This is a genomic window from Streptomyces echinatus, from assembly GCF_014203595.1.
GTDB lineage: Bacteria > Actinomycetota > Actinomycetes > Streptomycetales > Streptomycetaceae > Streptomyces > Streptomyces echinatus.
In genome coordinates, this window is record NZ_JACHJK010000015.1 from 224108 (window position 1) to 271098 (window position 46991).

At 71.8% G+C, this 46991-nt stretch carries 38 protein-coding genes, 1 tRNA gene and 3 pseudogenes; 20 read left to right on the forward strand and 22 right to left on the reverse strand.

The genetic code is table 11. The annotated features are described in order from the left end of the window. Positions 1–220 precede the first annotated feature (220 nt). Positions 221–1006, reverse strand: a complete 786-nt coding sequence (locus tag FHS34_RS33730) for a nucleotidyltransferase family protein (protein WP_184972596.1) — start codon at positions 1004–1006, stop codon at positions 221–223. Between the two features lie 415 nt (positions 1007–1421). Here FHS34_RS33730 and FHS34_RS33735 point away from each other — a divergent pair, with 415 nt between their 5' ends. After that, positions 1422–1883, forward strand: coding sequence for a GNAT family N-acetyltransferase (locus FHS34_RS33735; protein WP_184972598.1), 462 nt, complete (start codon positions 1422–1424; stop codon positions 1881–1883). A 22-nt stretch (positions 1884–1905) separates the two neighbouring features. On the opposite strand, the pseudogene FHS34_RS42030 reads toward FHS34_RS33735, so the two are convergent. Then, positions 1906–2196 (reverse strand): annotated as a pseudogene (locus tag FHS34_RS42030) (aspartate/glutamate racemase family protein); the annotation flags it as partial. Positions 2197–2264: 68 nt separating this feature from the next. On the opposite strand from FHS34_RS42030, the pseudogene FHS34_RS33745 reads away from it, so the two are divergent. Beyond that, positions 2265–2464 (forward strand): annotated as a pseudogene (locus FHS34_RS33745) (FCD domain-containing protein); the annotation flags it as partial. A 13-nt stretch (positions 2465–2477) separates the two neighbouring features. On the opposite strand, the gene FHS34_RS33750 reads toward FHS34_RS33745, so the two are convergent. Then, positions 2478–3173 carry a uracil-DNA glycosylase gene (locus FHS34_RS33750; RefSeq protein WP_184972600.1) on the reverse strand — a complete coding sequence of 232 codons (696 nt, stop codon included), beginning with the start codon at positions 3171–3173 and terminating at the stop codon, positions 2478–2480. Positions 3174–3496: 323 nt separating this feature from the next. Here FHS34_RS33750 and FHS34_RS33755 point away from each other — a divergent pair, with 323 nt between their 5' ends. Next, entirely contained in the window at positions 3497–4333 is an 837-nt protein-coding gene (locus FHS34_RS33755; RefSeq protein WP_184972602.1) for an Hsp15 family ribosome-associated heat shock protein, read from the forward strand. Between the two features lie 73 nt (positions 4334–4406). Here FHS34_RS33755 and FHS34_RS33760 read toward each other — a convergent pair whose 3' ends face one another. The 3 genes from FHS34_RS33760 to FHS34_RS33770 form a co-directional block, all read right to left on the reverse strand. Beyond that, positions 4407–4880: a DoxX family protein gene (locus FHS34_RS33760; RefSeq protein WP_184972604.1), complete on the reverse strand. Its 474-nt coding sequence runs from the start codon at positions 4878–4880 to the stop codon at positions 4407–4409. Between the two features lie 317 nt (positions 4881–5197). Then, complete coding sequence (locus FHS34_RS33765) at positions 5198–5878, reverse strand: class I SAM-dependent methyltransferase (RefSeq protein WP_184972606.1); 681 nt, start codon at positions 5876–5878, stop codon at positions 5198–5200. Between the two features lie 74 nt (positions 5879–5952). Continuing rightward, on the reverse strand, positions 5953–6864 hold the full coding sequence (locus tag FHS34_RS33770) for an acyltransferase domain-containing protein (RefSeq protein ID WP_184972608.1): 912 nt from the start codon (positions 6862–6864) through the stop codon (positions 5953–5955). A 342-nt stretch (positions 6865–7206) separates the two neighbouring features. On the opposite strand from FHS34_RS33770, the gene FHS34_RS33775 reads away from it, so the two are divergent. Continuing rightward, a complete protein-coding gene (locus FHS34_RS33775; protein ID WP_184972610.1) occupies positions 7207–7545 on the forward strand; it encodes a DUF6343 family protein in 339 nt (112 codons plus the stop codon). Positions 7546–7578: 33 nt separating this feature from the next. Here FHS34_RS33775 and FHS34_RS33780 read toward each other — a convergent pair whose 3' ends face one another. The 3 genes from FHS34_RS33780 to FHS34_RS33790 form a co-directional block, all read right to left on the reverse strand. Then, positions 7579–7959, reverse strand: coding sequence for a tetratricopeptide repeat protein (locus FHS34_RS33780; protein WP_184972612.1), 381 nt, complete (start codon positions 7957–7959; stop codon positions 7579–7581). 49 nt (positions 7960–8008) lie between these two features. Beyond that, positions 8009–8626, reverse strand: a complete 618-nt coding sequence (gene coaE / locus FHS34_RS33785; protein ID WP_184972614.1) for a dephospho-CoA kinase — start codon at positions 8624–8626, stop codon at positions 8009–8011. Positions 8627–8770: 144 nt separating this feature from the next. Continuing rightward, complete coding sequence (locus FHS34_RS33790) at positions 8771–9709, reverse strand: PAC2 family protein (protein ID WP_184972617.1); 939 nt, start codon at positions 9707–9709, stop codon at positions 8771–8773. Positions 9710–9926: 217 nt separating this feature from the next. On the opposite strand from FHS34_RS33790, the gene FHS34_RS33795 reads away from it, so the two are divergent. Next, a complete protein-coding gene (locus FHS34_RS33795) occupies positions 9927–10889 on the forward strand; it encodes a right-handed parallel beta-helix repeat-containing protein (RefSeq protein ID WP_184972619.1) in 963 nt (320 codons plus the stop codon). A gap of 188 nt (positions 10890–11077) precedes the next feature. On the opposite strand, the gene rpsA is transcribed toward FHS34_RS33795, so the two are convergent. Then, positions 11078–12571: a 30S ribosomal protein S1 gene (gene rpsA, locus FHS34_RS33800; protein WP_184972621.1), complete on the reverse strand. Its 1494-nt coding sequence runs from the start codon at positions 12569–12571 to the stop codon at positions 11078–11080. A 365-nt stretch (positions 12572–12936) separates the two neighbouring features. On the opposite strand from rpsA, the gene FHS34_RS33805 reads away from it, so the two are divergent. Together FHS34_RS33805 and FHS34_RS33810 are read left to right on the forward strand one after the other, a co-directional pair. After that, the gene (locus FHS34_RS33805) at positions 12937–13773 is read left to right on the forward strand and encodes a class I SAM-dependent methyltransferase (RefSeq protein ID WP_184972703.1); all 837 of its coding nucleotides are present in this window, start codon (positions 12937–12939) and stop codon (positions 13771–13773) included. A 170-nt stretch (positions 13774–13943) separates the two neighbouring features. After that, positions 13944–16763 carry an ATP-dependent RNA helicase gene (locus FHS34_RS33810; RefSeq protein ID WP_184972624.1) on the forward strand — a complete coding sequence of 940 codons (2820 nt, stop codon included), beginning with the start codon at positions 13944–13946 and terminating at the stop codon, positions 16761–16763. On the opposite strand, the gene pgfA is transcribed toward FHS34_RS33810, so the two are convergent. The 3 genes from pgfA to FHS34_RS33825 form a co-directional block, all read right to left on the reverse strand. Continuing rightward, the gene (pgfA, locus tag FHS34_RS33815) at positions 16753–17745 is read right to left on the reverse strand and encodes a cell envelope lipid trafficking protein PgfA (RefSeq protein ID WP_184972626.1); all 993 of its coding nucleotides are present in this window, start codon (positions 17743–17745) and stop codon (positions 16753–16755) included. The genes FHS34_RS33810 and pgfA overlap by 11 nt on opposite strands. Positions 17746–17773: 28 nt before the next feature. Beyond that, positions 17774–17908, reverse strand: a complete 135-nt coding sequence (locus FHS34_RS33820) for an SPW_0924 family protein (RefSeq protein WP_184972628.1) — start codon at positions 17906–17908, stop codon at positions 17774–17776. 238 nt (positions 17909–18146) lie between these two features. Then, positions 18147–19943, reverse strand: coding sequence for a lytic transglycosylase domain-containing protein (locus FHS34_RS33825; protein ID WP_184972630.1), 1797 nt, complete (start codon positions 19941–19943; stop codon positions 18147–18149). Between the two features lie 318 nt (positions 19944–20261). On the opposite strand from FHS34_RS33825, the gene FHS34_RS33830 reads away from it, so the two are divergent. Then, entirely contained in the window at positions 20262–21140 is an 879-nt protein-coding gene (locus tag FHS34_RS33830; RefSeq protein WP_184972632.1) for a DUF4184 family protein, read from the forward strand. Here the strand turns inward: FHS34_RS33830 and FHS34_RS33835 are convergent. Together FHS34_RS33835 and polA are read right to left on the reverse strand one after the other, a co-directional pair. After that, positions 21040–21459: a hypothetical protein gene (locus FHS34_RS33835; protein WP_184972634.1), complete on the reverse strand. Its 420-nt coding sequence runs from the start codon at positions 21457–21459 to the stop codon at positions 21040–21042. The genes FHS34_RS33830 and FHS34_RS33835 overlap by 101 nt on opposite strands. Positions 21460–21881: 422 nt before the next feature. Then, positions 21882–24608, reverse strand: a complete 2727-nt coding sequence (gene polA / locus FHS34_RS33840) for a DNA polymerase I (RefSeq protein WP_184972636.1) — start codon at positions 24606–24608, stop codon at positions 21882–21884. A gap of 206 nt (positions 24609–24814) precedes the next feature. Between polA and FHS34_RS33845 the strand changes: the two genes are divergently transcribed. The 9 genes from FHS34_RS33845 to FHS34_RS33885 all read left to right on the forward strand — a co-directional run bounded on the left by FHS34_RS33845 (position 24815) and on the right by FHS34_RS33885 (position 34972). Then, a complete protein-coding gene (locus FHS34_RS33845) occupies positions 24815–27127 on the forward strand; it encodes an FdhF/YdeP family oxidoreductase (RefSeq protein WP_184972638.1) in 2313 nt (770 codons plus the stop codon). A gap of 47 nt (positions 27128–27174) precedes the next feature. After that, on the forward strand, positions 27175–27666 hold the full coding sequence (locus FHS34_RS33850) for a hotdog fold thioesterase (protein WP_184972640.1): 492 nt from the start codon (positions 27175–27177) through the stop codon (positions 27664–27666). A gap of 109 nt (positions 27667–27775) precedes the next feature. Further along, on the forward strand, positions 27776–28213 hold the full coding sequence (locus FHS34_RS33855; RefSeq protein WP_372478627.1) for a hypothetical protein: 438 nt from the start codon (positions 27776–27778) through the stop codon (positions 28211–28213). Next, complete coding sequence (locus tag FHS34_RS33860; protein ID WP_184972642.1) at positions 28210–28845, forward strand: Tat pathway signal sequence domain protein; 636 nt, start codon at positions 28210–28212, stop codon at positions 28843–28845. The genes FHS34_RS33855 and FHS34_RS33860 overlap by 4 nt, the downstream gene beginning before the upstream one ends. A gap of 287 nt (positions 28846–29132) precedes the next feature. Next, a complete protein-coding gene (locus FHS34_RS33865) occupies positions 29133–30365 on the forward strand; it encodes a branched-chain amino acid ABC transporter substrate-binding protein (RefSeq protein WP_184972643.1) in 1233 nt (410 codons plus the stop codon). 110 nt (positions 30366–30475) lie between these two features. Further along, positions 30476–31405, forward strand: coding sequence for a branched-chain amino acid ABC transporter permease (locus FHS34_RS33870; protein ID WP_184972645.1), 930 nt, complete (start codon positions 30476–30478; stop codon positions 31403–31405). 5 nt (positions 31406–31410) lie between these two features. After that, positions 31411–33240 (forward strand): branched-chain amino acid ABC transporter permease, encoded by a 1830-nt coding sequence (locus FHS34_RS33875; protein WP_184972647.1) that lies wholly within the window; start codon positions 31411–31413, stop codon positions 33238–33240. Between the two features lie 5 nt (positions 33241–33245). After that, a complete protein-coding gene (locus FHS34_RS33880; RefSeq protein ID WP_184972649.1) occupies positions 33246–34259 on the forward strand; it encodes an ABC transporter ATP-binding protein in 1014 nt (337 codons plus the stop codon). Then, complete coding sequence (locus tag FHS34_RS33885; protein ID WP_184972651.1) at positions 34256–34972, forward strand: ABC transporter ATP-binding protein; 717 nt, start codon at positions 34256–34258, stop codon at positions 34970–34972. The genes FHS34_RS33880 and FHS34_RS33885 overlap by 4 nt, the downstream gene beginning before the upstream one ends. Positions 34973–35042: 70 nt before the next feature. Here the strand turns inward: FHS34_RS33885 and FHS34_RS33890 are convergent, their stop codons facing one another. Further along, positions 35043–35699 carry an ANTAR domain-containing response regulator gene (locus FHS34_RS33890; RefSeq protein ID WP_184972653.1) on the reverse strand — a complete coding sequence of 219 codons (657 nt, stop codon included), beginning with the start codon at positions 35697–35699 and terminating at the stop codon, positions 35043–35045. Between the two features lie 103 nt (positions 35700–35802). Between FHS34_RS33890 and FHS34_RS33895 the strand changes: the two genes are divergently transcribed. Both FHS34_RS33895 and FHS34_RS33900 read left to right on the forward strand, forming a co-directional pair. After that, positions 35803–35875, forward strand: a tRNA-Leu gene (locus FHS34_RS33895). Positions 35876–35980: 105 nt separating this feature from the next. Beyond that, positions 35981–36739 carry a helix-turn-helix domain-containing protein gene (locus tag FHS34_RS33900; RefSeq protein WP_184972655.1) on the forward strand — a complete coding sequence of 253 codons (759 nt, stop codon included), beginning with the start codon at positions 35981–35983 and terminating at the stop codon, positions 36737–36739. Positions 36740–36754: 15 nt separating this feature from the next. Here the strand turns inward: FHS34_RS33900 and pyk are convergent, their stop codons facing one another. Next, positions 36755–38191 (reverse strand): pyruvate kinase, encoded by a 1437-nt coding sequence (pyk, locus tag FHS34_RS33905; protein WP_184972657.1) that lies wholly within the window; start codon positions 38189–38191, stop codon positions 36755–36757. 217 nt (positions 38192–38408) lie between these two features. On the opposite strand from pyk, the gene FHS34_RS33910 reads away from it, so the two are divergent. Continuing rightward, positions 38409–40214 (forward strand): bifunctional metallophosphatase/5'-nucleotidase, encoded by a 1806-nt coding sequence (locus FHS34_RS33910; protein ID WP_184972659.1) that lies wholly within the window; start codon positions 38409–38411, stop codon positions 40212–40214. Positions 40215–40307: 93 nt separating this feature from the next. Here the strand turns inward: FHS34_RS33910 and FHS34_RS33915 are convergent, their stop codons facing one another. The 5 genes and pseudogenes from FHS34_RS33915 to FHS34_RS42870 all read right to left on the reverse strand — a co-directional run. Continuing rightward, positions 40308–41717, reverse strand: coding sequence for a lysine N(6)-hydroxylase/L-ornithine N(5)-oxygenase family protein (locus FHS34_RS33915; protein ID WP_184972661.1), 1410 nt, complete (start codon positions 41715–41717; stop codon positions 40308–40310). After that, the gene (locus tag FHS34_RS33920) at positions 41714–43090 is read right to left on the reverse strand and encodes a pyridoxal phosphate-dependent decarboxylase family protein (protein ID WP_184972663.1); all 1377 of its coding nucleotides are present in this window, start codon (positions 43088–43090) and stop codon (positions 41714–41716) included. The genes FHS34_RS33915 and FHS34_RS33920 overlap by 4 nt, the downstream gene beginning before the upstream one ends. Positions 43091–43271: 181 nt before the next feature. After that, positions 43272–44096 carry an NAD(P)H-binding protein gene (locus tag FHS34_RS33925; RefSeq protein WP_184972664.1) on the reverse strand — a complete coding sequence of 275 codons (825 nt, stop codon included), beginning with the start codon at positions 44094–44096 and terminating at the stop codon, positions 43272–43274. Positions 44097–44204: 108 nt separating this feature from the next. Further along, the gene (gene pepN / locus FHS34_RS33930) at positions 44205–46697 is read right to left on the reverse strand and encodes an aminopeptidase N (protein ID WP_184972666.1); all 2493 of its coding nucleotides are present in this window, start codon (positions 46695–46697) and stop codon (positions 44205–44207) included. A 129-nt stretch (positions 46698–46826) separates the two neighbouring features. Then, positions 46827–46925 (reverse strand): annotated as a pseudogene (locus FHS34_RS42870) (chorismate mutase); the annotation flags it as partial. Positions 46926–46991 lie beyond the last annotated feature (66 nt).

Genomic DNA, 46991 nt, shown 5'->3' on the forward strand with positions numbered 1-46991 from the left:
GTGAGCCGAACCGCGCATCCGGTCGCGGACCTGTCGCGCGACGGGCGGGACGAGCACCCTGGCCTCACCACGGCCCGGCCGCGGCCCCCGAGAGGAGCCCGCGATGCTCCTGGGCACCCGTCACGGAGTCGGCGCTGCCTTCAGGGAGTCTGGGCCGTCCTCACGGAGTCTGCGCTGCCCCTGGGGAGTCTGTGCTGCCCCGGGGGAGTCTGGGCCGTCCTCACGAGGGTGAAGGGCGCTCCGGGCGCGGCACCCCGGCGATGATCTCCTCGGCTTCGGTCACGGCGCCGACGAGGGCGCCGGGCTCGGTGCGCAGGGCACCCAGCACGGCGTCGATCCCTCGCAACCCGGCCCGCTCCAGCAGTCGTTTCTCGTTCGTCACCCACTCCCCGCGGGCCGCGAGGACGGCGTGGGCGGACTGGACGGCGGCCGTGGCGACGGCGCCGGCGGTCTCGGTGAGGCGGCCGTGCGGGGCGTGATGGGCCTTGGCGTAGGCCAGGGTGGCGCGGGCGCTGCCGGACCAGCGGTCGGCGGCCGTGCGGCGCAGTTCCGGCGGATACCCGGCCGGGCGCGGGAGCTCGCCCCGCAGGACCTGATTCAGGGCCAGTTCGGCGACGACCAGGTAGCTGGGGATCCCGGCCAGGTGGAACAGCAGCGGCTCCACCCGGAAGCGGCCCTCCTCGGCCTCCGCCAGTTCGTGTTCGATGACGTCCAGGTCCCGGTAGTGCACATCGGCGCGGCGTCCGTCGATGGTGAGCCAGGCGCCGCCGTTGAAGACACCGCCGCCCCAGCCGCCGATCTCGGAGACCTCCCCCGGCCAGCCGAGGGCGCGCAGGTCGTCCGGGTCGAAGGGGCCGCGGTAGTAGACGGCCAGGTCCCAGTCGCTGTCCGGGCGGTGGGTGCCCTGGGCACGGGAACCGCCGAGGGCCACGGCCCGGACGGTGGGGAGGGCGGCCAGCCGGTCGGCGGTGGCGGCGAGGAAGTCGGCGTCGCTGGACTCGGGCATACGCCCAGCCTGCCCCGGCCGACGGAAGTCCGCTCCCGAATTTCCGGGGGGGGTCGTGGTGCTAGGCGATCGGTCCGGCGTGCCGTGCACGGCCGGGCGGTGCGGCCGCGAGCCGTTCGGTCTCCGGCGAGCGGTCCAGCGATCGCTCGGTGGTGGAGCGCGCGCCGGTAATTCGGATGCGTGCGGGGCCGAGGCGATCCGATGATCGGGAAGCAGCTCTCCGAGCGCTGCTGACCTGCTGTCCGTCAACCGTTGTGGGAGCCGCTTCCGTGATCCGGCGCGTGACCGCCCCCGGGCCTTTCCTCCCTCCCGCCCGCTCCCACGGCCCCGTCGTCGGGGCGGGCGGGAAGCCCGCGTTCGCCGCCGGGGCGATCACGGCGACGGCTGTGGTGCCGGAGCGCGGGGAGGGCGGCCGGTGACGGAAACGGTCGTGCTGCGCCGGGCGGTGGCGGCGGACGCCCATGCCGTCGCCGACGTCTGGCTGCGGTCCTTCGCCACCGCCCTGCCCACGGTCGGCCGGGCGCACTCGGACGACGAGGTGCGCGCGTACTTCCGTGACGTGGTCGTGCCGCTGCAGGAGACCTGGGTCGCCGAGGCGGCCGACCCGGGCCGGGGGGTCGTCGGCATGATGGTGCTGGACGACGACGAGCTGTCCCAGCTCTACCTCGCCCCCGACTGGCGGGGGCGTGGCCTCGGTGACCGGTTCGTCGCCCTGGCCAAGGAGCGCAGCCCCCGGGGTCTGGCTCTCTGGACCTTCCAGGTCAACGCCCCCGCGCACCGCTTCTACGAGCGGCACGGTTTCGTGGCCGCCGAGTACACGGACGGCAGCGGCAACGAGGAGCGGGAGCCGGACGTCCGGTACGTGTGGCGGCCGTGAGCCCTGGGGGCGGCCGTGAGCCCTACGTCCGGATGACCGCTGACGGGGCCGGAGGCGGAAGGCGCGGCGGAGCGGCCGGCGCCCTCGGGGGCGTACGCGGTCGGTCCGCCGGCCGCCCCCGCCTCCGCTCCTTCGGCAGCGGCTTCTCGTAGCCGCCCGCCCGGCTCGTCGTCAGGCCCAGGCCCATCAGGGACTCCGCGAGCTTCACCGCCGCCCCGACGCCGTCCACCACCGGCAGTCCGAGCCGCTCCTCCACCACCCGCTGGAGTCCCGTCATCCTGGCGCAGCCCAGCACCAGGACCTCGGACCCGGCGACCGGCTCGTCGAACGGAACTGGCCGAGCGGTTCGGCGTCTCGCGGGTGCCGGTGCGGGAGGCGGACGGCCGTCTGCGCTGGCTCACGCGGCGGAACGAGGAGTGGCCCCAGCTCCTCGCCGAACACCGCGAGCTGTACGAGGCCATCGCCTCCGGTGACCCGGACCGGGCCCGCGCCCACGCGCTCGGCCACGTCCTCGCCAACACCGCTCGACGGTACGGCACCTGTTCGGCACCGGCCCCGCCGAGGCGGCCGACGCCCCCTGAGCGGACCGGCGCGCTACGGCAGCCCGGCCGCGTCCGCCGCCGTACGCAGGACCTCGCGCAGCATGCCGGCGGTGAGCCGGCCGGTGAAGGTGTTGCGCTGGCTGACATGGAAGCAGCCGAAGAGGTCCAGGCCGTCGAGCGCGACCCGGGTGCCGTGCGCGAAGGCCGGGCGGGGCCGGGGCACGGTCCAGCCCGCCTCCGCGAACGCGGGCAGCGCGGCCTGCCAGCCGAAGCCGCCCAGCACGACCGCGGCCCGCAGCGTCGGCCGCAGCAGCGTCAGTTCCCGGACCAGCCAGGGGCGGCAGGTGTCGCGCTCCCCCGGCGTCGGCTTGTTGGCGGGCGGGGCGCAGTGCACGGGCGCCGTGACCCGCACGCCGTACAGCTCCAGACCGTCGTCGGCGCTCACGGAGGTGGGCTGCGAGGCGAGCCCCACGTCGTACAGCGCCTGGTAGAGCACGTCTCCCGAGCGGTCGCCGGTGAACATGCGCCCGGTGCGGTTGCCGCCGTGCGCGGCCGGGGCCAGTCCGATGATCATCAGCCGGGCGTCGGCCGGGCCGAACCCGGGCACCGGCCGCCCCCAGTACGTCCAGTCGGCGAACGCGGCCCGCTTCGTACGGGCCACCTCCTCGCGCCAGCCGACCAGCCGGGGACAGGCTCGGCAGTCGGCGACGCGCCGGTCCAGCCGGGCGAGGGCTCTGCGGTCGTCCATACGGCCACCGTATGCCCCGGGGCGCCGGGGTGAACGCCGCGCCTGCGCCACGAGGCCGAGGGTCGGCACGGCCGGGTTCGCCGACGGCGGCCGCAGCGCACCGCACGGAACCCGTGAGCTCCGTGCCGTTCACGATGACCGGGCCTCCACCGGCCGGCACGATGACTGGCCTCCACCGGCCGGCACGTTGACTGGCCTCCACCGGTCGGCCCGGCGACCGGCGCGGACCGGCGGACGAGGCGTAGCGGGACGTGGCCGGACGACCGCGGGCGCCGCGGAAAAAGGCTTCCGGCTGTGCCGCCCCGTGGCGTTAGGGTCGGGGCATGGCTTCCGAGGATGCGGACGAGAACGTGGACCGTGGGACCGGTGCGGGGACCGGCGGAGGGGCCGGCGCGGAAACCGGTGAAGGCACCGGCGCGGGCACCGATGCGGGGACCGGCGCGCCGGGCGGAACCGGCTCCACCCCTGCCGAGCAGCCGCTGGACCCGAAGATCGCCGCCGCGGTGGCCGCCGCCGAGGCCGCAGGGCCCGCCCAGGGCGAGACCGTCCGCGTCGACAGCTGGATCTGGGCCGTCCGCCTGATCAAGACCCGCTCCCTGGGCGCCACCGCGTGCCGGGGCGGGCATGTGCATGTGAACGGTGAGCGGGTGAAGCCCGCCTACTCCCTGCGTGTCGGCGACGAGGTACGGCTGCGGCACGAGGGCCGCGAACGCGTCGTGATCGTCAAGCGCCTGATCCGCAAGCGGGTCGGCGCACCCGTGGCCGTCCAGTGCTACCTCGACAACTCCCCGCCGCCTCCGCCCCGTGAGGCCGTCGCCCCCGCCGGTCTCCGCGATCCGGGCGCAGGCCGCCCCACCAAGCGCGACCGCCGCGAACTGGAACGCCTCCGCGGCCTCGGCGGACCGGGCGGTCTCGGCGGCTTCTCCGGCTTCGGCGGACCGGGCACCTCTGGAGGCTTCGCCGGGCTCGGCGGGCCGGGCGGCCCCGGCACCGGTGCGACGGGCGGCCGTGGCGGATCCGGCGGGGCCGGCGGCCGTGGTGGTCGCCGAGGCTCCGGCGCGGCCGGTGGGCGCGGTGGCCCGGGCGGCCACGCCGGATCGGGGGGCTCCGGCCGCTCCGGTGGCTCTGGTGGCTCGGGGGGACGCCCACGCGGGCGCTGAGCGGGCTCGGCACGGCGGCGTCCCCGCCGACGTCGGCCGGGCTCCCACTGCCCGGCCGGCGTCGGTGGTGAGGTCACCGTCGGCGCAGCAGCCGCACCAGGTCCGCGTTGTGCGTCCGACGGGCCCAGGCGATCAGGGCGAGCGGTGTGATCAGGATCAGCGGGGTCGCCGCGTTCTCGCCGTCGAACGCGGTGAGCTGGACGAGGAACGCCCCCACCATCAGCGCCCCGAGGGCGGTGGCCGCCACGGCCTGCAGCACCGGGACCAACAGCGCGATCGCCCCGGCGAGTTCGAGCGCGCCGATGGCGTACATGGCCCCGCTGCCCCAGCCGATTCGGTCGAAGGACTCCACGGCGGTCGGATGCGCCATGAGCTTGGGCAGGGCGCTGGCGATGCCGTAGAACAGGGCGAGCAGCACCTGCACGACCCGCAGGGCGACCAGGGCTCCGCGCGCCCGGCCGGCAGGGGAACCGGCGGTGCCCGCGGACGTCATGGAGGGCGTGGAGGCCGTGGAGCGGGCGCCGACGGGGGCGGTGGTCTCGGACATGCGGGTCTCCTGGCGAAGCGGTCCGGGTTGCTTTCACCGAGGCAGACCGGCCGGAAGCCGAGAACTCATCGCCGGAGAGCCACCCGATCCCGGGCCCCGGAGGAGCCCGGTCGGGCCGCCGCCACCGACCGCACTCCGTCCCGCCGGCCTGGTCGCGCCGCCCACCTATCCGATCTCGCCCTCCCACCTACCCGATCGCGCCCTCTACCCGATCGCGCCCTCCCGCCATCCCGCTCGCACCGTCCCGCCGGCCCACCGACCCGCGCTCCGTCACACCCGATCGCGTCACCCACCGACCCGCACCGACCCGCGCTCCGTCACGCCGTCGGCACTGCCCTCACCCACATCCCGTCCGGTGTCAGATAGGTGTCCGCCTCCAGTCCCGCCTCCGCCAGCACCGACTCGAACCGCTCCTTCGTCAGGGGCCTGGCCAGGAACGTCTGGGTCCACACCGCGTCCGGGAACACATACTCCGCGCGGACCGAGTTCACCCCCTTCCCGGCCGGCTCCACCGAGGCGATGCGGATGGTGAAGCCGCTCGGATCGGTCCGCTCCCTGGGCACGTCGGTGTGGTAGTCCGGGCCCTCCCGCTGGATGAGCACGCAGCCGCCCTCCGCCACATGCCGGGCGCAGGTGCGCAACATGCCCCCGCGCACCTCCTCGTCACCGGTGTGCACCAGGAACGACGCGAGCATCACGACGTCGAACTTCTCGCCCAGGTCGAGGCTTTCGATGGTGCTGCGTATCGTGCGCGCCCCGCGGATCCGGGCCAGCATGTCGGCGGACTCGTCCACGGCCGTGACCGTGAAGCCGCGCTCCAGCAGGGGATGGGTCATCCGGCCCACCCCGCTGCCCAGTTCCAGGATGTGCGCCCCGGCCGGAACCGCCGCGGCGATGATGTCCGGCTCGTCGCCCGCCGGCAGCCGTGCGTACAGCTCGACCGCGCAGCCGTCCGGGGTGACAGCCCCGGGCCCCGTGCCCTCGTGTCCCTCACGCATGTCGATCCTCATGCCCGGACAACGGCCCACCCTCGTACGCCCGTTCCCCTCCTCGCCCGGTTCACTCGTTCGAGCTATTCGGGCTGGAACGGGAACCATCCATGGCCGATGTACCAGTGGCCGCCGGCTCGCAGATGGTCCCCGACCGCCCGCTCCACGGACGTGCGGCGGGGCAGCTCGGCCACCGGCAGGTCCGGGTCTCCGAAGACGAACTGGACGGGCTCGGTGTCGGCCGGTTCGCCGTCCTCACGGGCGATACGGAACCGTTCCTGGAAGCGGACGATGTTGGAATCGGCGGGCAGGTACCGCCGCAACGTCGGGTCGAGCAGCCAGGAGTGGCAGAGCACCGCCACCGGCCGGTCCGCGGGGTGGTACCGGGCGAAGAACTCACGGGCCAGCGCCAGGGAGCGGTCGCAGGCGGACGGGGTCAGCGGACCGTGGAAGTCGGGAATGTGCAGGTCAAGGCAGGGCGTTCCGGGTGCCGCGTCCAGTCCGGCGGCCGCCAGCACCGGCGCCGTGCGCCGCCCGAGCCGTGCCCGCTCGAACTGGAGCCGTCCCAGCTGGTACAGCTCGCCGCGGAAGTGCCGGACCAGCCAGCGCCACGCCTGCACCCCGGGCCGGCCGTGCCGCCTGCGGTGCACCGCGATGTGGCGCCCGAGGTCGGCCAGCGTGCGCCGGGTGACCTCGGCCGGGATGCCGCGCGCCCGCTGGTCCGCGCGGGTGCGGGGCAGGGCCGCGAGGAAGACGAACACCGGGAGGATGTCGGCCAGTTCGGCCGGTGCCGAGGTGAGCAGGGCGTCGAGCCCGGCTGTGCGGTCCGTGTCGCCGGACTCGCGGAACACCTCCTCGACGCAGTCCGCCAGGAGCCCGAGCGTGTCGGGGTCCTGGGTCACTCCGCGCCACCGGGCGACGAGTTCGTTGATGTCCTCGTGCGGCACGGCCAGGTCGAGGAGCAGTTCGGGCAGGTCGTCGGCGTCCGGCAGCACGGGCGGTTCCCCCTTCGGCCTCGTCGGGCGGCCGGGCGCCGACGGGCGGCACCGGCCTCCTCGGGCGGCTTCTGTCTCCACGGACGCGCTCTCCATGAAGCGTCCTCCACGGACACCTCGGGTCTCCGCGGACGGCGGCCGTGCGCGTCTCACCGGGCATGACCGGCCTGGATCAGCGGTCGCGCGCCGGGCGGCGCCCGGGTCGTCCCGTCGAGCGGCGTTCCCGGCCGGCCCGTCAAGCGGCGCCCCGGCCGTCCCGTCGAGCGGCGTTCCCCGTCGTCCCGTCGAGCGTTGGTGCACGTCGTCATCGAAGAGTACGTTGCCCTCAGGAGTGATGGTCCGATGCGTACGGGCAGTGAACCGGCGACCGCGCGCAGTCCCCTGCGAGCGCGGTTCTGGCTGAGCTTGTGGGGACTGCTCTGGGCGATCTTCGGCACGGCGGCGTTCGCGCTGGCCGGGCGCCCGGGCTGGGCCGCGGCGTGCGGCGTGCTGTGGCTGGTGATCACGGTCGACATGGCCATGATCCTCCGGCACATCCGTCAGGGCCCGCACTACCAGCCGGGCCCTGACGTACCGCCGTACCCGCCGCCGGACAACGGTCCGGCGTACCCGGGGCGGCCGGGGAGCCGGCGGCGGAGCGGACCGCCGTACCCGGGGCCGCCGAGGCACCGGCATCCGTAGCCGGGCGTAAAGCGGGCGACCGCCGGCCCGCCGTCAGTCGTCGAAGCGGGCGGCCTTCAGGTACTCCGGATTGGGGTCGAGCGCGGCGGCCAGCCGGAAGTGACGCTTGGCCTGGTCGGGGCGGCCCCGGCGCTCGTAGGTGCGGGCCAGGGCGAAGTGCGCGTAGGCGTTGTCCGGCTCGCGCTCCAGCACGATGGTGAACTCCAGCTCGGCGGGCCGCAGTTGCGCCGCCGCGAAGAAGGCACGCGCGCGGAGCAGCCGCGCGGCGGTGTTCTCGGGGTGCGCGGCGATCACTCCGTCGAGCAGCTTCACCGCGCCCCGCGGGTCCCGTGCGTTGAGCAGCTGCTCGGCGGCGCGGAAGTCGATGACATGCGTTTCCGGAGTACGTCCGGTGGAACCGCTGGTCTCGGGCACGGCTGAGTCCTTCCCTTGCTCAGGTGGTTCAACGCCCCGAACGCACGGGCTATTCCGTGTCCGCGGCCGCCTGTCGCGCCCGGCGCGCGAGGTCGTCCCACACCTCGGCGACGCGCTTCTTCAGCGCGTCCAGGGGTACGTCGTTGTCGACGAGGATGTCCGCGATCTCCCGGCGCTGTTCGCGGGTCGCCTGTGCCGCCATGCGCGCGCGTGCGTCCTCCTCGGTCATCTCCCGCAGCCGTACCAGCCGGTCGAGCTGGGTCTCGGGGCTCGCGTCCACGACGATCACGACGTCGTAGAGCGGTGCGAGACCGTTCTCGGTGAGCAGGGGCACGTCATGGACCACCACGGCGTCCTCGGCCGCGGCGCACTCCAGCTCGCGGGAGCGGGCGCCCACCAACGGATGCACGATCGAGTTGAGGACGGCGAGCTTCTCGGGGTCGGCGAAGACGATCGAGCCTAGCCGGGGCCGGTCCAGGCTGCCGTCGGCGGTGAGGATGTCCGTCCCGAAGGCGTCGACCACGGCCGCGAGGCCGGGGGTGCCGGGCGCCACGACCTCGCGCGCGATGCGGTCCGCGTCGATCAGCACGGCGCCGTGCTCCACGAGCAGCCGCGACACCTCGCTCTTGCCGGCGCCGATACCGCCGGTCAGGCCCACTGTCAGCATGAGCGGAAGCTTAGGCCCTGCGGCCGGGGACCCCGCCGACGGCCCCGCGGCCGCCCGTCGACGGGGGCCGTAGGGACTTTGGTCTGGATCACGCCGGGCTCGCGGGCCGTGGTGCCCGATCCGGCGTGATCCGAACGAAAGACCCTAGTTGTCGCCCTCGCGCTCCGCCAGGAACCGCTCGAACTCCTGCCCGATCTCGTCCGCCGAGGGGATGTCGACGGGCTCGGCCAGCATGTTGCCCCGGGTCTCGGCGCCCGCGGCCGCGTCGTACTGGTGCTCAAGGCCCTGGACCAGCGCGGTCAGTTCCTCGTCGCCCTCCCGGATCTGCCGGTCGATCTCGTTCTGCGTGCGGTGCGCGTCCGTGCGCAGCGAGTGGGCCACGCCGGGCAGCACGAGACCGGTGGCGGCCGTGACGGCCTCCAGGACGGTCAGCGCGGCGTCCGGGTACGGGGAACGGGCGATGTAGTGCGGGACGTGCGCGGCGACGCCCAGGACGTCGTGCCCGGCCTCCATGAGGCGGTACTCGATCAGCGATTCCGCGCTGCCGGGCACCTGCGCCTCGTCGAAGGGGCTGCGGTGACCGGGGACGAGGTCGGTGCGGTTGCCGTGCGGGGTCAGACCCACCGGGCGGGTGTGCGGGACACCCATGGGGATGCCGTGGAAGTTCACGGACAGGCGCACGCCGAGCCGTTCCACCATCTGCTGCACCGCCGCCGCGAACCGCTCCCACTCCACGTCCGGCTCGGGGCCGGACAGCAGGAGGAACGGGGCACCGGTGGTGTCCTGGACAAGGTGGACCTCTATGGCCGGGACCTCGTAGTCGGTCCAGCGGTCCCGCTTGAAGGTCAGCAGGGGCCGGCGGGCACGGTAGTCCACGAGCCGGTCGTGGTCGAAGCGGGCCACGACCTGGTGGGGCAGCGAGTCGAGCAGCCGGTCGACGATCTGGTCGCCGGTCTCGCCCGCGTCGATGTATCCGTCGAAGTGGTAGAGCATGACAAGGCCGGCCGACTCCTGGGCGAGCGCCATGTCGACAACGGCGAGGCCCTTCGGCTCCCATGCGTACAAACCCTGCGGATCAAGCACTGTGACCGCTCCTCCTCGTGTTCGTCATCGACAACGTGCCCTGGAGCGCGGGAATTCCCGCGACACACCGCTGATCTGCGATCTCGTGCGGAACGTCTTGACGCCCCGTCACCTGGTCCCTACCTTCACGACCATCGGTGTTCATACTGACGTTCAGCGTTCATGTATGGGAAATGACTGGCCCGTGACGACCCGTCCGTACGACAGGAGAGCAGCCATGCGCATACGCACACCGCTCACCTCCCTGCTCGCCACGACCCTCGCCGCCGGCGGCCTGCTCGTGACCGCCGACGGCCCGGCCGCGGCCGCCACCACCCTCGAGGTGACGACAGCCGCCCAGCTGAAGAGCGCGCTCGGCGCCGCGGGGCCGGGCGACACGATCCACCTGGCGGACGGCACCTACACCGGGAACTTCAAGGCGACCACCCCGGCCACGGCGTCCGCCCGTATCACCCTCACCGGCTCCCCCCGTGCCGTGCTCACCGCCGGCGGCGGCTACGGGCTGCACCTGAACGGCGCCTCCTACTGGACGGTCAGCGGTGTGACGGTGACCGGCGGCCAGAAGGGCATCGTGATCGACTCGGCCCGGGGCGTCGTCGTGGACGGTGTCACGGTGCACGGCCTGGACATGGAGGGCGTGCACTTCCGCAACTCCAGCACGGACGGCGTGATCAGGAATTCGAGGATCTACGACACCGGGAACGACGGCCGTGGCATGGGCGAGGGGGTCTACGTGGGCACCGCGAACACGCTGTCCGACAAGAGCGACCGCGTTCAGATCCTGGCCAACACGATCGGACCGGACGTGGGCGGCGAGAACGTCGACATCAAGGAGGGCACGACCGGCGCGCGGATCGTCGGCAACACCTTCGACGGCAGCGGCCTGACCGGCGCGAACTACGACGACTCCTGGGTCGACGTGAAGGGCGACGACGTCCTCGTCCAGGACAACACCGGCACCCGGACCAGCAACGACGGCTACCAGACCCACACCCAGCAGTCCGGCTGGGGCTGCGGCACGGTGTTCCGGGGCAACAAGTCGACTTTGACCGGCGCCACCGGCTCGACCCAGCTGGCGATCGATGTCACCAACAGCAGCACCGGCTGCAGGACGACGGTCTACGCCGGCAACACGGTGGCGGGCGGCAAGGGGCTGACGAACATCCCGCTCACCCCCTGACGAGGGCCGCGGTGACTGCCCAGGGGCGCGGGGCTGTACCGATATGCGGCTCCGCCGCGTGGGCGCGGCCAGCCGCAGCGCGCCCGGCAGCCGAGGGACTACCGGCCGGGGTCCGAAAACACCGAGGGGCCGTACCTCGAAAGGTACGGCCCCTCAGCCTGCTATCGGCTAAGCCTCAGCGGCTGCGTTCAGCTCTGGCCGCCGGCCAGCTTCTCGCGCAGCGCGGCAAGCGCCTCGTCAGAGGCCAGGGCACCGGAGGTGTCCGCACCCTCGGAGGAGTACGAACCGCCACCCGACGCGGCCGGAGCGGCAGCCTCGCCACCCTCGGCGGCAGCGGCAGCGTCGGCCTCGCGGCTCTTGATGACCTGCTGCTGGTGCTGCTCGAAGCGCTGCTGCGCCTCCGCGTACTGGTGCTCCCACGCCTCGCGCTGGGTCTCGTAGCCCTCGAGCCAGTCGTTGGTCTCGGGGTCGAAGCCCTCGGGGTAGATGTAGTTGCCCTGGTCGTCGTACGACGCGGCCATGCCGTACAGGGTCGGGTCGAACTCGACCGTCGCCGGGTCGGCACCGAAGGCCTCGTTGGCCTGCTTCAGCGAGAGGCTGATGCGACGGCGCTCGAGGTCGATGTCGATGACCTTGACGAAGATCTCGTCGTTGACCTGGACGACCTGCTCCGGGATCTCCACGTGGCGCTCGGCCAGCTCGGAGATGTGGACCAGACCCTCGATGCCCTCGTCCACGCGGACGAACGCACCGAACGGCACCAGCTTCGTGACCTTGCCGGGCACGACCTGGCCGATCTGGTGGGTGCGGGCGAACTGCTGCCACGGGTCTTCCTGGGTCGCCTTCAGCGACAGGGAGACGCGCTCGCGGTCCATGTCCACGTCGAGAACCTCGACGGTGACCTCCTGGCCGACCTCGACAACCTCGGACGGGTGGTCGATGTGCTTCCAGGACAGCTCGGAGACGTGCACCAGACCGTCGACGCCACCCAGGTCCACGAAGGCACCGAAGTTGACGATCGAGGAGACGACGCCGGAACGGACCTGACCCTTCTGGAGGGTCGTGAGGAACGTCTGGCGGACCTCGGACTGGGTCTGCTCCAGCCAGGCGCGGCGGGACAGGACCACGTTGTTGCGGTTCTTGTCCAGCTCGATGATCTTGGCCTCGAGCTCCTTGCCCACGTAGGGCTGGAGGTCGCGGACACGGCGCATCTCGACGAGAGAAGCCGGCAGGAAGCCACGGAGGCCGATGTCGAGGATGAGACCACCCTTGACGACCTCGATGACGGTGCCGGTGACGATGCCGTCCTCTTCCTTGATCTTCTCGATGGTGCCCCAGGCGCGCTCGTACTGGGCGCGCTTCTTCGAGAGGATCAGGCGGCCTTCCTTGTCCTCCTTCTGGAGGACCAGGGCCTCGATCTCGTCGCCGACCTTGACGACCTCGTTCGGGTCGACGTCGTGCTTGATCGAGAGCTCTCGGCTCGGGATGACACCTTCGGTCTTGTAACCGATGTCGAGCAGGACCTCGTCCCGGTCGACCTTCACGATGACGCCGTCGACGATGTCGCCGTCGTTGAAGTACTTGATCGTCTCGTCGATCGCGGCGAGGAAAGCTTCCTCGTTACCGATGTCGTTGACCGCAACCTGCGGGGTGGTGGCGGTGGTCTCGGTGCTGCTCGTCATGTGGGAAAGGGCTCCGGTACGGACATTGAAGTCGTAGGTACTGCTACGCCGGAGCCCGTATCGCTCTGCAGAAGCCGGACAGCCAAGGAAGCGCCCCACCAGGAACCTGGCGATGGCGCCTCGACAACCGAGGGGACATACAACAGATGCGAGCGCAGCCTGCTACGTCTGAGGTGCGCAGGCTCGCAGCGCAACTTGTAGCATACGGGGGCAGCCGGACAGGGTCAATGCGCGAAGGCGCACACCCAGGGCGGATCGCCGCATAACCGGCAGAAGATTCACCCCGACGGGCCACACGGGCCCATGGGAGCCCTTCCCTACCCACCCCTCGGCGGGTTGGACGGAAGAGTACGACGAGGGAGCCGATCATCCAAGAGGCGGAAGCGTACGACCCGGAGCGGTCCGAGGAGACCGAGCCGGAGGCCACCCGGCGTGACGCCGGTGTCACCGAGAGCGCGCGGGCCAATCGTGGCTGGTGGGACCGCAACGCGGACGAGTACCAGGTCGAGCACGGCACGTTCCTCGGGGACGACCGCTTCGTGTGGGGCCCGGAGGGCCTGGACGAGGTGGAGGCGGAGCTGCTCGGCCCGCAGGAGGAGCTGAAGGGCAAGGAGATCCTGGAGATCGGCGCGGGCGCGGCGCAGTGCGCGCGCTGGCTGGCCGCCCAGGGCGCGCGGCCGGTGGCCCTGGACCTCTCGCACCGCCAGCTCCAGCACGCGCTGCGGATCGGCGGGGTGTTCCCGCTGGTCTGCGCGGACGCCGGCGCGCTGCCCTTCGCGGACGGCTCCTTCGACCTGGCCTGCTCCGCGTACGGGGCGCTGCCGTTCGTGGCCGACCCGCGGCTGGTCCTGCGCGAGGTGCGCCGGGTGCTGCGGCCGGGCGGGCGGTTCGTGTTCTCGCTGACGCATCCGCTGCGCTGGGCGTTCCCGGACGAGCCGGGGCCCGAGGGCCTGTCGGTCTCCTCGTCCTACTTCGACCGCACGCCCTACGTGGAGCAGGACGAGCAGGGCCACGCGGTGTACGTGGAGCACCACAGGACGCTCGGCGACCGGGTGCGGGACATCGTGGCCTCCGGGTTCCGGCTGGTGGACCTGGTGGAACCGGAGTGGCCGGCCTGGAACACCTCGGAGTGGGGCGGCTGGTCGCCCCTCCGCGGAAACCTGGTCCCCGGCACGGCGATCTTCGTCTGCGAGCGGGACTGACACCCTTGTGATCCGCCTGCGCGCGCGTGCACATGTGCACGCGCGCGCAGGCGTTTCCCCGCGGGCCGGTCGCCGTCCGCGGCGGCCTCGTCCCTGGGGGCACGCGCGCGTGGGGACCGTTCTCGTCGTCGGCGTGGGGACCGTTCTCCTCGTCGTACGACACTGGGGGCGTGATCCGTGACGACGCCCTGGACGCGCTGCCCGTGCGCTCCGCCCTGCCGGCCCTGACCGACGCCCTGGAGGAGGCCGGCACCGCCGTGCTCGTGGCGCCGCCCGGCACCGGGAAGACGACGCTGGTGCCGCTCGTGCTGGCGGGTCTGGTCGGGGGTGGACCCGAGCGGCGGGTCGTGGTGGCCGAGCCGCGGCGGATCGCGGCGCGGGCGGCGGCCCGGCGGATGGCGTGGCTGCTGGGCGAGCAGCCCGGCCGGAGCGTCGGCTTCACGGTGCGCGGCGAGCGGGCCGTGGGGCGGCACACGCGCGTGGAGGTCGTGACGACCGGTGTCCTGCTCCAGCGGCTCCAGCGCGACCAGGAGCTGGCCGGGGTGGACGTGGTCGTCCTCGACGAGTGCCACGAGCGGCATCTGGACGCCGACACGGTGGCCGCGTTCCTGTGGGACGTCCGGCAGACGCTGCGGCCGGAACTGCGGCTGGTGGCCGCGTCGGCGACCACGGACGCCGAGGGGTGGGCGGCTCTGCTCGGCGGGGCGCCGGTGGTCGAGGCGGCGGGTACGGCCCATCCGGTGGAGGTGGTGTGGGCTCCGCCGGCCCGTCCGGTGCGGCCGCCGCACGGGATGCGGGTGGATCCGGCGCTGCTGGCGCAGGTGGCGTCGGTGGTACGGCGGGCGCTGGCCGAGCGGGAGGGTGACGTGCTGTGCTTCCTGCCCGGTGTGGGCGAGATCGCGCGCGTGGCGGGCCTGCTGGGGGATCTCGGCGGTGTCGAGGTGCTCCAGGTGCACGGGCGGGCGCCGGCCGCGGTGCAGGACGCGGTGCTGACGGCCGGGCGGCGGCGGCGGGTGGTGCTGGCGACGTCCGTGGCGGAGTCGTCGCTGACCGTGCCCGGGGTGCGGGTGGTGGTCGACTCCGGGCTGGCACGGGAGCCTCGCGTGGATCATGCGCGGGGGCTGAGCGGGCTGACCACCGTGCGGGCGTCGCGGGCGGCCGGGCGGCAGCGGGCGGGGCGGGCCGGGCGTGAGGCGCCGGGGGCGGTGTACCGGTGCTGGGCGGAGGCCGAGGACGGCCGTCTGCCGGCTTATCCGGCGCCCGAGATCAAGGTGGCCGACCTGACCGCGTTCGCACTCCAGACCGCCTGCTGGGGCGATCCGGACGCCTCCGGGCTGGCGTTGCTGGATCCGCCGCCGGGCGGGGCGATGGCGGCGGCGCGGGAGGTGCTGTCGGCCGTGGGAGCGGTGGACTCCGCCGGACGGGCCACGGAGGTCGGGGTCCGGCTGGCCCGGCTGGGGGTGCATCCCCGGCTGGGGCGGGCGCTGCTGGACACCGCCGGTGAGGGGGCCGCGGTCGTCGCACTGCTCTCCGAGGAGGTGCCGCGGGAGTACGGCGACGATCTCGCCGGGGCGCTGCGGCGTGCGCGGGGTGGCGGTGACGCCTACGCGGGGCGGTGGGCCACGGAGGTGCGGCGGCTGCGGGCCGTCTCGGCGGAGTTCGCCCACCCGCCCGCCCAAGACCGTCCCCCACAGGTGAGCGCCGAAGCGGGACCGACCACCGGAACCGGGGAACGCGCCCCCTCGGAGCGCACCGAGGCGGCGGGCCGGGGCGAGGCCGCCGAGGAGCGGGACCGGGTTGGACCCGCCGAGCCGGACCGGGCTGGCCCCGCCGAGCCGGACCGGGTTGGACCTGGCGAGCGGACGGACCCCGGGGAGCAGGCGGAGGGGCGTGACCGGGAGGCGTCCACCGGGCTACCGGCCCGCACAGGGTCCGTCCAGGGGAGGGGCCGGGCCGGGTCTGCCGGGCGGCGGGGGCCGGTGGGGGCCGGCGAGGGGCGTGGTGGTGCGGAGGGTGTCGGGGGCGGGGTGGCCGGGGGCGTCGCCGCCCTCGCCTTTCCCGAGCGGGTCGCCAGGCTCGACGGCGGGTCGTATCTCATGGCGTCCGGGACGCGGGCCGAACTGTCCGACGGGTCCGCGCTGCGGAGCGCTCCCTGGATCGTCGTGGCCGTCGCCGACCGCCCCTCGGGCAGGGGCCACGCGCGCGTGCTGCTCGGAGCCGCCGTGGACGAGGAGGTGGCGCGGGCCGCCGCCCGGCCCCTGCTCGGCGAGCGGGACGAGGTGCACTGGGCCGACGGGGACGTCGTGGCCCGGCACGTCGAGCGGCTGGGCGCCATCGAGCTGGCCGTACGCCCCCTCCGGGACGCCGACCCGGCGCTGGTCCGTGACGCCCTGCTGGAAGGCCTCCGCCGGGAGGGGTTCGGGCTGCTCCGGTGGTCGCCGGAGGCCGAGGTGCTGCGGCAGCGGCTGGCGTTCCTGCGTGCCACGCTCGGGGAGCCGTGGCCGGACGTGGCGGACGACGCGCTCCACGCGCGCGTGGACGAGTGGCTGGAGCCCGAGCTGAGCAGGGCGCGGCGGCGGGCCGACCTCGCCCGGATCGACGCCGGGCAGGCGCTCGGGCGGCTGCTGCCCTGGGCGAGCGGGGAGGCCGCCCGGCTGGACGAGCTGGCGCCCGAGCGGATCGCCGTACCGAGCGGGTCCCGGATCCGGATCGACTATGGGGATCCCGGGCGGCCGGTCCTCGCCGTGAAGCTGCAGGAGATGTTCGGGCTGCGGGAGACGCCGGCCGTGGCGGGCGTGCCGCTGCTCGTGCATCTGCTCTCCCCCGCCGGGCGGCCCGCCGCCGTCACGGCCGACCTCGCCTCCTTCTGGCGGGACGGCTACCGCGCCGTACGGGCGGAACTGCGCGGCCGGTATCCCAAGCACCCGTGGCCCGAGGACCCGGCGACCGCCGAGCCCACCCGGCACACCAGCGCCCGGCTCAGGCGCTGACCGGCTCGGGCTCCTCGGTCGGGCCGGCCGCGGTGTCCCGCGGGCGGCGGGCGCGGGCCTCCAGGTACAGGGAGAGGGCGAGGAGCAGCAGGCCGAGGCCGAGGGAGCCCCAGGGGACGTAGGAAGTGAGCGTCAGGACCAAGGTGCGGTTGTGCTTCACCAGGGCGACCGTGTGGTCGATGTAGTCCTCGCGCATCTTCACGTGCCCGGCGAAGGCGGTGACCTTGGCCCGGCCGCCCAGCAGGGTGCCGCCGCGCAGCTCCTCCTTGTGGAGTTCCTCGCCGTAGACGGGGGCGCCGGTGACCGGTTCGACCCAGAACCTGCGGACCGTGGTGTACCAGCGGGTGGTGCCCGTCCTGGCGACCGTCTCCGGTGTGATGCCCTGGACCGGCATGGTCTTGGGCATGGCCACCTTGGTCCAGGGGATGGTCTGCTCGAAGTAGTAGACCGTCAGGCCGCGGAAGTCCCGGGTTCCTCGGTAGTGGATGGGGCTGGTGGTGCGGGTCTGCGCGTCGAAGTACTCGTAGTCCCGTTTCTGCGTCAGGAAGGGCCACTTGAACTCGATGCCCTCGCGTCTCACCGGGTCGCCGTCGACCGACTCTCCGGTGGCGTGCACGGGGTCCTGGCTGTGGGCGTCGAAGATGTACCGCTCGGGCACCTTGGAGACCATCTTGCCGTCGGGGCCCTGGACGTAGGACAGGCTGTCCCAGACGACGACCGGCCGCCCCGCCGTCCGCTCGATCTTCTTCGCGGCCTCCACGTCGCCCTTGAGGGTCTGCACGATGGTGACCTTGGAGACCTTCCTCGCGCGCATGGTGCCGTAGTCGAGGAGGGTGGCGTCCTTGGCCTCCAGGACCATGTCCTGGTACTCGTTCGCGGGGATGCGGGCCACGCGCGGGAAGGTGTACCAGCGCAGCAGCGGGGACAGCGCCGCGCAGAACACGGCGCAGGCGAGCAGGACCAGGCTTGCCTTGCGGCGCATTTCCGGCCTCCCTCCCGGACGGGCGCGGCTACGGGTGCGGGGGCACCGTCGTCAGCAGCGGCTTGGGGGACGTCCGTCCCGACGACGGGCCCAGCGCGCCGATCAGGAGCACCAGGGCGAGCGCGAGGGCGAGGCCGGTCGCGGCGGCGATCAGGGCGCGCATGCGGGGCCTCCCGGGGGACGGTCCGATGAACCGACTGGATTCTGATGGTTCGTCAGGTCGGGCACCGTAGCAACGGGCGGGCGAGATGAGAACAGCGGTGCACGCACGAACCAGGGCGCCCTCCCCGCCGGAGCGGGAAGGGCGCCCTGTCACGATGCGTCACCCCGCCTGAGGCGACCCGGGAGACGCCGGTCTCCGGAGTGGCTTCCGGAGTCGGTGGCTTCCGGACGCGGCTGCCTCAGGAGGCGGTCGCGGAGGCGGACGGGTCCGGGGACGGGCTTTCCGGGGCGTCGGTGGCGGCCTCGACCTTCAGCTCCACGACGAGCGTCGCACCACCCGCGGTGGTGACGCGGAGCAGGAAGGTTCCCGTGGTGTCGTCGGCGTACAGCTTCGGCAGCGTGAGCAGGCCCTCGGCGTCGGTCCGGAGGCCGGTGAGCGTGCGTACGGCCTTGCCGTCGGCGTCCTTGAAGTAGGGGCCCTTGTCGTTCTCCATGGCGTCGGTCTCGGACTTGATCAAGGTGGCGGTGGTCTCGACCTTGTCCGCGACGGCGCCCTTGTACGTCGCCTTCACCTGGACCTGGTCGGCGAACTCGCCGCCCGGGGTGCAGGTCAGCGGGGCGTCGCCGGTGCGGGCCAGAGTGTCGGCGGCGCGCGCGGTGACGGTCGCCGTGTAGTCGACGCCCTTGACCGAGCGGCCCACGACGGCCGCGGTGACCTTGAAGTCGCCGGTCTTCTCGCCGGCCTGGAGCGCCGGGGCGAGCGCGACACCCTTGGCATCGGTGGCGACCGTGGCCACGCTCTCGCCGCCGGTGAAGGTGGCGTCCGTGTCTCCGGTGATGGTGAACCGGACCCTGATCTTGGCGACGGACTTGCCGGCCTTGGTCTCCGCGCGGGTGCCGATCCGCTCGGTGAAGGCGTCGCCGGCCATCGCCGCGAGCTTCTTCGTGCCGGCGTCCTCCAGGTGGTCCACCAGGTCGGTGTGGGTCGGCGGAGGCGACGGCGGTACGGGCGGCCGCGGCGGCTTGGGGTGGGGGGTCTCGTGGCCGCCGTTGTCGTTGCCGCCGTTGTCGCTTCCCCCCTTGTCGTCGTCGCCCTTGCCGTCGCCCTTGCCGTTGTCGTCCGCGGGCTTCTCGGGCTTGGGGGCCGGCTTGGTCCTCGGCGGCTGCGAGGGGCTCGGGGACGTGGTGCGGCCGGAGTCGTCGTCGCTGCGGTGCTCGGGCACGCCGCCGGAGCCGTCGGGGACGGAGTGGGTGCCCTTGCGGTAGTACTCCATCCAGTTCAGGACCAGGTCGAGGTAGTCCTGCGAGTTGTTGTAGCTGAGGATCGCGCTGTGCAGGTCGGCCTCGTGGGCCAGGTCCCAGTCGTTGCGGCACAGGTAGTGGCCCGCGGCGAGCGCGGCGTCGTAGACGTTGTTGGGGTCCTTCTTGCCGTCCCCGTTGCCGTCGCGGCCGGCCCAGGCCCAGGTGGACGGGATGAACTGCATGGGGCCGACGGCCTGGTCGTAGGTGCTGTTGCCGTCGTACGCGCCGTTGTCGGTGTCCGGGATGAGCGCGAAGCCGTTGCCGTCGAGCTGCGGGCCCAGGATCCGGTGCAGGGTGGTGCCGTCGGCGTCGACCTGGCCGCCGCGGGCCTGCCCCGACTCGACGTTGCCGATGGCGGCGAGCAGTTGCCAGGGCATGTTGCAGCCGGGCTTGGAAGAGCGCAGTTCGGCGGCGGCCTTCTGGTACGCGTCCAGGACGGTGGCGGGGATGCCGCCCTCGGTCCTGCCGCCTACGGAGCCGGAGGGGCCGACGCTCGACGAGGGGCTGGGCCGGGGGCTGTTCAGCGGCGGCAGGTCCGTGTAGTAGGGCGAGTTGCCGGTGGCGTTGCCGTCGCCGTCCGGTACGGAGGTGGCGGTGCCTGCCGTTGTCTGTCTGCCGGGGTCCTCGCCGGTCGCTCCCGGAGCCTGGGACGCGGAGAGAGCCGCGACCGCCACCGCGGCCGCGGCGGTGGTCGCCGCTCCCTTGCGCAGCCGCCTGCCGAAATGCGCCGCCATAGAGTGAACCCCTCCCATGGACGCCCGCGCGTCCGTCACCTGCTCTGTCTGCCTCGCTCTGGTGTGACGGTTGACCCGGTGTTCTGGTTGCCCCTGTTCCGTCTTCAGTTCAGTGCGACGTGTGTACGACCGTGCGCCCGGCACGGCGCCGCAGGCGACCCTACGACAACTTGCTGTGAGCGGGCACCCGTTGACGCCCGGATTTCACCCTTTGGCCGACTGTGGCCGGGGAGAATCCGCTCGGACGGCGTCGCGCATACTGGGCGGAACCGATCACCGGCACCGGAGTCCGGGCCGTCGAACGCTGTGGAGGCTCCGTTGCCGTTCACGCTCAGCCATGCGGCGGCCGTGCTGCCCGCGATCCGCCGGGACGGCAGCGGCCGTGGCCGGCTGGTGCCGGCGGTGCTCGTCGCGGGCTCGTTCGCGCCCGACATGCCGTACTACGCGGCCGGGATCCTGCCGGGCGGGATGGAGTTCGGCGCGGTCACGCACGCGTTCGCCGGGGTCGCCACGGTCGACGTGCCCATCGCCTGGGCCCTCGCGGGGCTGTGGCTGCTGGTGCGGGAGCCGTTGCTCGCGCTGCTGCCGCGTGCCCGGCAGGGGCGCCCGGCCGCCCTGCTGCGCTGTGGCGTGCCCCGCGCGCGCGTCGGGGCCGCGTCGGCGGCGCGGTGGTACGGCTCCGCGATGGCCGGGGCGCTCAGCCATGTGGTGTGGGACGCGTTCACGCATCACGACCGGTGGGGCACACGGCTGATTCCGGCCATCGGGCGGGCCCGTCCGGCGGGTGTGCCGCTGTTCACCTGGCTGCAGTACGGGTCGTCCGCGGCGGCTGCCGTGCTGATCGTGGTGTTCGTGGTGCGAGCGTTGCGGCGGGCGCCGGGCGTGGCACCGGTGGGGGTGCCCGTGCTGTCCGGGCGGGACCGGTGGTGGGCGTTCGCGGTGATCGGCTGCTGTGCGCTGGCCGGGGCGGCGCAGCGGGCGGCGCGGTGGCGGGAGCAGCGGGGTGCGGCCGGGCGGCCGTGGGAGCTGGTGCCCACCCTGTGCTTCGGGGTGGGCGCCGGGGTGGTCCTGGGGCTGCTGCTGTACGCCGTGGGGATCAGGGTCTGGCGTCCGGGGTCCGGTCCTGGGGATCCCGGGGATCCTGGGGATCGCGCCGAGGTGGTCGGTGCCGGCCGGGGGCGGCCGGTCGCTCGGTGAGGGACGCGACGAAGACGGTGAGGGTGGGCCGGGGGCGGGATCTCGGGACCAGGGTGAGCGTGAGGGCGAGATAGCCGCGGGCCAGGTCGGTCCACTGGCCCCAGTCGGGCAGGCGGGCCGGGCGGCCGGCGAGCGTGCGCCTCAGGCCCCTGGTGACGTTGCGGACGGCCGTTGCCAGGTCGGCCGGGATGCGGGCGGTGCTTGCGTCGGCCGCGAGGGCCGGGACCGGCGCGGCGGGCATGGCCTGCGCCGGGGCGGTGACCGCCCGGACCCCGGTGACTGCCTCGGGCGTCCGGCGGTGAAGCATGCGTATACCCATGCCCGCAGTGTTGCGGCTGCCGGGGGTCGGGGGCGTTTTGGCGGGGGCCACGAGAGTGACGGATTCCTCCGGGGGTTCGGCCTGCTTGCTGCGGGTGGCGCAAGGGCCGAGGGGTCGCCGGCGGGGCCAGTGCTGCCGGGGGTACGTCGTGGAGGCGGGCCCCCCCCGCGATGTCTCGCGGTGGGTCCGGCACCGCGGGCATGCGTCGCGGCTGGGGAACCCTTCGCGGTCACCGCGGGCCCGGCACCGGCGGGATGCGCCGTGGAGCTGATCGCCGTTGCGGCGGAGGAAACGGCGGAGCCCCCGGGCTCCGGCTGGGCGCGGGGCTCGGGGGCTCTGGGGTCGTGGAGGAGGCGGTGGTGTTGCCGCGGGTGGGTTGTTCCGGTCCGTGGCTCGCCGGCGCCCCCTCCGGCCCGGGGCGGCTAGTGCGCCGCGGATTCCCAGTCGGGGCCCACGCCCACCGAGACGTCCAGCGGGGCCCTCAGCTCGACGGCGGCGGCCATCTCACGGCGGACGATCCGCTCCGCGGCCGCCCGCTCGCCGGGGGCGATCTCCAGGACGATTTCGTCGTGGACCTGGAGCAGCATGCGGGACTTGAGGTCCGCCTCCCGCAGCGCGCTGTCGACCTTGAGCATGGCGATCTTGACGATGTCCGCCGCCGTGCCCTGGATGGGCGCGTTGAGGGCCATGCGCTCGGCCGCCTCGCGGCGCTGGCGGTTGTCGCTGTTGAGGTCGGGAAGATACCGGCGGCGGCCGAAGAGCGTCGCCGTGTAACCCGTCGCCCGGGCCTCGTCGACCGCCCGGCGCAGATAGTCCCGGACCCCGCCGAAGCGCTCGAAGTACGCGTCCATCAGGGCGCGGGCCTCGGCCGCCTCGATGTTCAGCTGCTGGGAGAGGCCGAACGCGGACAGGCCGTAGGCCAGGCCGTACGACATCGCCTTGATCTTGCGGCGCATCTCCGCGTCCACCGCGCCGGGCTCGACGGCGAACACCTGGGACGCGGCCGTGGTGTGCAGGTCCTCGCCGGAGGTGAACGCCTGGATCAGGCCCTCGTCCTCGGAGAGGTGGGCCATCACACGCAGTTCGATCTGGCTGTAGTCCGCGGTCATCAGGGACTCGAAGCCCTCGCCGACCACGAAGCCGCGGCGGATGGCCCGGCCCTCGTCCGTGCGGACCGGGATGTTCTGGAGGTTCGGGTCCGTGGAGGACAGACGGCCGGTCGCGGCCACCGTCTGGTTGAACGTGGTGTGGATGCGGCCGTCGCCCGCGACGGTCTTGATCAGGCCCTCGACCGTGACCCGGAGCTTCGCCTGCTCGCGGTGCCGGAGCATGATCACGGGCAGTTCGTTGTCCGTCTGGCCGGCGAGCCAGGCCAGGGCGTCGGCGTCCGTGGTGTAGCCGGTCTTGGTCTTCTTGGTCTTCGGCAGGGCCAGTTCGTCGAAGAGGACCTGCTGGAGCTGCTTGGGCGAGCCCAGGTTGAACTCGTGACCGGCCGCCGCGTGCGCTTCCTTCACGGCCTGCTGCACCGCGCCCGCGAACATCTGCTCCATGGCTTCGAGATGCGTCCGGTCGGCCGCGATGCCGTGCCGCTCCATGCGGGCGAGCAGGGCGGACGTCGGCAGCTCCATGTCGCGCAGGAGGTCGGCGGCGCCGACTTCCTCCAGGCGGGTCTGGAAGGCCTCGCCGAGGTCGAGGACCGCGCGGGCCTGGACCATCAGGGCCTCGGCCTCGGCGCCGTCGTCCGCGCCGAAGGCCAGCTGGCCGTCGGCCGCGGCGGCCGGCACCAGCTCGCGGTGCAGGTACTCCATGGACAGCGCGTCCAGGTCGAAGGAGCGGCGTCCGGGCTTGACCAGGTAGGCGGCGAGCGCGGTGTCCATGGTCACGCCCTCGACGGACCAGCCGTGCTCGGCGAGGACCCGCATGGCGCCCTTGGCGTTGTGGAACACCTTGGCCCGGCCCGCGTCGGCCAGCCAGGCCGCGAACGCGTTCTCGTCGGCCTCGTCCAGCTCGGACGGGTCGAACCAGGCCGCCGCTCCCCCGGCCGCGGCGAGGGCGACCTCGGCGACGGAGCCGGTGCCCAGCGCCCAGGTGTCGACGGTGGCGACGCCCAGGGTCCCGGTGCCGTGCTCGGTGAGCCAGGGGGCCAGCTCGCCGGTGCCCAGGACCGTGCCGTCGATCTCGACGCCCTCGGCGGCCACCGGGGCGGCTTCGGCCTCCTCCGTGCCCGGGTCGACGGCGAAGAGGCGCTCGCGCAGTGACGGGTTGCGGATCTCCAGGGTGTCCAGGACCATCGTGACGGTCTTGCGGTCGTACGGGGCCCGCTCCAGGTCGGCGACCGACTTCGGGAGCTCGACCTGGCGCTCCAGCTCGGTCAGGACCCGGTTGAGCTTGACCGACTCCAGGTGGTCGCGGAGGTTCTGGCCCGCCTTGCCCTTGACCTCCTCGGCCCGCTCGACCAGCTCGGCGAAGGACCCGAACTGGTTGATCCACTTCGCGGCGGTCTTCTCGCCGACGCCGGGGATGCCGGGGAGGTTGTCGGACGGGTCGCCGCGCAGGGCCGCGAAGTCCGGGTACTGGGCCGGCGTCAATCCGTACTTCTCGAAAACCTTCTCCGGGGTGAACCGGGTCAGCTCCGAGACGCCCTTCGTCGGGTAGAGCACGGTGATGTTCTCGGTGACCAGCTGGAAGGAGTCGCGGTCACCGGTGACGATCAGCACCTCGAAGCCCTCGGCCTCGGCCTGGGTGGCGAGGGTGGCGATGATGTCGTCCGCCTCGAAGCCCGGCACGGCGAAGCGCTGCGCCTGCATCGCGTCGAGCAGCTCGCCGATCAGCTCGACCTGGCCCTTGAACTCGTCCGGGGTCTTGGACCGGTTCGCCTTGTACTCGGTGAACCGCTCGGAGCGCCAGGTCTTGCGCGACACGTCGAAGGCCGCCGCGAAGTGCGTGGGCGCCTCGTCACGCAGCGTGTTGGCCAGCATCGACGCGAAGCCGTAGATCGCGTTCGTCGGCTGGCCGGTCGCGGTCGTGAAGTTCTCCGCGGGCAGCGCGAAGAACGCGCGGTAGGCCAGCGAGTGCCCGTCCATGAGCATCAGCCGGGGACGGCCGCCGCCGGGGTTCTTGTCGGTCTGCTTCGATGCTGTCTCTGCCACGTCCCCGATCCTGCCACGCCGCACCGACAGTCCGGGCCGGACGGTTCCCCGCCGGGCACAGCCGGGCGCGACTCGGTCACCCACCGCGACCGGAGCCCCGCGCCCCCGTGTTCCCGGACCGTGCCCCGCCCGCCCGGCACGGCTGTCGGTACCGCGTGGGAGGATCGTCGGCGTACTTCTCACACGCAGTCGAAGGGGACCGTGCGATGGCGACGAAGCCGCCCAAGGGTGATCCGGTTCAGGACGCGCCGCAGGTCACCGGGCCGAAGCACGCGGCGGCGGGCCTGCCGGCCATCGGGCACACCCTGCGCGTCGCCCAGCGGCAGATGGGCGTGAAGCGCACCGCGCTGACGCTGCTGCGGGTGAACCAGAAGGACGGTTTCGACTGCCCGGGCTGCGCCTGGCCGGAGCCGGACCACCGGCACGCGGCGGAGTTCTGCGAGAACGGCGCCAAGGCGGTCGCCGAGGAGGCCACGCTGCGCCGGGTCACGCCCGAGTTCTTCGCCGCGCACTCCGTCGCGGACCTCTCCGGCCGCAGCGGCTACTGGCTGGGCCAGCAGGGCCGGCTCACCCACCCCATGTATCTCCCCGAGGGCGGCACGCACTACGAGCCGGTCTCCTGGGAGCGGGCCTTCGGCATAGTCGCCGAGGAGATCGGCGCCCTCGGCTCCCCGGACGAGGCGGTCTTCTACACCTCGGGCCGCACCAGCAACGAGGCCGCGTTCCTGTACCAGCTCTTCGCGCGCGAGCTGGGTACGAACAACCTGCCGGACTGCTCGAACATGTGCCACGAGTCGTCCGGGTCGGCGCTCGGCGAGACCATCGGGATCGGCAAGGGCAGCGTCCTGCTGGAGGACCTGTACCGAGCCGACCTGATCATCGTCGCGGGCCAGAACCCGGGCACGAACCATCCGCGCATGCTCTCCGCGCTGGAGAAGGCCAAGGCGAACGGCGCGAAGGTCATCAGCGTCAACCCGCTGCCCGAGGCGGGCCTGGAGCGGTTCAAGAACCCGCAGACCCCCAAGGGCATGCTGAAGGGCGCCGCCCTCACCGACCTGTTCCTGCAGATCCGCATCGGCGGCGACCAGGCCCTCTTCCGGCTGCTCAACAAGCTCGTCCTGGAGACGGACGGCGCGGTCGACGAGGACTTCGTCCGCGAGCACACCCACGGCTTCGAGGAGTTCACGGCGGCGGCCCGCGCCGCCGAATGGGACGAGACGCTCGCGGCGACCGGCCTCACGCGCGCGGAGATCGAGAAGATGCTCGGCATGGTCCTCGCCTCGGAGCGGACCATCGTCTGCTGGGCCATGGGCCTCACCCAGCACAAGCATTCCGTCCCGACCATCCGCGAGGTGGTCAACTTCCTGCTGCTGCGCGGCAACATCGGACGGCCGGGGGCCGGCGTGTGCCCGGTGCGCGGGCACAGCAACGTCCAGGGCGACCGCACCATGGGCATCTTCGAGCGGCCCGCGCCGGCCTTCCTGGACGCCCTGGAGAAGGAGTTCGGGTTCACGCCGCCGCGCGAGCACGGCTTCGACGTCGTCCGGGCCATCCGCGCGCTGCGCGACGGCGAGGCGAAGGTCTTCTTCGCGATGGGCGGCAACTTCGTCGCCGCCTCGCCCGACACCGAGGTCACCGAGGCGGCGATGCGCCGCGCACGGCTGACCGTGCACGTGTCGACCAAGCTGAACCGCTCGCACGTGGTCACGGGCGCGCGGGCGCTGATCCTGCCGACGCTGGGCCGGACCGAGCGCGATCTGCAGGACGGCGGCGAGCAGTTCGTGACGGTGGAGGACTCCATGGGCATGGTGCACGCCTCGCGCGGGCGCCTGCGGCCCGCGAGCCCGCAGCTGAGGTCCGAGCCGGCCATCGTCTGCGGTCTGGCGCGCCGGGTGCTCGGCGAGCGCAGCGTCGTGCCCTGGGAGGAGTTCGGGAGCAACTACGCGGCGGTCCGGGACCGCATCGCGCGCGTGATCCCGGGTTTCGAGGACTTCAACGCGCGCGTGGAGCGGCCCGGAGGTTTCGCGCTGCCGCACGCCCCGCGCGACGAGCGCCGCTTCCCGACCGCCACGGGCAAGGCGAACTTCACGGCGGCGCCGGTGGAGTACCCGGAGTTGCCCGAGGGCCGGCTGCTGCTGCAGACCCTGCGCTCGCACGACCAGTACAACACCACGATCTACGGACTGGACGACCGCTACCGGGGCATCACGGGCGGGCGCCGGGTGGTCCTGGTGCACCCCGAGGACGCACGGTCGCTCGGGTTCGCCGAGGGGGCGTACGTCGACCTGGTGAGCGAGTGGCGGGACGGGGTGGAGCGGCGGGCGCCCGGTTTCCGGGTCGTGCTGTACCCGACGGCCCGCGGGTGTGCGGCGGCGTACTACCCGGAGACGAACGTGCTGGTGCCGCTGGACGCCACCGCCGACACCAGCAACACCCCGGCCAGCAAGTCCGTCGTCGTACGTCTCGAAGATCACACCGGGGACACGGCCGGCCGTCTGGAACAATCGGCGACCGACTGAGCGTTTGCTCAGCGGTAGACAGGTGGACGAAGAACGGAGCCGGGCCCATGGGCGAGCAGCAGCGAGTGAAGTTCCCGCAGGAGATCATCGACGAGTACGCGGCGCTCGGCGTGGACCTGCCCGCCCTGTTCTCGGCCGGACACCTGGGCACCCGCATGGGCGTGCAGATCCTGGAGGCCTCGCCGGAGAAGGTCGTCGGGACCATGCCGGTGGAGGGCAACACCCAGCCGTACGGCCTGCTGCACGGCGGCGCGTCCGCGGTGCTGGCGGAGACCCTGGGCTCGGTCGGCACGATGCTGCACGGCGGCAGCTCGAAGATCGCGGTCGGTGTGGACCTGAACTGTACGCACCACCGCGGGGTCCGGTCGGGCCTGGTGACGGGCGTGGCCACGCCGGTGCACCGGGGCCGGTCGACGGCGACGTACGAGATCGTGATCAGTGACGAGGAGGGCCGCCGGGTCTGCTCCGCCCGGCTCACCTGCCTGCTGCGGGACGTGCGCCCGGGCGACGGGGCTCCGTCGGAGTCCACCGGGAGCTGATCCGCCGCTTCCGCGGAAAGCCAGGCTCCGCTTCCGCCGGAGCGTTGCCCCTCGCCGTCCCTCCCCTTAGCTTCGGCACATGGGACGGCGAGGAGGCCCCCCGCCGGGGGTGAGGTTCCTGGTACTCGGGCTGGCGTTGCCGGCACTGCTGTGCGCGACGGCCTGCGCCGGGCCCGGCACCCTCCGGCGCCCCGCCGGCCCCGATGCCTCCCCGCGTCCGGCCCGTCCCTCCGCCGCCTCCGAAGGCGCGCCGCGGCCCGCCGGCCCCACCACCGCCCCCGCCGCGGCCTCCGCCGCCGGCCTGTGCGCCAGGATCGTCGCCCACTGGTCGCGCGAGGCACTCGACGGCGGCACCTACGGCGACTACCAGTCGATGGGCCTGTCCAACGGGCAGTACGAGATCCTGAGGGACGTCGTGGACGCCGCACGGCCCGTGAGACGCCGTCAAGGCACTGCGGCGGCCAACAGGTTGATCGACCGTCAGGCGCGCGCGGGCTGCGCCGCCCGCTATCGCCACGGAACCCCGAGCGCAGGCCCCTGGTCATGAGCGGCATCGGACCACTGGAGCCCGGCGAGGACACCCACGCCTGGGACGGCCGCCCGCCCAAGGCCCCGCGGCCGGCCGGCCGGACACGCACGGCCCTGGCCGCCTGGCACCGCCGTCACCGGCGGATCACCTTCGCCCTGCTCGCCGCGGCCGTCCTCCTGGCAGGGGGCGGCTATCTCCACGCCACCCGTCCGCAGCGGCCGCCGGAACGCCCCGAGCGTCCGCGTGCCGAGGTGCCGTACCCGGTCCAGGTGGCGGACGTCACCTACCTCGACGGCCGCACCACCCCGGCGGACGCCCCGCCGCGCAGCTTCAGCTTCGCCGTCCTACTGAGCGTGACATCGGGACCGCCCGTCACCGTGACGCGTGTGACCCAGCCGTACGCAGGGCTGTCACTGACGACGGAACCTCAAGTTCCCTTCCAGACAAAGGCCGGTTCGGCCCACAAGATCACGATAACGATGCACGTGACGAAATGCGGAAAAGCCCCCAGGAACGCCGCCCTCCCTTTCCTGGACGTAACTCTGCGTAATGCGCGCGCAATGCAGGTACAGAGCTTCATCCTGGGCCCGCGCTACGCGCAGGACCTCTCCCGGTCCCTGGAAGTCGCCTGCAGCAACAGACTTCGGTAATCAGCAAAACAGCCGAGACGCCTGAATTGATCATGGCGGGTCCTGCGGGTTCTCAGAATGCGGACGCCGCGAATCCACCTGAATTCAGCCTTCCCGCCCACGCAGTACCGCTGTGCATTACGTCGTGTCATAACAAGAGCGTCACAGCCTCGGTCAGACACTCCTCCACGTTCCCCACACACGCCTAGAGTCACGGCCAGTCACCGCGCCTTCGGATTCTCAATTCAGCGCGGCGCGCGACTCGACCGCTTCCACGGGGAGGCGGTTGCCTGGGGAAAGGACTGATCGTGCGTCAACGTTCGCTTATCGCCATCACCGCCGCGCTGGCGGCGGGAGCGCTCACCCTCACCGCCTGCGGCTCGCGTGACAGCGGCGACAAGAAGGACTCGGGCGACGGCGGCGGCACCACCGTCGTCATCGGTGTCGACGCCCCTCTGACCGGCGACCTGTCCGCCATGGGCCTCGGCATCAAGAACTCGGCGGACCTCGCCGCCAAGAACGCCAACAAGCAGAACCTCGTCAAGGGCGTCACCTTCAAGACCGAGGCCCTCGACGACCAGGCGCAGCCGTCCGCCGGCCAGCAGAACGCCTCCAAGTTCGTCAGCGAGAAAGAGGTCCTCGGCGTCGTCGGCCCGCTGAACTCCTCCGTCGCGGAGTCCATGCAGAAGGTCTTCGACGACGCCAAGCTGGTCCAGGTCTCGCCGGCCAACACCGGCCCGGCCCTCACCCAGGGCCAGGACTGGCAGACCAAGAAGGTCCGCGGCTACAAGTCGTACTTCCGCACCGCGACCACGGACGCCATCCAGGGCCCGTTCGCCGCCCAGTACGTCTTCAACGAGGCCAAGAAGAAGAAGGTCTTCGTCATCGACGACAAGAAGACCTACGGCTCCGGCCTCGCCGCGACCTTCACCGACGAGTTCAAGAAGCTCGGCGGCAAGGTGGTCGGCACCGAGCACATCAACCCCGACGCCAAGGACTTCTCCGCGGTCGCCACCAAGGTGAAGAACTCCGGCGCCCAGGTGGTCTACTACGGCGGCGAGTACCCGCAGGCCGGCCCGCTGAGCAAGCAGATCAAGGCCGCCGGCGCCAAGATCCCGCTCGTCGGCGGCGACGGCATCAAGGACGACACGTTCATGAAGCTGGCCGGCTCCGAGGCCACCGGCGACCTCGCCACCTCCGTCGGCGCCCCGGTCGAGGACCTCCCCTCCGCCAAGCAGTTCGTCGCCGACTACAAGGCCGGCGGCTACAAGGAGGAGTACTCCGCCTACGGCGGCTACGCCTACGACTCCGCCTGGGCGATCATCGAGGCCGTCAAGAAGGTCGTCGACGACAACGGCGGCAAGCTCCCCGACGACGCCCGCGCCAAGATCACCGAGGCCATGCAGGGTGTGTCCTTCGACGGCGTGACCGGCAAGGTCTCCTTCGACGAGTTCGGCGACGCCACCAACAAGCAGCTCACCGTGTACGCCGTGAAGAACGGTGCCTGGGTCCCGGTCAAGTCCGGTACCTACTCCGGCTGACCCACGCCCGAACCACCAAGAGCCGCGCGGGGCGCTGTTCCACTGGCGCCCCGCGCGGACTCACATCCGGCCACATCCCTCGCACTTTCCGAACGCTCGGAGGACATGCGGTGAACGAACTGCCGCAGCAGCTGGTCAACGGCCTGCTACTAGGATCCATGTACGGGCTGGTCGCCATCGGCTACACAATGGTCTACGGCATTGTCCAGCTCATCAACTTCGCCCACGGCGAGATATTCATGACGGGAGCCTTCGGCGCCCTCACCGTCTGGCTCTGGCTCCCCGGCGGCACCAGCATGTGGCTCGCGCTGCCGCTGATGATCGTCGGTGCCATCATCGTCGCGGTCGCCATCGCCGTCGGGGCGGAACGGTTCGCCTACCGGCCCCTCCGCACCGCCCCACGCCTCGCCCCCCTCATCACCGCCATCGGCCTCTCCCTCGCGCTCCAGCAGGCGGTGTGGGCCTGGTACCCGGAGGCGAAGTCCGCGCGCACCTTCCCGCAGATCCCCGGCGGCCCGTTCGAAATCGGCAACGTCACCATCCAGACCGGTGACATCTTCCTCGTCCTCGCGGCCCCCATCAGCATGGCGATCCTCGCCTACTTCGTGATGAAGACCCGCACCGGCCGCGGCATGCAGGCCACCGCCCAGGACCCGGACACCGCCAAGCTGATGGGCGTCAACACCGACCGCATCATCGTGATCGCGTTCGCCCTCGGCGCCGCGTTCGCCGCCGTCGGAGCCGTCGCCTACGGCCTGAAGTACGGCGAGATCAACTTCCGCATGGGCTTCATCCTCGGCCTCAAGGCCTTCACCGCGGCCGTCCTCGGCGGCATCGGCAACATCTACGGAGCCATGATCGGCGGCGTGGTCCTCGGCGTCGCCGAGACCCTGGCCACCGCCTACATCGCCGACATCCCGGGCATGGACAAGTTCGGCAGCCAGTCCTGGGCCGACGTCTGGGCCTTCGTACTCCTCATCCTCGTACTGCTGTTCAGGCCACAGGGTCTGCTCGGCGAGCGCGTCGCGGACAGGGCGTGACACCGATGACCACACAGACCACCGCACCCGAGACCCCCGGCGCCCGCAGGACCGAGACCCCCTCCGGCCTGGTACCCCTGCCGGAGAAGGCCGGCCGCGCCCTCGCCCTCGGCGGCAGCGTACTGACCATCGTCTCCACCTTCCTCGCCTGGACCTGGACCGCCGAATTCCCCGGCGACCTCACCGTCTACGGCTACCCGGGCGGCCTCCAGGTCCTCGTCCTCGTCGGCGCGGCCCTCGCCACCCTGTTCGCCCTCGCCTCCTACGGCCTGCGAGGCCTCGGCTGGCTCACGCCCGCCGGCCCCGACGCCGCCCTGAAGTTCGCCACCCTGGCCACCTTCGCCACCAGCTGGTACACCGTCCTCGCGATCAGCAGCAAACTCGGCGGACTCGTCAACCTCGAACCCGGCGGCTTCCTCGTCGCCCTCAGCAGCCTCGCCGCCCTGGCCGGCGCGCTCGCCCTGCCCTTCCAGCGGCCCGAGCCCGAGCCGATCGACCCCGAGGACACCGGCTGGGAGAAGTTCAAGCACAGCGCCGCACACGGCTGGGAGACGATCAAGGCCGTCTTCACCGCCTCCGGCTCGCCCCGGCCCGTGCCCGCCCTCCCCTCGTACGCCGAGATCCTCATCATCGTCGCCTCCCTCGCACTGGGCCTGCTCGTCTTCACCTACGGCATCGGCACCGAGTACGACGAGCAGTTCATCGGCTTCCTGATCACCGCGGGCTTCGGCTTCGCCGCCCTCAACAAGGCCGGCCTCATCGCCCACGCCTCGCAGATCGCCTCCCGCCACCAGAACATCACCATCTGCGGCGCCTTCCTCGCCGCGGCGCTCTTCCCCTTCACCCAGACCGACGACCAGTACGCCACCCTCGGCGTCTACATCCTGATCTTCGCCACCGTCGCCCTGGGCCTGAACATCGTCGTCGGCCTCGCCGGCCTCCTCGACCTCGGCTACGTCGCCTTCCTCGGCGTCGGCGCCTACGCGGCCGCCCTGGTCTCCGGCTCCCCCAGCTCACCGTTCGACGTCCACTTCCCCTTCTGGGCCGCCGTCCTCGTCGGCGCCGCCGCCTCGCTCGTCTTCGGCGTCCTCATCGGCGCCCCCACCCTGCGACTGCGCGGCGACTACCTCGCCATCGTCACCCTCGGCTTCGGTGAGATCTTCCGCATCACGGCGAACAACCTCGACGGCACCTCCGGACCCGACATCACCAACGGCTCCAACGGCGTCTCCTCCATCCCGAACCTCGACGTCCTCGGCTTCGACTTCGGCACCCAGCACGACATGGGCGGCTTCACCATCGGCCGGTTCGCCAACTACTTCTTCCTGATGCTGATCATCACCGCCGTCGTGGTGCTGGTCTTCCGCCGCAGCGGCAACTCCCGCATCGGACGCGCCTGGGTGGCCATCCGCGAGGACGAGACCGCCGCACTCGCCATGGGCATCAACGGCTTCCGGGTCAAGCTCATCGCCTTCGCCGTCGGCGCCTCCCTCGCCGGCCTCGCCGGCACCGTCCAGGCACACGTCACCTACACGGTGACCCCCGAGCAGTACCTGTTCGCCGGCCCCATCCCGCCCAACTCGGCCTTCCTGCTCGCCGCGGTCGTCCTCGGCGGCATGGGCACCATCAGCGGCCCGCTGATCGGCGCGGCCCTGCTCTTCCTGATCCCCAACAAGCTCCAGTTCCTCGGCAACTACCAGCTCTTCGCCTTCGGACTCGCGCTCATCCTGCTCATGCGATTCCGCCCCGAGGGCCTCATCCCCAACCGGCGCCGCCAGCTCGAATTCCACGAAGAGGCCGAAGCGCCCACCCACCTGACGAAGGCGGGGGCCTGACCACCATGACCACCGACACCACCACGAAGGACACCGCCCCCGGCGCCACCGCCCCCGGCGAGACCGTCCTCGACGCCCGCGGCGTGACCATGCGCTTCGGCGGCCTCACCGCCGTACGCGGCGTCGACCTCACCGTCAACGCCGGAGAGATCGTCGGCCTCATCGGCCCCAACGGCGCCGGCAAGACCACCTTCTTCAACTGCCTGACCGGCCTCTACGTCCCCACCGAGGGCGAAGTCCGCTACAAGGGCAACGTCCTGCCGCCCAAGTCCTTCAAGGTCACCGCGGCCGGCATCGCACGCACCTTCCAGAACATCCGGCTGTTCGCCAACATGACCGTCCTGGAGAACGTCCTCGTCGGCCGGCACACCCGCACCAAGGAAGGCTTCTGGTCGGCCGTGCTCCGCGGCCCCGGCTTCCACAAGGCCGAGAAGGCCTCCCGGGACCGGGCCATGGAACTCCTGCGCTTCGTGGGCCTCGACCACAAGTCCGAGCACCTCGCCCGCAACCTCCCCTACGGCGAGCAGCGCAAGCTCGAAATCGCCCGCGCCCTCGCCAGCGAACCCGGCCTGCTGCTCCTCGACGAGCCGACGGCCGGCATGAACCCCCAGGAGACCCGGACCACCGAGGAACTGGTCTTCGCCATCCGGGACATGGGCATCGCCGTCCTCGTCATCGAGCACGACATGCGCTTCATCTTCAACCTGTGCGACCGCGTGGCCGTACTCGTACAGGGCGAGAAGCTGGTCGAGGGCGACAGCGCGACCGTCCAGGGCGACGAACGCGTCGTCGCGGCCTACCTCGGCGAGCCCTTCGAGGACGCACCCGGCGCCGAGGAGGTGGCCGAGGTGGAGGCCGCCGAGGCACACGCCGAAGCCGCCGAGGCACACGCCGAGACCGCCGAGCCGGACGCCGAAGCCGCCGAAGCCGCGGAGACCGCCGAGACGGACGCCGACACCACGGCCGACGCCGCCGACACCACCACGGACGCCGCGCCCGGCAAGGAGAACGACCGATGACCGCACTGCTCGAAGTCGAGGACCTGCGAGTCGCCTACGGCAAGATCGAAGCCGTCAAGGGCATCTCCTTCAAGGTCGAGGCCGGACAGGTCGTCACCCTCATCGGCACCAACGGCGCCGGCAAGACCACCACCCTGCGCACCCTCTCCGGACTGCTCAAGCCGGTCGGCGGACAGATCAGATTCAACGGAAAGTCGCTGAAGAAGATCCCGCCCCACCAGGTGGTCTCACTCGGCCTCGCCCACTCCCCCGAAGGGCGGCACATCTTCCCGCGCATGAGCATCGAGGACAACCTCCGCCTCGGCGCGTTCCTCCGCAACGACAAGCCCGGCATCGAGAAGGACATCCAGCGCGCCTACGACCTCTTCCCCATCCTCGGGGAACGCCGGAAGCAGGCCGCGGGCACCCTCTCCGGCGGCGAACAGCAGATGCTGGCGATGGGCAGGGCCCTCATGTCCCAGCCCAAGCTCCTCATGCTGGACGAACCGTCGATGGGCCTGTCACCGATCATGATGCAGAAGATCATGGCGACCATCGCGGAACTCAAGTCCACGGGAATGACGATCCTGCTCATCGAGCAGAACGCCCAGGCCGCGCTCTCACTGGCCGACCAGGGCCACGTCATGGAAGTCGGCAACATCGTCCTGTCCGGCACCGGCCAGGACCTGCTGCACGACGAGTCCGTCCGCAAGGCCTACCTCGGCGAGGACTGACCGCACCCACACGACAAGGCCCGCGCCCTCTTCTCCGGGGCGCGGGCCTCGTCGTACGCGTCGGGGCGGCTCAGCCCTTCTTCGCCGCCTTCTTCTCGTCGTTGTCCGCGATGACCGCCTCGGCGACCTGCTGCATCGACAGACGCCGGTCCATGGACGTCTTCTGGATCCAGCGGAACGCGGCCGGCTCGGTCAGGCCGTACTCGGTCTGCAGGACGGACTTCGCACGGTCGACCAGCTTGCGGGTCTCCAGCCGCTGCGTGAGGTCGGCGACCTCCTGCTCCAGCTGCTTCAGCTCGGTGAACCGCGAGACGGCCATCTCGATCGCCGGGACGACATCGCTCTTGCTGAACGGCTTCACCAGATACGCCATGGCACCGGCGTCCCGGGCGCGCTCGACGAGGTCGCGCTGCGAGAACGCGGTGAGCATCAGGACCGGGGCGATGGACTCCTCGGCGATCTTCTCGGCCGCGGAGATGCCGTCCAGCCTGGGCATCTTCACGTCCAGGATGACCAGGTCCGGCCGGTGCTCGCGGGCCAGCTCCACGGCCTGCTCACCGTCCCCGGCCTCGCCGACGACGGTGTACCCCTCCTCCTCCAGCATCTCCTTCAGGTCGAGCCGGATCAGTGCCTCGTCCTCGGCGATGACGACACGGGTCGTCAGCGGAGGCACGTGCGACTTGTCGTCGTCGGGCACGTCTACGGGCTGGGGCGACTCGGGGGTCACGGGGGCTCCTCGTTCAGGGCAGGGGTACTGCTGACAAGAGCGTACCTAGCTGCGGTAAGGTGGGGGCACGGCGGGGTTACCGTCGGCCTTTGATTTACAGGAAGCCCCGGTAGCCCAGCGGCAGAGGCACGGTGCTCAAACCACCGATAGCGTGGGTTCGAATCCCACCCGGGGCACTTTTCCTAACATTCCAAGGTCACGTTCTGATGCGGATGTCCACGTTCTCGTGAACATCCGCTTTTTGTCGCGTGTCACCCGCGTCGTTCTTACAGGGTCGTCACATGTACGACATCAGCACACGCAAGCGAGCCCTGGCTTTGGTGGCTCAGGGCCGCAGTCTCAATTCGGTGAGCAAGCAGACAGGCGTCTCCAGGGCTGCGATCCGCTCGTGGCAGCACCGCCTGGAGCCCCTGCCCCGCAGGACGGTCCCGGACGCCGGACCGCCTGCTGACAACTGCGCATACGCCTACCTGCTCGGCCTGTACCTCGGTGACGGGTGCATCAGCGCTCACCCTCGCGGCACCGGGCACTACCTCAGGATCGCCTGTGCCGATGCCTGGCCCGGCCTGATGCGGCTGTGCCGCGAAGCCATCACGAATGTGCGCCCCGGAGTCAGCGTGTACGCCGTTCAAAAGCAGGGGTACTCCATGATGAGTGGCTACTACCAGCACTGGCCGCACCTCTTCCCCCGGCACGGCCCCGGCAAGAAGCATGACCGCAAGATCGCGCCTGAGCCATGGCAGCAAGTCATCGTCGACGCTCACCCCTGGGAATTCGTCCGGGGCCTGATTCACTCCGACGGGTGCCGCATCACCAACTGGACGACCCGCGTCGTCGCCGGTGAGCGGAAGCGGTACGAATACCCTCGCTACTTCTTCACCAACAAGTCGGACGACATCCGGGGCCTGTACACCGGCACTCTCGACAAGCTCGGCGTCGAGTGGACGTACTGCATCCGCGACGGCATCCCCTACAACGTCTCCGTCGCCAAGAAGGCCTCCGTAGCCCTCATGGACGCCCACGTAGGCCCCAAACACTGACCCCCCGGCGAGGTTCTACTTCGGGCTGTCGTCCTCGCCGATGTGGTGGACGCGGACCATGTTGGTCGAGCCGGAGACGCCGGGCGGGGAGCCGGCCGTGATCACCACGACGTCGCCCTTCTCGCAGCGGCCGTACCTGAGCAGCAGTTCGTCCACCTGCTCGACCATGGCGTCGGTGGAGTCCACATGCGGGCCGAGGAACGTCTCCGCGCCCCAGGTGAGGCTGAGCTGGGAGCGGGTGGCCGGCTCGGGGGTGAAGGCCAGGAGGGGGATCGGCGAGCGGTAGCGGGAGAGGCGGCGGGCGGTGTCGCCCGACTGGGTGAACGCCACCAGGAACTTCGCGCCGAGGAAGTCGCCCATCTCTGCGGCGGCCCGGGCGACGGCGCCGCCCTGGGTGCGTGGCTTGTTCCGTTCGGTGAGCGGGGGCAGACCCTTGGCCAGCATGTCCTCCTCCGCGGCTGTGACGATCTTGGCCATGGTGCGTACGGTCGCGACCGGGTATTTGCCGACGCTGGTCTCGCCGGAGAGCATCACCGCGTCCGTGCCGTCGAGGACGGCGTTGGCGACGTCGGAGGCTTCGGCGCGGGTGGGGCGGGAGTGGTCGATCATCGAGTCCAGCATCTGGGTGGCGACGATCACGGGTTTGGCGTTGCGCCGGGCGAGTGTGACGGCGCGCTTCTGGACGATGGGGACGTGTTCCAGCGGCATCTCCACGCCGAGGTCTCCGCGGGCGACCATGAGTCCGTCGAAGGCGGCCACGATGTCGTCCAGGTTGGCGACGGCCTGGGGTTTCTCGATCTTGGCGATCAGCGGCAGGCGGCGGCCTTCTTCGTCCATGATGCGGTGGACGTCCCTGGCGTCGTCGCCGGTGCGGACGAAGGAGAGGGCGACGACGTCGAATCCGGTGCGCAGTGCCCAGCGCAGGTCGTCCTCGTCCTTCTTGGAGAGGGCGGGGACGGAGACGGCGACGCCGGGGAGGTTGAGTCCCTTGTGGTCGGAGATGACGCCGCCCTCGATGACGCGGGTGTGGACGCGGGGGCCGTCGATGCGGGTGACTTCGAGGCTGACCTTGCCGTCGTCGACGAGGATGCGTTCGCCGGGGCTGACGTCGGTGGCGAGGCCGGCGTAGGTGGTGCCGCACTGGTGGCGGTCGCCTTCGGCGCCGTCCTCGACGGTGATGGTGAAGGTGTCGCCGCGTTCAAGGAGTACGGGTCCTTCGGCGAAGTGTCCGAGCCGGATCTTCGGGCCCTGAAGGTCGGCGAGGATTCCGACGCTGCGGCCGGTTTCGTCGGCCGCTTTTCGTACGCGCTGGTACCGGTCCTCGTGCTCGGCGTGGGTGCCGTGGCTGAGGTTGAACCGGGCGACGTCCATTCCGGCCTCGACGAGTGCCTTGATCTGGTCGTACGAGTCGGTGGCGGGCCCCAGAGTGCAGACGATCTTTGCTCGGCGCATGGACCGAGCCTATGCCTTACCGGTGGGTAGAGAATTGGGCCCATGTGACTACTCAACAGACTTTGGGCAAAGGGTTATTGACAAGTGTTGAATTGTGCGGCGGTCCGCTCCTATGAGCGATGGTCACCAGATCGCAACCTTCTGGACCTGTTGCCGTAGGTCATGCTCAGGTCAGAATCTACGCGCGTTGTTGACCCTGCGCCAAGGAGACCTGAAGATGCCGTTGAACCGCCGGAAGTTCCTGAAGAAGTCCGCCGCCACCGGGGCGGGAGTGGCGATCGCCGGTGCGGCGGCGGCCCCGGCGGCCGAGGCGGCGGAGGGCCACGGGCCCGGGCACCCCGTGAAGCGGTACTCGCTGACCGTCATGGGCACCACCGACCTGCACGGTCACGTCTTCAACTGGGACTACTTCAAGGACGCGGAGTACTCCGACAAGGCGGGCAACGCGACGGGCCTGTCGCGGATCTCGACGCTGGTGAACCAGGTGCGCGAGGAGAAGGGCCGCTGCAACACCCTGCTGCTGGACGCCGGTGACACCATCCAGGGCACCCCGCTGACCTACTACTACGCCAAGGTCGACCCGATCACCGCCAAGGGCGGCCCGGTGCACCCGATGGCGCAGGCGATGAACGCGATCGGCTACGACGCGGCGGCCCTGGGCAACCACGAGTTCAACTACGGCATCGAGACGTTGCGGAAGTTCGAGGACCAGCTCGACTTCCCGCTGCTCGGCGCCAACGCCGTGGACGCGAAGACGCTGCGGCCCGCCTTCCCGCCGTACTTCATGAAGACGTTCCACGTGCCGGGCGCCAAGCCGGTCAAGGTGGCCGTGCTCGGTCTGACCAATCCGGGCATCGCGATCTGGGACAAGGCCTATGTCCAGGGCAAGCTGGCGTTCCCGGGCCTGGAGGAGCAGGCTGCCAAGTGGGTGCCGAAGCTGAAGTCGATGGGCGCGGACGTGGTCGTCGTGTCCGCGCACTCGGGTACCTCGGGCACGTCGTCGTACGGTGACCAGGTGCCGTACGTGGAGAACGCGGCGGCCAACGTCGCCCGGCAGGTGCCCGGCATCGACGCGATCCTGGTCGGTCACGCGCACCTGGAGATCCCGGAGCTGAAGGTCGTCAACGAGAAGACCGGCAGGACCGTCGTGCTGTCCGAGCCGCTGTGCTACGCCGAGCGGCTGACCCTGTTCGACATCGAGCTGGTGTTCAGCAAGGGCCGCTGGGAGGTCGAGTCGGTCTCCGCGTCGCTGCGCAACTCCAGCACGGTCGCCGACGACCCGAAGATCACCAAGCTGCTGGGCGACGAGCACGAGAAGGTCGTCGCGTACGTCAACCAGGTGGTGGGCCGGGCGACCGAGACCCTGACGACCGTGGACGCCCGTTACAAGGACGCCCCGATCATCGATCTGATCACCAAGGTCCAGGAGGACGTGGTGAAGGCCGCGCTCGCGGGCACCGAGTACGCCGCGCTGCCGGTGATCGCCCAGGCGTCGCCGTTCTCGCGGACCTCCGAGATCCCGGCCGGCGACGTCACCATCCGGGACCTGTCGAGCCTGTACGTGTACGACAACACGCTGGTCGCCAAGCTGCTGACGGGGGCGCAGGTGCGCGCCTATCTGGAGTACTCGGCGCAGTACTACGTCCAGACGGCGCCCGACGCGGCGGTCGACGTCGAGAAGCTGACCAATGCGAACAGCCGTCCGGACTACAACTACGACTATGTGTCGGGTCTGGCGTACGACATCGACATCGCCCAGCCGGTGGGGTCGCGGATCAAGAACCTCACCTTCGAGGGGGCGCCGCTGGACGACGCCCGGCAGTTCGTGCTGGCGGTGAACAACTACCGTGCCAACGGTGGCGGTGCGTTCCCGCATGTCGCCACGGCCAAGGAGCTGTGGTCGGAGTCGACGGAGATCCGTACCCGGATCGCGGAGTGGGTGACCGCCAAGGGTGTCCTGGACCCGAAGGACTTCGCGTCGGTGGACTGGAAGCTCACGCGGAACGGCACGCCGGTGTTCTAGGGCCGCCGTGGTGGCGGGTCGACGGCGGTGGCGGTGTCGTGGGACATGCGCCGGCACCGCCGTCCGTGGGGTTGTCGCGGCTCGGTCCGGTGGTCATCCGTCGATGAGCGGGGTGAGCCGCTTCGGCTGTCTGGCCGAGGGCACCCGCTCCGCCGGGTCGTCCAGTCCGAAGGAGGTGAAGGCCGTTCGGGTGGGCAGGGGGTACGGCTCTTTTCCGGTGAGCGAGTTGAGGATGGTGGCGCTGCGCCAGGCGGCGAGGCCCAGGTCGGGGGCGCCGACGCCGTGGGTGTGCAGTTCGGCGTTCTGCACGTAGACCGAGCCGGTGACCGAGGGGTCCAGGACGAGGCGGAACTCTTCGTCGACGCGGGGGCGTTCGCTGCTGTCGCGGCGGACGTAGGGGTCGAGGCCGGCGAGGAGGCGGCCGAGGGGGCGTTCGCGGTAGCCGGTGGCGAGGACGACGGCGTCGGTGGTGAGCCGGGAGCGGGTGTCCTGCTGGAGGTGTTCCAGGTGCAGTTCGATCTTGGTGGCGGCGATGCGGCCCGCGGTGCGGACGCGGACGCCGGGGACGAGGACGGCGTCGGGCCAGCCGCCGTGCAGGGTGCGCCGGTAGAGCTCGTCGTGGATGGCGGCGAGGGTGCCGGCGTCGATGCCTTTGTGCAGCTGCCACTGGGCGGCGACGAGCCGGTCGCGGACGGGTTCGGTGAGGGCGTGGAAGTAGCGCGTGTAGTCGGGCGTGAAGTGTTCCAGGCCCAGTTTTGAGTATTCCATCGGGGCGAACGCCTCGGTGCGGCCGATCCAGTGCAGCTTCTCGCGGCCGGGCGGGCGGTGCCGGAGCAGGTCGAGGAAGATCTCGGCGCCGGACTGTCCGGAGCCGACGACGGTGACGTGTCCGGCGGCGAGGACGGAGTCGCGGTGGGCGAGGTAGTCGGCGGCGTGGAGGACGGGTACGCCGGGGGCGTCGACGAGGGGGCGGAGGGGGTCGGGCACGTGGGGGGCGGTGCCGACGCCGAGGACGATGTTGCGGGTGTAGGTGCGGCCCAGGGCCTCGGCCTCGCCGTCGTGGTCGAGTTGGGTGTGGTCGACCTCGAAGACGTCGCGTTCGGGGTTCCAGCGGACGGCGTCGACCTGGTGGCGGAAGCGGAGGCCGGGGAGTGCCTCGGCGACCCAGCGGCAGTAGGCGTCGTATTCGGCGCGCTGGATGTGGAAGCGCTCGGCGAAGTAGAAGGGGAAGAGCCGTTCGCGGGCCCGGAGGTAGCTGAGGAAGCTCCAGGGGCTGGTGGGGTCGACGAGGGTGACGAGGTCGGCGAGGAAGGGCACTTGGATGGTGGCGCCCTCGATGAGCAGGCCGGGGTGCCAGTCGAAGCCGGGGCGCTGTTCGTAGAAGACGGCGTCGAGTTCGGCGAGCGGGTGGGCGAGGGCGGCGAGGGAGAGGTTGCAGGGGCCGATGCCGATGCCGACGAGGTCGCGTGGGGAGTCCGGCTCGTGGCGTTGGGGGTGGGTCATGCGGGGGTGCTTCCTTCGGCGAGTTTGAGCAGGTGGGCCAGGTCGTCCGGCCGGGTGTGGGGGTTGAGGACGGTGACCTTGAGCCAGAGCCGGCCGTCGGGCCGGGCGCGGCCGAGGACGGCGCGGCCCTCGTGCAGCAGTCGTCGGCGTACGGCGGCCACGGCTGTGTCGTCCGCTTCGGCCGGCCGAAAGAGCACGGTGCTGATGACGGGTGGGGCGTAGAGCTCGAAGCCGGGGTGCTCGCGGATCAGTGCGGCGAATTCGCGGGCTCGGGCGCAGACCTGGTCGGCCAGGGCGCCGAGTCCGCTGCGGCCGAGTGTTCTCAGGGTGACGGCGATCTTCAGGATGTCGGGGCGGCGGGTGGTGCGCAGTGAGCGGCCGAGGAGGTCGGGGAGGCCGGCTTCGGTGTCGTCGTCGGCGTTCAGGTAGTCCGTGTGCTGGTGGAGTGTGGTGAGTTCGCCGGGGCGGGCGACGGCGAGGAGGCCGGCGGCGACCGGTTGCCAGCCGAGTTTGTGCAGGTCGAGGGTGACGGTGTGGGCGGCTTCGAGGCCGGCGAGTTTGTCGCGGTGCCGGTCGCTGAAGAGGAGGCCCGCGCCGTAGGCGGCGTCGATGTGGAGTCGGGCGCCGTGGGCGGTGCACAGGCCGGCGATCTCGGGCAGCGGGTCGATGAGGCCGGTGTCGGTGGTGCCGGCGGTGGCGGCGACCAGGACCGGTCCGGGGAGCGCGGTGAGGGTCTCGTCGAGGGCGGCGGGGTCGAGGGTGCCGCGTGGTGTGGGGATGAGCACGGGGTCGGGCAGGCCGAGCAGCCAGGCGGCGCGGGGCAGGGAGTGGTGGGCGGCGGTGCCGCAGACGAGGCGTAGGTCGGTGCCGTGTGCCTCGCGGGCGAGGAGCAGGGCGAGTTGGTTGGATTCGGTGCCGCCGGTGGTGACGAGGGCGTCGGCGAGTCCGGCGGTGCGGGCGAGGGTGCGGGCGACGGCGGCTTCCAGGGCGGAGGCGGCGGGGGCCTGGTCCCAGGAGTCGAGGGAGGGGTTGAGGGCGCTGGCGGCGAGGTCGGCGGCGGTGGCCACGGCGAGTGGGGGGCAGTGCAGGTGGGCGGCGCAGAGCGGGTCGGCGGGGTCGGCGGCGCCTGCGGCGAGGGTGCGCACGAGGGTGTGCAGGGCGTCGGGGTCGCCGGTGTCCGGCAGGGCGTCTCCGAGGGCGTCGGCGACGCGTGCGGTGACGGTTTCCGGTCCGCCGGCGGGGAGGGGGCCGCCGCGCTCTTCGGCGCCGGTGGCGAGTGCGTCGAGCACGGTGGCGAGGAGCGGTCGCAGGGCGTCGGGGCCGCCGGGGCCGGAGGCGAGCGGCGGCGTGGTGGGGGCGTCTCCTCCGCTCATGGGCTCTCCTCCGGGGCAGGGGAACGTCCGGTGGGCCCGTGGGGCCCGGGTCTTCCGGCTTGTGGGTGGAGTTCCAGCTTGTACCGGAAGGGGGCCCTGTGTCCCGGAAGCCGGGTGAACGGAACCCGAAAGTGTGTACTGCCGTACCGGAGGAGAGCGTTGGGGGGTGGGGTGCTCGCGGCTATGCGCGGAAGTCGTCGGCGTGGTCGTGGGCCCATTGGCCGAAGGTGCGGGCCGGGGTGCCGGTGATCTGCTCCACGGTGCCCGTGATCTCCGGGGGTGTGCCGACGGTCTCGGCGAAGGTCTGCAGCAGTCGTTCGAGCAGGGACGGTGGCACGTGCGGGAAGAGTTCCGGGCCCGCCTCGGCGGGGTCGGTCTCGACGAACGTCAGCTTCCTGCCCAGCGACTCGCCGATCGCCGTGACCTGCTCGGCGTTGCTGATCGCCGCGGGGCCCGTCATCCGGTGGGCGGCGCCCTCGTGGCCGTCGTCGAGCAGGGCGCGTTCGGCGACGGCGGCGATGTCGTCCTCGTGGATGGGGGCGGAGAGTCCGGCCGCGTAGACGCCCCGGACGGTGTCGCCGGTGCGGATCTGCGGTGCGTACTGGAGCGCGTTGGTGGCGAAGGCGTTGGGGCGCAGGAACGTCCAGGCCAGGCCGCTGTCGCGGATCTGCCGCTCGGCGGTGGCGTGCATGAGGTGGATGGGGTGTGTCTCGTCGGCGCCCTCGGTGATGATGCCGCTGGACAGCAGGACGACGTGGCGTACGCCCTGGTCGCGGGCCGCGGCGAGCAGTTCGGCCGTGCAGGCCTGCGCGTAGAGGAAGAGCCTGGTCGCGCCGGTGAACAGGGCGGTGGGGTGGTCCGGCCGGAACCGCACGACCTCGGCGCGTTCGGGCAGTGCGGCCCGTCGCGGGTCGCGGGTCAGGGCGCGGACGGGCGCTCCCGCGGCGAGGAGGCGGTCGACGAGGGCACGGCCGACGTTGCCGGTGGCGCCGGTCACTGCGATCACGGTGCTGCCTTTCGTGGGCGCGGTTGGTCACTGACCCCCCGAGCCTAGGAGCGACGGCGGGTCCCTCGCGTCGTCCGCGGGGACCAGCCGTGCCCTACGTCGCCGGACCTACTCCGTGGCTTCCCCGCCGCGCACGCGCAGGGCGCGGGACAGGTCGTCCAGGCGGTCGGCGAGGGTGCGGCGCAGCGCCGGGGTGAGTTCGGTGTCGCGCAGGCAGTCCTCGCCGAGCCGCAGGGTCTCGGTGTCGACGGCATGTGCCGGGAAGCACCAGCGGCCGGCGGCGACGGCGATGGCGGGGCCGCGGCGGGCGGCGAGGGCGACCGCGTCGGTGTAGAAGCGCGGTACGTACGCGCGGACGAGTTCCTCCTGTTCGGGCTGCCAGAAGCCCTGTGCGGTGGCGGTGAAGAGGTAGTTGGACAGGTCGTCGCGGTCGTACATCGCTTCCCAGGCGGCTCGCTTGGCCTCCGGGTCGGGGAGGGCGGCGCGGCAGCGGGCGGCGCCCTCCTGGCCGGTGGCGCTGGGGTCGCGGGCCAGTTCGGCGTCGATGGCGGCTTCGTCGGTGGCGCCGAGGACGGCGAGCCGGGCGAGGATGCGCCAGCGCAGCTCGGGGTCGAGTTCCGGGCCGCCGGGCACGGTGCCGTCGGCGAGCCAGGCGGCGATGGTCTCGGGGTGGGCGGCCACGCCGATGAGGTGCCGTACGGCGATCAGGCGCAGGCCGGGGTGGTCGCCGTCCTCGGTGCGTCGCAGCAGGTCGCGGCAGAGGGAGGTGAGGGTGGTGAGGGCGGCCGGCCGGTCCTGGGGTGCGAGGTACTGCTCGGTGAGCTGGCCGGCGGCGAAGGCGAGGACGCCTTGGGCGACGGCTAGGTCGGTCTCGCGCGGCAGGTGGGCGCGGGCCGTCTCCAGGTAGGCGGAGGGCGGGAGTTCGCCGTCGCGGACGGCGTCCCTGAGGGCGTTCCAGACGACCGCGCGGGTGAGCGGGTCGGGCAGGCCGGACAGGCCGGTGCGGAGTGTGTCGAAGGAGGTGGTGTCGAAGCGGACCTTGGCGTAGGTGATGTCGCCGTCGTTGAGGAGGACCAGTGCGGGGCGTTTGCCGATGGGCTGGGGGGCGGTCTGCGGGACGTCGAGGTCGAGGCGTTCGCGCAGTACCAGGCGGCCTTCGTCGGCGACGTCGTGGTCGTACAGGCCGACGCTGAGGCGGTGCGGGCGGCTGCCGGCGCGTTCGGCGGTGAGTGTGCAGGCGCCGTCGGCGGAGGAGATCTTGGGGGTGAGGGTGTCGACGCCGGTGGTGCGCAGCCAGCTGTCGGCCCAGGCGTGTACGTCGCGGTCGGTGGCGGAGGCGAGGGAGTCGATGAAGTCGGCGAGGGTGGCGTTGCCGAACTTGTGGCGCTTGAAGTGGGTGTTGATGCCGGCGAGGAAGTCCTTCTCGCCGAGCCAGGCGGCGAGCTGGCGCAGTGCGGAGGCGCCCTTGGCGTAGGAGATGCCGTCGAAGTTGAGCAGGGCGGAGGCGGTGTCGTCGACGTTCTCGGGGGCGACCGGGTGGGTGGTGGGCCGCTGGTCGGCGTCGTAGCCCCAGGCCTTGCGGGTGACGGCGAACTCGGTCCAGGGGTCGGTGAAGCGGGTGGCCTCGGCGGTGGTCTGGTAGCCCATGTACTCGGCGAAGGACTCGTTCAGCCAGATGTCGTCCCACCACTTGAGGGTGACGAGGTCGCCGAACCACATGTGGGCCATCTCGTGGGCGATGACCATGGCGCGGGTCTGCCGCTCGGTGTCGGTGACGGCGGAGCGGTAGACGAAGTCGTCGCGGAAGGTGACCAGGCCGGGGTTCTCCATGGCGCCGGCGTTGAATTCGGGGACGAAGGCCTGGTCGTAGGAGTCGAAGGGGTACGGCTCCTCGAACTTCTCGTGGTAGCGGTCGAAGCACGCGCGCGTGATGTCGAGGATCTCGTCGGCGTCGGTGTCGAGGTGGGGGGCGAGGGAGCGGCGGCAGTGGATGCCGAAGGGCAGGCCGCGGTGTTCGGTGCGCACCGAGTGCCAGGGGCCGGCGGCGACGGCGACCAGGTAGGTGGAGATGAGGGGGGTGGGTGCGGCGTGCCAGACGCCGTCGCCGCGGTGTTCGGTGACGCCGTTGGTGAGGACGGTCCAGCCTTCGGGTGCCTTGACGGAGACGTCGAAGACGGATTTGAGGTCGGGCTGGTCGAAGGCGGCGAAGACCCGCTGGACGTCGTCCATGAACATCTGGGTGTAGACGTACGTCTCGCCGTCGCTGGGGTCGGTGAAGCGGTGCATGCCCTCGCCGGTGCGGGAGTAGCGCATGACGGCGTGGACGCGCAGTTCGTGCTCGCCGGCGGTGAGGTTCTTCAGCGGCAGCCGGTCCTCGCTCAGCGACTCCGGGTCGAGCGGCTGTCCGTCGAGCGTGGCGCTGCGCAGCTCGGCGGGCTTCAGCTCGACGAACGTGTCCCCGTCGGACCGGGTGGTGAACCGGATCGCGGTACGGGAGTCGAAGGTCTCGTCACCGGTCGTGAGGTCCAGTTCGACCGTGTACCGGTGAACGTCGAGGAACTGTGCTCGGAGCTGCGCTTCGTCGCGCGTGAGTACGGACATGCAGGACATGCTGCCTGATGGGACCGGCAGCGCACAGGGGCGGATCAGTACGCGGCTTTTGTCCCCCGTGTGCGTTCCGGGCCGTCGGTCCGGCCGGTCCCTCGTCGCTGTCCTGGCCGGGTGCCTGGTTCAGGCGTCGTGCGCCGGCCGCTCGTTGTTCGTGTCCTCGGCGATCCGCTCGTGGTGCCGGATGACCTCGGCGATGATGAAGTTCAGGAACTTCTCGGCGGGTTGGCATGCAACCCTCCGACCCCGCATGCAACGAGCAACAGCCCAGGTGGAGGCGGGAGCCGG

What these genes read in the sequence shown, in the direction of transcription:
- FHS34_RS33820 (WP_184972628.1), bottom strand. Translation starts at nt 17,908, where the DNA reads ATGCGCGCCCTGATCGCCGCCGCGACCGGCCTCGCCCTCGCGCTCGCC.
- FHS34_RS33825 (WP_184972630.1), bottom strand. Translation starts at nt 19,943, where the DNA reads ATGGCGGCGCATTTCGGCAGGCGGCTGCGCAAGGGAGCGGCGACCACC.
- FHS34_RS33910 (WP_184972659.1), top strand. Translation starts at nt 38,409, where the DNA reads ATGCCGTTGAACCGCCGGAAGTTCCTGAAGAAGTCCGCCGCCACCGGG.
- FHS34_RS33860 (WP_184972642.1), top strand. Translation starts at nt 28,210, where the DNA reads ATGAGCGGCATCGGACCACTGGAGCCCGGCGAGGACACCCACGCCTGG.
- pyk (WP_184972657.1), bottom strand. Translation starts at nt 38,191, where the DNA reads ATGCGCCGAGCAAAGATCGTCTGCACTCTGGGGCCCGCCACCGACTCG.
- FHS34_RS33885 (WP_184972651.1), top strand. Translation starts at nt 34,256, where the DNA reads ATGACCGCACTGCTCGAAGTCGAGGACCTGCGAGTCGCCTACGGCAAG.
- FHS34_RS33850 (WP_184972640.1), top strand. Translation starts at nt 27,175, where the DNA reads ATGGGCGAGCAGCAGCGAGTGAAGTTCCCGCAGGAGATCATCGACGAG.
- FHS34_RS33900 (WP_184972655.1), top strand. Translation starts at nt 35,981, where the DNA reads ATGTACGACATCAGCACACGCAAGCGAGCCCTGGCTTTGGTGGCTCAG.
- FHS34_RS33760 (WP_184972604.1), bottom strand. Translation starts at nt 4,880, where the DNA reads ATGTCCGAGACCACCGCCCCCGTCGGCGCCCGCTCCACGGCCTCCACG.
- FHS34_RS33835 (WP_184972634.1), bottom strand. Translation starts at nt 21,459, where the DNA reads ATGGGTATACGCATGCTTCACCGCCGGACGCCCGAGGCAGTCACCGGG.
- FHS34_RS33920 (WP_184972663.1), bottom strand. Translation starts at nt 43,090, where the DNA reads ATGAGCGGAGGAGACGCCCCCACCACGCCGCCGCTCGCCTCCGGCCCC.
- FHS34_RS33730 (WP_184972596.1), bottom strand. Translation starts at nt 1,006, where the DNA reads ATGCCCGAGTCCAGCGACGCCGACTTCCTCGCCGCCACCGCCGACCGG.
- FHS34_RS33845 (WP_184972638.1), top strand. Translation starts at nt 24,815, where the DNA reads ATGGCGACGAAGCCGCCCAAGGGTGATCCGGTTCAGGACGCGCCGCAG.
- rpsA (WP_184972621.1), bottom strand. Translation starts at nt 12,571, where the DNA reads ATGACGAGCAGCACCGAGACCACCGCCACCACCCCGCAGGTTGCGGTC.
- pepN (WP_184972666.1), bottom strand. Translation starts at nt 46,697, where the DNA reads ATGTCCGTACTCACGCGCGACGAAGCGCAGCTCCGAGCACAGTTCCTC.
- FHS34_RS33880 (WP_184972649.1), top strand. Translation starts at nt 33,246, where the DNA reads ATGACCACCGACACCACCACGAAGGACACCGCCCCCGGCGCCACCGCC.
- coaE (WP_184972614.1), bottom strand. Translation starts at nt 8,626, where the DNA reads ATGCTGACAGTGGGCCTGACCGGCGGTATCGGCGCCGGCAAGAGCGAG.
- FHS34_RS33775 (WP_184972610.1), top strand. Translation starts at nt 7,207, where the DNA reads ATGCGTACGGGCAGTGAACCGGCGACCGCGCGCAGTCCCCTGCGAGCG.
- FHS34_RS33875 (WP_184972647.1), top strand. Translation starts at nt 31,411, where the DNA reads ATGACCACACAGACCACCGCACCCGAGACCCCCGGCGCCCGCAGGACC.
- FHS34_RS33765 (WP_184972606.1), bottom strand. Translation starts at nt 5,878, where the DNA reads ATGCGTGAGGGACACGAGGGCACGGGGCCCGGGGCTGTCACCCCGGAC.
- FHS34_RS33750 (WP_184972600.1), bottom strand. Translation starts at nt 3,173, where the DNA reads ATGGACGACCGCAGAGCCCTCGCCCGGCTGGACCGGCGCGTCGCCGAC.
- FHS34_RS33915 (WP_184972661.1), bottom strand. Translation starts at nt 41,717, where the DNA reads ATGACCCACCCCCAACGCCACGAGCCGGACTCCCCACGCGACCTCGTC.
- pgfA (WP_184972626.1), bottom strand. Translation starts at nt 17,745, where the DNA reads ATGCGCCGCAAGGCAAGCCTGGTCCTGCTCGCCTGCGCCGTGTTCTGC.
- FHS34_RS33795 (WP_184972619.1), top strand. Translation starts at nt 9,927, where the DNA reads ATGCGCATACGCACACCGCTCACCTCCCTGCTCGCCACGACCCTCGCC.
- FHS34_RS33755 (WP_184972602.1), top strand. Translation starts at nt 3,497, where the DNA reads ATGGCTTCCGAGGATGCGGACGAGAACGTGGACCGTGGGACCGGTGCG.